Genomic DNA, 57671 nt, shown 5'->3' with positions numbered 1-57671 from the left:
CACGTGTTCGGTGTGAGGTACGCGGGTCCGCGGCGCGACTTCGCCCCCGTCGCCGTCACCGGCTCCCTCACGCTCAACTTCGAGACGTCAGACGTTCCCGAGGCCCATCACTACGCCTTCATGGTGGCGGCGGACGAGTTCGCGGCAATTCGACAGCGGCTGGAGCAAGCGTCCATTCCGTATGGCAGCTCTACGCGCGACAGCAATGGCGAGGTATACAACCACGACGGGCGGCGCGGGTTTTACTTCACCGACCCCAACGGCCACGGCCTCGAGGTCATGGCCCCGAGCGCAACGACGTAAGCACGTCTGGCAGCGCGCCGTGGTTCGACCGGCTCACCACGCGCGGGCGGGGAACCCGTTCGCCCGGAGCACGGAAACTCGATCGCCCTGAGCTCGTCGACGGGCGACGGGCGCGCCACAGATAAGACAAACAACCGTCCGTGCGGCGCGTTCGCGCCCGGACGGGGGAGATGCATGCCCACGCCAACCATCCGATACACGGTCGCCATGCCGCGCCCCGCGACGCATCTGCTCAACGTGAGCGTGGAAATCGACGGGCCTGGCGATGCCGTCGAACTGCGTTTCCCCGTTTGGACGCCCGGCTCGTACATGGTCCGCGAGTTCGCCCGTCACGTGCAGGGGTTTCGCGCGGAAGCGGGTGGCAATCCCCTGCGGTGGACGAAGACCCGGAAAGACTCCTGGCGGATCGAATGCGAGGGCGCGCCGACCGTGGCGGTTTCGTACGACGTGTATGCCAACGACCTCACGGTTCGAACGAGTCATCTCGACGCGACCCACGCCTTCTTCAACCCCGCCAATCTTCTCCCATACACGCCTGCGCGCGCCCGCGAGCCGTTGCTGCTGACGGTGCGTGCGCCCATGGGCTGGACTGTTGCGACCGGGCTGGCGCGCGCCGACCGCGCTGGCACCGTGTTCCTGGCTTCAGACTACGACGAGCTGGTCGATTGTCCGGTCCACGTGGGACCGGACCCAGTACTGGAGTTCCAGGCCTGCGGCGCTCCCCACTGCGTCGCGACGTGGGGCCGATCGAATCTCGACCCCGCGCGCCTGCTGGCCGATCTCACCCGCATCGTCGAGACCGAGGCGGCGATCTTCGGCGGGGTACCGTATCGGGACTACCTGTTCATCCTCATGGCAACCAGCGGCGGCCGCGGCGGACTCGAGCACCGCAATTCCTCGGCCAACATGGTTCCTCGCTTCTCATTTCGGCCGGGCCGGACGTACGAGCGTGTGCTCAGCCTCCTCGCGCACGAGCACTTCCACACCTGGAATGTCAAGCGCATTCATCCGATGTGGAATGGCGGCGCCTATGACTACGGGATCGAGAACTACACCCGTCTCTTGTGGGCGATGGAGGGAATCACCGAGTACTACAGCTCCTTGACCCTCCGAAGAGCCGGGCTCATCACCCCTGAACGGTACCTCGAGATCCTGGCCGACCAGATGCGCGACCTGGCCGAGACGCCGGGCCGTGCGCTTCAGAGCCTCGAAGAAGCCAGCTTCGACGCGTGGATCAAGTACTACCGTCCCGACGAGCATTCGGCGAACTCATCCGTCTCGTACTACCTGAAGGGTGCGCTGGTGAGCCTCCTGCTGGACCTGGAGATTCGCGAGCGCACAAGCGGCGCTCGGAGTCTCGACGACCTGATGCGGCTCCTCTGGGAACGATACGGGATGCCCGACCGGGGTGTGCCGGAAGACGCTTACCAAGCCCTGGTGCGGGAAGTAGCCGGCGGGGATTGGTCCGCCTTCTTCGACCGGTACGTGCGCGGACGTGAGGAGCTGGATCTGGCGCCCGCGCTCCGCTCCGTCGGCATTGAGATCGAAACCAAGCGGGACGCGAATGCGCCGGAGGCGTGGCTCGGGATCCGCACGCGAACGGAGTCTGGTCGGCTGAAGATCGCGGCCATTCCTTCTAGCGGGCCGGCCTGGGAGAGCGAGCTTTCGGCCGGGGACGAGATCCTCGCCGTGGACGGCTTCCGCGTCGACGACGCGAGCCTCGCGGACCGTCTCCGCGACTACCGGCCGGGGGACACCGCAACCGTCGCCGCGTTTCACGGCGACCAGCTCATCGAGGTCCCAATCGTTCTCGGCACAGCGCCAGCGACGCGATTCACCCTTAAAAAGATTGCGCGCCCGACAGTTCGCCAGCGTGAGGCGTACGCGTCGTGGATCGCGGCGCCGTGGAAGTAGCGGGTCGAGCCTCCCTGACGGACGCGCGGGCCAAAACGCTAGAGGCCCTTCGCGCGCAGCGCCTGAAAGGCCCCCGGGGCGAAGGCGACGGCCTGATGGGGAATCGACGCGACGCCCATGGCCACGTTGAGCTGCGCCGCGCTAATCCAGTGATCCGCGCCGTCCGCGGCCGACTCATAGGCCGGGTCGTGATAGAGGAACTGATCGCCCTCGACCCCGAAGAGCACGACGTAGTGGTCGTAGCCGATTGGCGAGTCGAGATGATCCGGCAGCAGGCGGTACTTCACGAGGGCGATCACCGGATGCTCCTGGCGAAGCTGGTCCTCGATGTCGCCGATCGTCCACTGCGCGAAGTCGTCGCCGTCGTAGGGGCCGATCGGGTCGAGGCCGAAATCGCGGCCGACGGCGGCGAGATCTTCGAGGGCGGTGCCGCCCCCGCGGCCAGGGTTGCCGTGATAGAGCTGCGCAAGCCACCGAAGGTCCGAGTTGGTCTGGCCCATCCCGAACGCCTCCAGGACCATGGCCAGCGACGCCGGCCCGCAATTGGCCCCCTGGAATCGGGCGCCATCTTTCTGGGTGCGAAACGGCACGTCCAGGGCAAAGTTCCCAACCGCCCGCTTGATGGGCGCGCTGGTCGCCGCCGTGAGATCGGCGTCCGAGCCTCGACTGTTGGTCGCGCTCGGGCCCGGCGCCGCGGCGGTTGCCGGCGCCATCTGTGTTCCCGCATGTTGCGCGGGAGGTCGGGACGCAGAAACATTCGGGTCGCCCAAAACGGCCGACGACAGCATCGACATTGCGCCGAGCGCGACCGGGAGCAGGAAGTCGAGACGCACAGATCCTCCAGAATAACGGTCAACGTGGGCGAATTGTACAGGCAGAGGCGACAGACCGCCGACGATTCGTCACCTGCCAGAAATGAGAGGGATTACGCCGCGTCGTGGAAGATGATGCCGAGCGTGAAGCGCTCGCCGGTGCGAATTCGGCTCACGCCATGCCGCACGTTCACGCGATACGAGCCCCGGCGCCCGGCCACGGGGCGGTAGCGCGTCGTGAAGACGAGCCCAGCGCCACGTGCGAGGACATACGAATCGCCGCGTGACTGGGCGCGCGGCCGCTGCTCCACGAGCAGGACGTCGCCGCCGGTGTAGTCACGGCCCGGATCGCTGAGGGCGAACACGACCTGAAGCGGGAAGGCCACGGCGCCGTAGAGGTCCTGGTGCAGGCAGTTGTAGCCCCCGGGCCCGTAGTGCAGCATGAGGGGAGTCGGCTTCGTTTGCCCGGCGCTTGCACAGAGGTCGAGGAAGTCTGCCAGGGAATCCGCATACCGAGTCGGGGTGCCCAACGCGGTCGCCCAGCGGTTTCCAATGGGGGCGAGGTGGCGGTAGAGGCCGACGCGCAGCGCCTGGACGAGGGGCGGCAGCGGATACGTGAAGTACTTGTATTCCCCTTCGCCATACGCGTGCTGGCCCATGTCGATGCGTTTGCGGAACCGGGCATCGTCGCCAAAGAGGGCGATGAGCTGCATGCATTGCGCGGAATCGAGAAGCGGCGGGATGGGCGCAGCGCCGAACGTGTCGAGGTCCGACGCGATCCGATCCCACGGGAGAGCATCGATCTGTTGAAGGAGCGCGGGGCCATCGCGCTCCTCAGAGTAGGTCGCGGCCATGGGGCTCACGCCGGGGCGTCGAGGCGGTTGCGCAACGTGGGGTTCCGGTCCCTGACGTGGTCGATGAGGGTATCGAAGAAGTCGTCCCAGGAGAGGGTGCGGGGGTAGAACTCGACGCCGAACGGGCGCACGGAGAAGTCGGCGAGGAGCAACGTGGCGGCCTCGAAGAGATCATGCGAGTTGTGCTGCGATCGTCGGCCGGAAAGGCTGGCGAGGCTTCGGCCGAACGACTCATACCATGGCAGGTTCAGATCGCGGTTGATCCGCATACCACCAGCTTTGTCCATCACGAAGAAATACCCGAGAACAATCCCCGGATCATAGGCATGGATATTGGCACACTCACCGATCGCATCGTCGATTCGATTCGGCACCGTGCCGGCGACGTTCGCCATGATCGACTTGCACGACACGGCGAGATGGATTCGGCCTCGGTATGAATAGACCACGTCCCACTTCTTCGTCCGATGTTTTCCCGGCACGGACTGCTCGAGAACAAAGTCGCCGATGTGCAGGCCCCTTTCGAACAATGTCTTCGCGACCAGTTGCTGAATGGCCAGCATCCGGTTCGAGGCTTGGGCCTTTCGACCAACGAAATCGGCGAGCGCGTCCTGCAAGGTGAGCGACGGGACAGCCGCGGGCGCGATCGCCTCGGGCTCGACGGCCTCCTCGATGTCCTGGGCCAATTCAGAATCGTCAAGCGTGTCAGATTCGGGGACTTCGCCGTTGCCGTCCAGCTTCACGGCTCAGTCACCAAGACGCTACCGTATCCCGCCGATTCGGCAAACCTGTCAACCGCCATGTGGTGGTAAGCCGGCTCAACCTCAACCCCGACGGAATTACGACCGAGCAACGCTGCTGCGACGCTCGTCGTGCCGGTCCCCATAAAGGGATCCAGGACCGTATCTCCGACAAAACTGAACATCCGCACAAGACGCTTCGGGATCTCTAGCGGAAACGGAGCAGGATGCCGCTGCGTGCTCGCGCCAGTCACGTCCGTCCAGACCGGCGTGAACCACCTGAAATAATCGTCGTTTTCGATCCGCGACAGCCGCTCCATGTCCGGCGTGGGCTTCCGGTAGCCACCGGGCTTTCTCAGCATAACGATCGTCTCAAAATCGTTCTTGATGACACCGTTTGGGAGGTTCGGCTTACCAAGGAACCGCGAGCTTCTCGACGCTTCGAGCTTAATGTTGGACACCTTCAGCCAGATGATCGGCGTGAGATTATCGAGCCCTAAGCGACGACTCCGGACCTGAATGTCAGAAGGTAGGGGAAGGACGAAATGGCGACCTCCCCTTCGCCGAGCCACGTTGACAGCCCCGACGACGCAGCAAATTCGGCCCCCAGGGACCAGGACCCTCGCGCATTCCTGCCACGCGCGGTCAAGCTCGTCCAAAAAACGATCGTAGTCCTCGAAATCTCCTAGCTGTGCCGGGTTACCTGGATGGTATTTCTTCAGATTGAAGTACGGGGGACTTGTTATGACGAGGTGCACCGATTCATCGGCGAGGAAGCTGAGATCGCGTGCGTCTCCGAGCAGAAGCCTGTGCTCCGTAACCGGGGGCAACCCAGCGGGCGCGAAAGGGGGCCCGTGGCCATTCGTATTCTCAGAAGCGACGGGAAAGGATAACTGCGGCTCCGCAACGACCGACTGCACGTCCTCGTTCTGCATGCCGCCATTCTACGGCCGGCAGGGCGTGTCCCGCGGGAGAGTCGACGACCCGAATTCGACATCATTTGCCCGTGCCCTACCCATCCGACGGCACAACTGACTCCCATGGGATACCATTGGGAACTCAGCGGGATACAATGCGCTCCGAGACGTCTTCTAGGGTGGGCGACACGGCGTGGCGTCAACGGCTGACAACTACTCCGATAAGCGAGCCCACGTCTCTCGCCTCTTACACGGAGTGACCCCTGAATACGAGACCCAATTGGGCGCCGCCTATTTGGGAGACTCCGTGGCGCTACTCAGAATGCTTCCCGACGAATGCGTGAATCTTGTCGTGACCTCCCCGCCGTACGCGCTGCATTTCAAAAAAGAGTATGGAAACGTCGACAAGCAGGACTACGTGCGCTGGTTCCGACCGTTTGCGGAGCAGATCCACCGGGTGCTGAAAGACGATGGCAGCTTCGTTCTGAACATCGGCGGCAGCTACAACCCAGGCTCGCCGACCCGCTCTCTTTATCATTTCAAGCTGCTCTTGATGCTGTGCGAGGAATTGAATTTCCAACTTGCGCAGGAGTGTTTTTGGTTCAACCCTGCAAAACTGCCAAGTCCGGCGGAATGGGTAAATGTGCGCCGCCAGAGGGTTAAGGACTCGGTCGAATACATCTGGTGGTTAAGTAAGAGCGAATGGCCAAAGGCGGATAACAGAAACGTTTTGGTTGAGTACAGCGGCGACATGCAGCGCTTGATCAGACGAGGCTATCGGGCGAAGACCCGCCCCAGCGGGCACGTGATCACGCCGAAGTTTGGACGCGACCGCGGAGGATCTATTCCGTCAAATTTGATCGCACGGGGGAACAACGAGAGTAATTCCAGCTACATTCGCGCGTGTGCCGCAGCGGGATTTCGGCCACATCCAGCTCGGTTTCCTCGCGCGTTGCCTGAGTTTTTCATTCAGCTGTTAACTGACCCAACGGATGTCGTGGTGGACCCTTTCGCCGGCAGCAACATGACCGGGTCGGTTGCGGAAGATCTAACGCGGAGGTGGCTTGCGTTCGAGTTGCGCGGGGACTACCTCGCGTCCTCGATGACTCGTTTTAACGGGCAACTCCATCTCATTCTTGAATGATCGCCACTCTTGCAGACCTTAATAGCCTGCTCATGCTAGTTTTTCCTGAGTCAGCGCCCCCGCGACCGCTCCAGGCCGTAGGCCCCGTCGTGAGGGCGATGAATGGGTCGATCAGTACAGCGGATGCAGCGCGACTGGCGCAAACGACAAGGTCGTTCGTTCAACGGCTGGTCGAGTCGAGCGACCCCCTTATTGAGTTGGCGGGAGCGCCTCCTCCGGAAACGCAATCATCGGTGCGCCGCGCAAGAGACTCCCTCGGCCAACTCGTGATAGGCAACCTCGCTGAGCGCGTGTTCGAAGATCTTTACCGTGTGCACGCTGGATCTGCGGATCTTGAGCTTCGAGACGACCGAGGAGCACGCGGCGACACCGACTACCTCGTGTTCAACGGGAGCGGGCGGCAAGTGTTCCGAATAAATATCAAATTCCACGGATCGATGTTTCGCCGCGCCAAGGAGCTGGTAGGGCTCGATCCCGAAGACTGTTTTGCCCTTGCTACGTACAAGATCCACGCCGCCTTGCAGAAGCAGGAAAGCGAGCATCTTCCGTACATTTTCGTAATTGTCGACGTGCCCGGCCTCGCTGGATCAGACGTAGGAGCCCTGATCCCCGACAGCGTTGTGGATCTTTGCGTACTCGTTCGCGAATCACCGCGGCTGCGCGGCGTTCGAGCAGTCGAGGACCAAATAGTCGAGCGCATTACGTCGTCGCCGGCGGATTTCGGGTTCGAGACCGCTGTCAATAGTTTCACCCCGCGAATCCGGGAAGCTAAGTGGTACGTCTTGTCTGCCAGAAGGGCGGACGAGTTGCTCAGACGCAACCTCTTCGAGCGGGCCTACGCGCTCCGTGTCAGAGCATTCGCCCGCAACTATCGTGGCGCCGAGCTCGACATGCATTTCTCACTGAAGAGCGACCTGCATTCGCTCACATATTTCTTCGAAATACTGCGCGAGCATGGAATGCCAGGTCTGGTTAGTAGGCTCGAACGAGGAACGATCTGAGGCCCAAGACCGGGGTCACCGCGAAAGCGGACGTGGAGCAAGTGGCCGGGTCGTCAGTCCTTGGCGGCTTGGAAGATCTCAGCGACCTTCAGCGTGAACCCCGGGGAGGACAGCTACGCCGTCGAGCGTGTCATCGCCCAACAGCAACAGCGGTTCGGTCCCTGGCTTCTGGTGAACCTTCCCACAAATGTCCTCGCGACACGGCTTCGTCTCCTCAAGACGCACGAACTCATCGATGGACAGCTTCGCCACATCGGCTCCATCGTCGCCCGGACCTCTCGGACTCCCACACTGCCGCGTCATAACCCCCGCGTGACGTGGCGTGTCGTGTTGCCTCAAAACTTAAACCGACCGGACGGGCGTGTTTGACGCCTCCTCTTCAGCCATGCTACACTCGCGCAACAGTTCTATATCCGCGACCAGGCCGTGATAGGGAGTAGTACGCGACGCGGCTGGGTCTCCAGAGAGCCGGCGTGAGCTGAAAAGCCGGCGACCCACCATCGCAGAACTCGCCCTGGAGCCGCGAGCGCGAAGCCCTGACGGGCCGTAGTTCTCGCCGGGATGGCAGCCGTTATCCTGCCGTCGAGCGCTCCGATTCGATCGGAGAAGTTGGGTGGTACCGCGAGGTCAGCTCTCGTCCCGACAGGGGGATGAGAGCTTTTTTATTCCACCGGCACACAGGGAAAGGACGGGAACCATGAAGTTGAACGGGTCGCAAATGGTCTGCGAGAGTCTCGTGGCCGAGGGCGTCCGGACAGTATTCGGGCTCCCAGGCGGGGCCATCATGCCCCTCTACGACGTGCTGCCCAACTACCCCATCGATCACGTCCTCGTGCGCCACGAGCAGGGCGCCGCCCACATGGCCGACGGCTACGGTCGCGCGAGCGGCGATGTCGGCGTGTGCATGGCAACGTCCGGACCGGGGGCGATCAACCTCGTCGTCGGCCTTGCCACGGCCATGATGGACTCCGCGCCCGTCGTGGCCATCACCGCCAACGTGGCCACGGCCGCCATCGGCTCCGACGCGTTCCAGGAAGCCGACATCACGGGCATCTCCATCCCGGTGACGAAGCACAACTTCCTCGTGCGCGACATCCACGATCTCCCACGCGTGATGAAGGAGGCGTTTCACCTCGCCCGCACTGGCCGCCCGGGTCCGGTCCTGGTTGACGTGCCAAAGGATGTGCTCCAAAAAGAAGCCGAGTTCGCCTATCCCACCCGCGTCTCCATGCCCGGCTATAACCCCACGACGCAGCCGAATATGGTGCAGGTCCGCAAGGCGGCGCGCCTGATCGAGGATGCGCATCGGCCAGTCATCATCGCCGGGCACGGCGTGATCATCTCGCGCGCGTGGGACGAGCTGCTGGAGTTGGCGAACACGACCAACATCCCGGTCGTGAACACGCTCCTCGGGCTCAGCAACTTTCCGGCGGACCACCCGCTCTATCTCGGCATGATGGGCATGCACGGCACGGCGTACGCGTGCCACGCGGTCGATCAGGCAGACCTCATCATCGGTGTGGGGATCCGCTTTGACGACCGCGCCATGGGCAAGTACTCGGCCTTCGCCCCGCACGCCAAAATCATCCACATGGATATCGACCCGGCGGAGATCGGCAAGAACGTCCGGGCGGATGTGCCCATTGTCGCGGACTGCAAGAAAGCGCTGCGCGCGGTGCTCGAGGAGATCGGAGAGTGCGTCGACCGAGCGCCATGGATCGAACACATCGACCACCTTCGGCAGCAATTTCCCATCCCCGAGCCGCCGAAAGACGGCCGGCTATCGCATCGGCACGTGCTCCGCGAGCTGTGGCGGGCGACGGGCGGACGCGCCATCGTCACCACGGACGTGGGCCAGCACCAAATGTTCGCGGCGCAGGAGTTCGGGTTCCTGGGCACGAATACGCACATCTCATCGGGCGGCCTGGGCACCATGGGGTACTCCCTCCCGGCCGCCATCGGCGTGAAGTACGCGCGGCCAGACGAAACGGTCTGGTGCTGCGCCGGAGACGGCGGCTTCCAGATGACCAGCCAGGAGCTGGCGGTTGTGAAGAAGCACCGCCTCGACCTCAAGATCGCCCTCTTCAACAACCACTACCTGGGCATGGTCCGGCAGTGGCAGGAGCTCTTCTACAAGGGGAACTACGTCGAGGTCGACCTGTCCGACTCGGTGGACTTCCTCAAGCTGGCGGACGCGTACAGCATTCCGGCCCGCCAGGTCGAGGACCCCGCGGGCGTGGCGCAGGCCGTCAAGTGGGCGATGGACCAGCCGGGACCGGCCCTCATCGAATTCCTCATCGACCCAGCGGAAAACGTGTTCCCCATGGTGGTGCCCGGGACGGCACTCGCGGAGGTGATCCCCTTTGAAACACACACTCGTGGCGACAATGGACAACAACCCGTTCACGTTCAATCGGGTCATCAGCCTCTTTCGCTCCCGGGGCTTCGTCATTGAGTCGCTGACCATCGGCCAGACCGACGTCCAGGACATGATGCGGCTCACCATCGTCGTGGATGGATCCAGGACGGCGGTCGAGCAGGTCGTGAAGCAGCTCTACAAGGTCGTCGAGGTCCGGAAGGTCTCGGACCTCTCGGAGGATCAGCCCGTCGTGCGCGAGCTGGCGCTCATCAAGGTCACCAGCAAGCCGACGACTCGGGCCGAGATCATGCAGCTCGTGGACATCTACCGCGCGCGCATCGTCGACGTGGCGCTGGGTTCGGTGATGATCGAGGTCACCGGAGATCCGGAGAAGATCGACTCCCTCGTCGGTCTGCTGAAGGGCTTCGGCATTAAGGAGCTGGTCCGGACCGGCGTCGTGGCCATGGTGCGTGGCAGCAGCGGCAAGGAGACGGCGACGCCGCGCGAGGTACCTGCGTGGGCGTGAAGAACGCGCGGGGAGCGAGCGTGGCCAGCCACCTCCCTCCCCGCGACTTGTGAAAGGACGAAGTTCGATGGCGAACATCTACTACGACACAGATGCCGACCTTTCCTACCTCGACGGAAAGAAGATCGCGGTCCTTGGATACGGCAGCCAGGGGCACGCCCACGCGCTGAATCTGCGTGAAAGTGGATGCGACGTGGTCGTCGGCCTGTACAAGGGCAGTAAGTCTTGGGCGGTGGCCGAGGGCGACGGGCTCCGCGTGGCGCCGGTGGATCAGGCGGCGGCCGAGGCCGACGTGATGATGATCGTCGTCCCGGACACGACCCAGCGGTCCCTCTACGAGGAGTGCATCAAGCCTGGACTCCGCGCCGGCAACATGCTGATGTTCGCGCATGGCTTCAACATCCACCACCACCAGGTCGTGCCGCCCCCCGACGTCGACGTCACCATGATCGCGCCAAAGGGGCCGGGCCACCTCGTCCGCAGCACGTTCCAGTCGGGCGCCGGCGTACCGGCGCTCATCGCCGTCCACCAAGACGCGACCGGCAAGGCGAAAGAGAACGCGCTGGCGTACGCCAAGGGGCTCGGCGCGACCCGCGCTGGCGTGCTGGAGACGACCTTCGCCGAGGAGACCGAGACCGACAACTTCGGAGAGCAGGCCGTCCTGTGCGGCGGGCTGAGCGCGCTGATCAAGGCTGGCTACGAGACGCTGGTCGAAGCCGGCTATCAGCCGGAGGTCGCGTACTTCGAATGCTGCCACGAGCTGAAGCTGATCATCGACCTCATCTATGAAGGCGGGCTCGCGCGCATGCGGTACTCGATCTCGGATACTGCGGAGTTCGGCGACTACTACGCGGGCCCGCAGATCGTGGACGAACACGTCAAGGCGACGATGCGCAAGCTGCTCCACGACATTCAAGATGGCACCTTTGCGCGCACCTGGATCCTGGAGAACCAGGCCGGACGGCCAAATTTCCATGCTCGGCGGGCGATGGAGGCCCGCCATCCCATCGAGGCCGTGGGGAGCCAGCTTCGCTCCATGATGACCTGGCTCAAGAAGGGAGACCATTGACCGCGCCAGCCCAGAATAGCGTAGTCGCTCGAGGCGCGGGGGCGATCGTGTCCCCTGCGCGGGCAACCCCTCGCTAGGCGAAGGGGAACGAGGGAGGCAGATATGGACCGTCTGTATATCTTCGACACCACGCTGCGCGATGGCGAGCAGTCGCCCGGCGCGTCCCTTACATCCGACGAGAAGCTGGAAGTCGCGCTCCAGCTTGCGGATCTCGGCGTGGACATCGTCGAGGCTGGCTTCCCTATCGCGTCCCCGGACGACGCTGCCGCTGTCGAGCGCATCGCCAAGCAGGTCAAGGGACCGGTGATCGCGGGCCTCGCGCGCTGCAAACCGGAGGATATCGACGTCGCCTGGGAGTCCCTCTCCGCGGGTGAGAACGTTCGTCTGCACACCTTCATCTCGACGTCGGACATCCATCTCCAGAAGCAGTTCCGCATGACGCGCGAGCAGGCGCTCGATCACGCCGTGGCCATGGTGAAGCGCGCAAAGAAGTACCTCTCGGACGTCGAGTTCTCGCCCATGGATGCGACGCGCTCCGACGTCGAGTACCTCTTCCGCATGCTGGAGGCCGTGATCGATGCGGGCGCGACGACCATCAACATCGCAGACACGGTGGGCTATACGACGCCCGCGGAATTCGGGCGGCTGATCACCGCGATCCGGGAGCGCGTGCCGAACGCGGACAAAGCGGTGATCTCTGTCCACTGCCACGACGATCTGGGTATGGCGGTCGCCAACTCCCTGGCTGCCGTTCAGGCGGGCGCACGGCAGGTCGAATGCACGATCAATGGCATCGGCGAGCGAGCCGGCAACGCCGCGCTGGAAGAGATCGTCATGGCGACAAAAACGCGGGCCGACGTCTATCACGTCGAGACCCGTATCGACACGAACCAGATCTACAAGACCAGCCGCCTGGTCTCGAACCTGACTCAGATCGTGGTGCAGCCCAACAAAGCGGTGGTCGGCTCGAATGCCTTCGCTCACGAGTCAGGGATTCACACCGACGGTTTGATCAAGGACCGTTCCACGTACGAGATCATGGACCCGCGCGCCGTCGGGTTGCTCGATAGCACCTTCGTTCTGGGCAAGCACTCCGGTCGCGCCGCGCTGCGCAAGCACTTCGAGGACCTGGGCTACCAGCTCAGCGATGAGGAGCTGAACCGAGCGATCGCTCGACTGAAGGCGATCGCGGACAAGAAGAAGGAGATTACCAGCAAGGACCTGGAAGCAATCCTCGCGGACGAGATGATCGCGGTACCCGAGCTGTATCAGGTCTTGCGGCTCCAGGTCTCGTGCGGATACCCGGCCGTGCCCACGGCAACGGTCGAGCTTCGGTTGCCGAACGGTGAGGAGCATCTGGAAGTGGCCACCGGGACCGGGCCGGTCGACGCATGCTACCGTGCCATCGCCCGAATCGTGGATCTTCCCGTCCGGCTGGCGGAATACTCCGTCCATTCCGTGACGAGCGGGATCGATGCGCTGGGCGAAGTCTCCGTGCGTATCGAGTCGGGTGGGCGCACGTTTCACGGACGCGGCGCGGACCCGGACATCATCGTGGCGTCCGCCAAAGCGTACCTCAACGCGCTCAACAAGGCCGCCGCGGCCCCCCAGAACGTGCCGGCGCGCGTCGAAACTGGCGTCGGAGTCTGAACAAGGAGTATCGGTGAGTCAAAACACGCTCTACGACAAAGTCTGGGAGTCGCATACTGTCGATATCTTGCCGACGGGAAAGACGCAGCTCTTTATCGGCCTCCACCTCGTTCACGAGGTCACGAGCCCGCAGGCATTCGCCATGATGCGCGAGCAAGGGCTCAACGTGGCATTCCCGGAACGTACGTTTGCGACGGCCGATCATATCGTTCCGACCGACGTGCGGGCGCGGCCGTTCCTCGATCCGCAAGCCGAAGAGATGATGCAGGTGATCGAGGCCGCGACGCATGACTACGGGATCGAGTTCTACGGTCTCGAAAGCGAGCGCCAGGGCATCGTCCACGTGATCGGGCCGCAGCTCGGCCTCACCCAGCCGGGCATGACGCTCGTGTGCGGCGACAGCCACACCGCGACGCACGGCGCCTTCGGAACCGTCGCCATGGCCATCGGCACGACGCAAGTCAAAGACGTCCTCGCCACGCAGACACTGGCTATGGACAAGCTCAAGGTGAGGAGGATCAACGTCGAGGGCAAGCTCGCGGAGGGCGTCTACGCCAAGGACGTCATTCTCAACATCATTCACGCCCTCGGCGTGGCCGGCGGCGTCGGGTACGCGTACGAATATGGTGGAAGCACGCTCGACGCCATGGCGATGGACGAGCGCCTCACGGTCTGCAACATGAGCATCGAGGGCGGGGCGCTGGTCGGATATGTCAATCCCGATGACACGACCTTCTCGTACCTGCGGGGCCGCCCGTTCGCGCCGGCCGGGGACGCATTCGACCGGGCTGTAACGTACTGGCGATCGGTCGCGTCGGGCCCCGACGCGCGTTACGACGACGTGGTAACGCTGGCCGCTGCGGACATCGAGCCCACTGTGACCTGGGGCATCAATCCCGGCCAGAGCGTCGCCGTCTCCGGGCGGCTCCCGCGCCCCGAGGAGACGTCGGACGCCGGGACGGCCCTGCGCGCCTATCAGCACACGGGCTTCACCCCGGGTTCACCCGTCCAGGAGATCCCGATCGACGTCGCCTTCGTCGGGTCGTGCACCAACTCGCGTCTCTCGGACTTGCGCGCGGCGGCGCGCGTCGCCAAGGGCCGCCACGTTCACGCCAAGGTGCGGGCGATCGTCGTCCCCGGCTCGTACGCCGTGAAGCGCCAGGCGGAGGAAGAAGGGCTCGACGAGGTCTTTCGCGAGGCGGGCTTCGAGTGGCGGGAGGCGGGATGCTCGATGTGTCTTGCGATGAATCCCGACCGCCTCAACGGACGCGAGATCTGCGCGTCGTCGTCAAACCGCAACTTCATCGGCCGGCAGGGGAGCGCAACCGGCCGGACGATCCTCATGAGCCCAGCGATGGTCGCCGCTGCTGCCGTCAGCGGGCACATCGCCGACGTGCGGGAGCTGCTCTGATGGAAAGCAGGCGGATCGTCAGGATCACGGGCACCGGCGTCGCCGTCCGCGGCAACGATATCGATACAGACCGTATCGTCCCCGCGCGTTACCTCAAGGAAGTGACGTTCGAGCGCATGGGCGAATATCCATTCATCGACGAGCGGTTTGATGAAACGGGCAACGCCCGGCAACACCCCTTCAACGACCCTCGGTACCGCGGCGCATCGATCCTGCTCGTAAACGCCAACTTCGGCTGCGGATCATCGCGCGAGCACGCTCCGCAGGCGCTGCTACGCTGGGGCATTCGCGCGATCGTTGGCGAATCGTTCGCGGAGATCTTCGCCGGCAACAGCCTTGCCATCGGGCTTCCGGTTGTGACCGCCGCGCCGGCCGACGTTCAGCGCCTGATGGACCTGGTGGGAGAGGACCCGACAGTCGAAATCGCCATCGATCTCGAACAGCGGACCCTGACGGCATCGGGGAAAACAGCGCCCATCGGTCTGCCCGAGACCGTTCGCGTGGCGTTGACGCAGGGATATTGGGACTCGACGGCGGTCCTCGCGTCAAACGCCGATAAGGTGCGGCAAGTCGCGTCGCGGCTCCCCTACCTCAATGGCTTCCCCGCCGCGGGTGCCCGATGACGGCGCAGCGAGCGGCGACCGCGCGAATTTCCGTCCTTGGCGGCGACGGCATCGGCCCCGAAGTCACCGCCGAGGCCGAGCGCGTCCTGCGCACGGTCGCGCAGCTCTTCGGCCACCGATTGGACTTCAGCTATGAACCCGTCGGCGGCTGTTGCATCGACCAGCACGGCGTGGCGCTCCTTCCGGAAAGCCTCCGGCGCGCCAAGCGCAGCTCGGCCGTTCTCTTCGGCGCTGTCGGCGGACCCAAATGGGACAACCCGAATGCCCCAGTGCGACCCGAAGACGGGCTGCTGGCGATTCGGAAAGGGCTGGGGCTCTTCGCCAATCTGCGCCCCGTTCGGGTCTACTCCCCACTCGCCTCGGCGTCGCCACTGAAAGCAGACCTGAGCGCGGTGGATATCCTCGTCGTTCGCGAGCTGACGGGCGGCCTTTACTTCGGAAAACCCAAGCGGGTCTGGGATGCGCCCACCGGACGGCGCGCGGTGGATACGTGCGCCTATTCCGAAGCCGAGATCGAGCGCGTGCTCCGGGTCGGCTTCGATCTGGCCCGCGGCCGAAGACGCAAGCTCACGTCGGTGGACAAGGCGAACGTGATGGCGACGGGCCGCCTCTGGCGACAAGTGGCGACGCGGCTTGCCTCAGAATACCCGGACGTCCACGTCGATCACCTCCTCGTCGATACGTGCGCGATGCGGCTCGTGGTGCGTCCCGACGAATTCGACGTGATCGTGACAGAGAATACATTTGGCGATATCCTCACCGACGAAGCGGCAGTGATCGGGGGTTCGATGGGAATGCTGCCCTCGGCCAGTCTCGGTGCCGGTCGGCTCGGTCTGTACGAGCCGATTCATGGCACAGCGCCCGACATCGCAGGAAAGGGGCTCGCAAACCCACTAGCGGCGATTCTGAGCGCGGCCCTGTTGCTTCGCCACTCGCTTGGACTCGAGACCGAAGCCAGCGCCGTTGAGCAGGCCGTGGAAGGCGCCCTCGCGGACGGCCTGCGAACGGCAGACATTGCGCAGCCTGGCGCACGGGCAATCGGCACCACAGAGATGGCCGACGCGGTCATCGACCGGATCGCGACCATTCACCACGCCGGAGACGCGTCGAAGAGGGCCCCGCGGCCGAGCGCGGCCCCGGCGCGGAGCTGAGCTCATGATGGCAGGCGGGGCGCTTCAGCGGCTTCCGCTCTTCGCCGGCCTGCCACCCGAAACGGCTCGGCTCCTCGAGAGCGGTGCCCAAAAGCGATCGTTTCGGCGAGGCGAGGTCATCTTTCACAAAGGGGACCCGGGTACGAGCATGTACCTGATCGTCGAGGGGCAAGTCAAAATCGTCTTGCCTTCGGATACCGGCGATGAGGCGCTCCTCGGCGTGCTCGACGTCGGCGACTTCTTCGGAGAGCTCTCGCTCATTGACGGACAGCCGCGGTCCGCGACTATCGTTGCGACTGAGCCCACCGACACGATCGTGCTTCATCGCGACGAATTCCTGCGAGTCATTCGCGCCAATCCAAACGTCGCCATCGACATGCTGCGCGTGCTCGCCCGGCGCCTGCGCGAAACGGACGAGTTCGTGGAAGACGCGGTCTTCCTCGACGTGCCTGGCAGGCTGGCCAAGAAGCTCCTCGAGCTGGCCGACGCCTACGGCGCAACCCGCGCAGACGGCACGGTGATCGGGTTGCGGCTCACCCAGGCCGAGCTGGCGAACATGGTTGGCGCAACGCGCGAGAGCGTGAATAAGCACCTCCGCTCATACCGATCTCGCGGAATCATCGATGTCGATCGGCAGCGCATCGTCATTCGTCGACCTGACGAGCTGCAGCGCCGAATCTATTAGGCGTCACCCAGAAATGCTGGCGCGCAGTGTGCTGCGTCACTGGTGGCCCGGGCACCCGTTCCGCGATACTAACGGCCGGTCCCGCGTCGCAGGTCGCCAGCTATCCGCAGAGGAATCCCGTTGATCGGTCAGACGCTTGGCCAATACCGACTCACCAAGGAGCTCGGCAAGGGCGGGTTCGCCACCGTTTACCGTGCCCTCCAGCCGACGCTGAACCGATACGTTGCCATCAAGGTGCTGCACCCGGAGTTCATTCGCGATGAGCGCGCTCTGCGCCGCTTCAAGCGCGAAGCGCTCGCCGTCGCTCGATTGAACCACCCCAACATTGTCGCCGTGTACGACTACGGGGAGCACGAGGGGCGCGCGTATCTAGTCATGGAGTACGTAGCCGGCAACACCCTCAAGAACCGCCTGGGCAAGCCCGTCCCCTACTCGCTCGCCGTGGATGTCGTGAAGGCGGTCGGGTCGGCGCTCGACTACGCCCACAGCAAAGGGATCGTCCACCGGGACATCAAGCCGGCGAACATCCTGTTCACCGAGGATAACCGGATCGTGCTATCGGATTTCGGCATCGTGCGGCTGGCGGACGATGACAGCTCCCTTACGCGCGGCGTCATCGGAACCCCCCAATACATGTCGCCCGAACAGGCCCTCGGGCATGAAGTGGACGGGCGCAGCGACCTCTACTCCCTCGGCGTCGTCCTCTTCGAGATGCTGGGCGGGCGCGTACCCTTCAAGGGCGACAGTGCGGTCGCGACCCTCTCCATGCACGCAACGCTTCCGGTGCCGTCAGTCCGCGACGTTAACGAGAGCGTGTCCATCGACATCGACCGCGTCGTGCAACGGGCGCTCGCCAAAACGCCCGACGAGCGATACCAGAAGGGCGGGGACCTCTACGACGCCCTGGTGGCGGCCATCGCCGTCGACGAGCGCTCGATGGCATCGACGATCCTGATGCCCGCAACGATCGGGGACACCTCGTCGTCGCAGGGATCGGTCACATCGCCACCGCTGGATCTCGACACGATGTATCAAGCATTGCTCGGGCTCACACGCTCCAGGGACTGGCGGGGCGCTGTCTCCCTCGCGGCGCAGATCCTCGCGCGCGACGCCAACTATCGCGACGTCAGCGCCATCCTCGCTTCAGCGAGCAACGAGCTGAAGTACGGACGCAGCAGCACCTCCGTGGCCATCGAGGTGAAGAACATCATGAACGAAGTGGCCGCGGCTGTGGACAGTGGACGATTGATGGAAGCGGCCGCCATGCTGCAACAGCTGCTTCGCACGTCGCCGAACGACATGAACGCCCGCGCCAGGCTCGATGAAGTGAATCGAATGATGGCCGAGCAGGAAGCCGAGCGCCGCAGGCAGGTCCGCCTCGATCAGCTCTACGCTCTCGCCCAGAGCAAGATTCAGTCGGACGACATCCGTTGGGCGAACCACATCCTCGAAGAGATCAGCGCCGTCGATCCAAATTTCCGCGACGTTCCTGCGCTGCTGGCCGACATCAAGGCCAAGCTACACCCACAAATGACAGCCGTGGCACCGGCTTCCCGTGTCGCCAGCCTCCGCGACCAAGCGGAAACGGCGATGGCCCAGGAGCGCTGGGCAGACGCGGTGGCGCTTTGGGAAGAGGTGCTGAAGCTGGAGCCGGGCCTCGCCGGGGTGGAAGAGAGACTCACGCTGGCGCGCCATCAGTCGACCGTCACGACCCTCAACGCCGAAGTCGCCAAGCTTGCAGCCGCAGGAAACTGGGAAGAGGCCATCCAAAAGCTGGAGGAGATCAAGCGGCTCACCCGCACGTAGCGGGATCGCGTGCCACCGTGCGATAATGTCGGCTCGTAACATTTACTGCACGGTGCTGAATGGGAACCACGTACGGACCATCGGATCGCGGTCTCAGGCGCGCAGTCTCAGGACGCTCCGCCTACGATGCGAAGGTCATCCCGCTCGACTCTGCGAAGCAGCGTCTTGGGCAGCGGTCTCCGATGGTCGTGCGCCAGGCTGAAGGGAACCAGCTTCTCCACTGGCCGCGTCGGTCGTCGCCCACGCCGGAAGCGCACCCGGGCGCCTACGGACGCCGCCGACGACGAACCTCCGTGATCAAGCAATGGCTTCCGACCGCGCTCTTCGCGGGCGTCATCGTCGCCCTCGTATTCGTGCTCGCAGCCGTCCGGATGATGCTGGCCTCGACCTCGCCACAACTCTCGACGACGCAAGGCTCGCAGCCCCAGGCCGGGGCGCCCAATGTGGTGGTCGAGCACCAGCCAGTCGCCGCGGTCGGTCCGGGCAACGCCGCGCCTCAGCCAGCGCCCACGAGCACGATTCGGTTTACCGCGAAGCCCATCGAGCCCACCTACACGGTATCGGCCGGCGACAGCTTGTGGACCATCGCTCAGAAAAACCACACCAACCCGAAGGACATTCAGTCCATCAACAATCTGTCGGACGGGGCCACCCTGAGCGTCGGGCAGCGCCTGGTCATGCCGTAAGGCCACGAGGCGGCCCCGTTGTGTCGATGTCGCGCCCACGGGGGGCGACAGTGTAGTCGCTGGCGTGAGCGAGCGGGCGCTCCTATAATTGTCGAGCGCGCGGTCGTGGTGTAACGGCAACACGCCAGCTTCCCAAGCTGGATAGTGCGGGTTCGAATCCCGTCGACCGCTCCAGAATTTCATGGGAGCGTTCCGCGGCTGCGGAACGCTCCCCGTGTCTTGCGGCCACGCGCACAGATTACGGCTCTTCTTCCTCCTCGTCGGGCGCGAGGTCACGAACGTCGTCCAACGACACGTCGTGCGCCACCATCTCGGGCTCACGATCCGGCTCCGCTTCCTCGATCTCTTCCTCTTCCTCTTCTTCCTCATCCAGCTCGTAGCGCAGGAGCGTGTCCCGAACGTAGCCGCGGAAGGCCTCTCCCGTGGTCGGGAACGATGGTCGATTTCCCATCGATGGGTCGCGATGCGTCTCCCGAATGATGATCTTGAGCGAGCCTTCGTCGACGGCCGTTACCACCGCCGCGTATTCATTGCCCATGGTGAATAGGCGGATGAGCCGCTGGCGAAGCTTTGGCTCGATCTTACCCAGCACGTCGCCGGACTTGCTGACCGCCAGCACGGTGTTTCCCTCGACCCGAAGATCGACGGGATCACCGGAATCCATCTTCGCCAGGACTTCGGGCGCTGCCAGTTGCACGAGAGCCGTCGTCGTGGTGCGGCCGGTCTCCGCGATGAAGAGGCTCGGATCAACGGGAGCGGATGGGGCCCCCGGTGCAACGGACTCCTCCATGAGCTTCTCGAGGCGCAGGAGGTTTTTGTGGGCGATTCCGTTTGTCGGGTCGAGTCTGAGGGCGTGATTGTAGACCTCACGCGCCTCGTCGTACTTCTGGAGCTCCATGAGGGCTTTGCCCAGCCGATTGTGCGCCTCCACGTCCTTGGGATACGCATCGATGATCTGGCGGTTCAGCTCGGCGGCCTCGGTCCACCGGCTCTGCATAGCGAGATTGACAGCTTGCTCAGCCTTGACGCGTTTGATGCGGGCCCGCTCTTCGGATTCGAGCATAGCCATACTGCGGTTCCTTCTTTCTGGCTGAAGTCACGAAAATTCTACCACCGGTGTTCGACATTTGGCTGTCGTGCGCGCTCAGGCGCGCGCACCGGCGATCAACACCACGCCCAGCGATACGAGCGTCACGACCCCGATTTCCACATATGCGTGGACGGGCGCCTCGTCCAGAATGGCGTGGCACAAGCCCGACGTCGCGTACAGACCGAGAACGAGCACTGCGGAGAAGACCAGAGGCGGAACGGGCGATGCGTGGAGGACCCACCAAAGCTCGACCGTGGCCAGCGCGGAAACCAGCGCCAGAATGCACGCCTGCCTCCCCACGGCCGGCTGATCCCGGAGGACCACGAGGGTAATCGCGGCGCTCAGGACGAAGACGATCGCCGGCGCTACGTGGGCCGACGCCCGAGCCGCAAGCGTGTAGCCGGCAAAGGCCACGGCAAATCCCGCGCCGATGTTCACGACGTGCGCCGCCGACCGAATCGGCCCGGTCCCGCCCATCTCCACGGCCTGCAGGCAAACTGTGCCCACGACACCCGCCGCGGCTATCGGTCCGATGGCCCATGATCGTTCCCCGACCACGGAAAGCCAACCGACGATGGCAAGGACGCTGCCCGCCGGATTCACCCAGGCGGTGGTCAAACGAAGCGGATGCTCGCTGGTCGCTCCGCCAAGGCCGAGCTGTGCGCCGATTCCAACGAACCCCGCGAGAACAATGGCGGCCGGGACACGCAACACGATATGCGTCTCCGGCAGGAGCGCGAAGCCGAGCCACAGCGCCACGAACATTGCTGGTAATACGATGCGCCAGGCGTGCACGGTCGCCCTGAGCGGGCCTCCGCCCCCATCAACGCGCCTCCACGACCGGCTGGCGACGAATGTCCGTCCGGCTTTCGAACGGCTCAATCCCTGCACGGAATACGGTCGGTCTGTGGGTACCAGGATGGGCGCCTCGCTCTAGCCGGCACGGACCGCATCGGGGGCCGGGGCATCGATCGGCCTGACTGTTTCGGGCTGCACGTGGCCGCACACCCGGCACGTTCTGAGGTGCACGTCGCGGTTGAACCGTTCGATCGCGGCCTTCAGCTCTGTCTCGATGTCCGCGACGTACAAGTCGACCTGGTGGAGTCGTGCGCCGCACAGATCGCAGATCCACAAGAGCGACTCCATCTGATCGGGCGACCGCTTGATCTCGATGACCAGCCCCCACGTTTCCGCCGGCCGGTGCGGCGCGTGGGGAACTCGGGCAGGCACCAGGAACAGGTCGCCTTCGTGCACGATGGCATTCTGGCGCGTTCCGTGCTCGTCGAGGTACTCCACCACGATGTCCCCGCGCAGTTGATAGAAGATCTCATCGAACGGATCGATGTGAAAGTCGCGACGGGCGTTCGGCCCGCGCACCACCATCGCCGTAAACTGGGAATCCTGCCAGACAACCTTGTTCCCGACCGGCGGCTGGAAGGCGTCACGATTTTCCTCCACCCACCCCCACAAGTTCCTGGGTATCAGCGGCAGCATGACGAGCCTCCGGTGTCGACGCGGCTTCGCACCAGTATAGCCCGCGCCCAACCCGTTCTGACTCGAGGGCGGGCGTACGCCAGCGATCGCGACTCACTTGTAATCCGGAGCGCGAACGACGACCTACGCCGCGGCTGCAAGCCGATGCGGCGCCACACGGCGGCGCGACGGCTTTTCCTTCTCCGCCTGACACGGCATGCAGCGTCGCGCCCACGGAAGCGCACCCAGCCGCTCCGGATCGATGGGCGCGCGGCACTCCTCGCACAATCCATAGATGCCCTGCTCGATCCGTTCGAGGGCGTCGTTCACCTCGTTCAGGTGAAGGCGAACGTTTCGGCCGAGGAACTCGGCAAGCTCCTGTTCGAAGATCTCCGTGGCGATGTCGGCAGCATGGGACCCGGACCCGTCACTGCCACCCGTCGCGCCACTACGCGTCGCTTCACCGAACGTTCGCTCGCGCCCCGCGAGCGCCGCCGCTTCCGAGAGAAGTCGGGCACGCTCCGCCGCCAACACTCTTTGGGGATCTGCAAGCTCGCCGCCGTCGCGCAGCTTAATGAGCTGGGTGATCATCATCGACACCTCCGTTATCTTTCCCAACTGGATAGGAATCGATAGGTCTTGCCGATGAGAACTATCGGGGGCAGCGGTAGATAGGGGCGTGGCGCACCGTAAACGCTTCGTTACCGTCCGTGTGTTGGACGTTACGGTGGAGATTTCGGGTACGGCGATCTCGGTTCGCGGCCAGAAACACGCGAAGCGCGCCACGCGTCGCCACGCACGCGACGAAAAGCTTCCGCGGTGGCTGTCAGGCGCGAAGCTGCTCCAGCAGGCTCTCGAGCTTCGCGAGTCGGTCGCGCAATGTCGCTGACTTTTCGCGTTCGCGCGTCACCACCTCCGCAGGTGCGCGATCGACGAACCCAGGGCGGCCCAGAAGCGTTTCGGCGCGCTCGATCTCGCGCTGCACATCATCACGCTCCCGTTCGAGACGCGCGCGCTCGCGATCGACGTCGACGATGCCGGCCAGGGGGACGTAAATGGTTGCGCCGCCGGCCACGATGGAGGCGGCGTGTTCCGGCAGCGTGGCCACGCGGTCTACCACGGTGATCGGCCGCAGCCGAACGCCGGGCAATTCGCCGATGATCGCGGCCGAGCGCTCGAAGAAATCGACGTCCTGCTCGGCAACGAGCACGGCGGCGGCCCACCGGGAAGCGTCAACGTGGTATTCGGCGCGGAGGTTTCGAATACCGCGAGCCAAGGCGATGATGGCTTCGACCCGTGCTTCCGCCTCAAGGTCTCGGCCTCCCGCGGCGGGCCACGGGGCGATCATGACGGACGGCGGAACCGATGCGTTCGCGCGTTGCGTTGAGTCGTGAGCGTTGCCGTGCACCAACGTTTGCCACAGCTCTTCGGTCACGAAGGGCGACATCGGATGCAGCAGGCGCAGCGTGTGCTCGAACACCCAGACGAGGTTCGTCCGGATCGCGTCGCGCTCCTCGTCCGATTCCGCGATACGGAGCTCGATCTTGGCGATCTCGAGGTACCAGTCGCAAAACTCGCCCCACAGGAAATCGTGCACCGTCCGCACGGCTTCCCCGATCTGGAATTCTTCCAGCAGGCGCGTCACGTGGGCGGTCACCTCGTTGGCGCGGCTCACGATCCAGCGATCGGCCTCGAATGGCGCTCCTGGCGCTCGTTCGAGCGGCGAGCGCAGATCGCGGGGCGTCCATCTCGCCGCCGCCGACTGAAGGAAGCGCCCCGCGTTCCAGAGCTTGTTCACGAAGTTCCGACTCGTCTCGAGCCGCTCGGTGGAGATGTTGGTGTCGTTGCCTGGCGTCGTACCGCTGACCAACGACAGGCGAAGTGCATCGGTCCCGTACGCATCGATCAGCTCTAGCGGATTGAGGACGTTGCCCTTCACCTTGCTCATCTTCTCGCGTCCCACACGGATGAGCCCGTGCAAGTAGACGGTCCTGAACGGCACCCGGCCCGTCATCTTGAGCCCCATCATGATCATGCGAGCGACCCAGAAGAAGAGGATGTCGTACCCCGTCTCCATTACCGTGGTCGGGTAGAACCGGCGAAAGTCGTCCGTGTCGTCCGGCCATCCCAGGGTCGAAAAGGGCCAGAGCGCCGACGAGAACCAGGTGTCCAGTACGTCCGGGTCCTGAGTGAGCTCGGTTGACCCGCACTCGCGGCAGCCGTCCGGATCCTCCACGGACGCGAAGACGTGGCCATTGCCGCAGGTCCAAACGGGGATCCGGTGGCCCCACCAGAGCTGGCGGGAGATGCACCAGTCGCGAATGTGCTCGAGCCAGTTGAAGTAGACCTTGGTGAAGCGATCGGGGATGATGTCGATCTCCCCCGCTCGCACCGATTGGAGGGCGGCGGCCGCGAGGGGCTCGATGCGGACGTACCATTGTTCGGTGACCAGCGGCTCGACGACAGTCTTGCAGCGATCGCAATGACCGACCTGGTGCGGATGTGGTTCCTCTTTCACCAAGGCTCCAAGCGCGCGCAATTCGTCCACGAATGCGCGCCGCGCCTCATTGGCGAGCATGCCTTCATATCGCGGCCCCGCCTGTGCATTCATTCGTCCGTCCGCGCCGATCACGAGGACGGTGGGGAGCGAATGCCGCTGTCCGATCTCGAAGTCGGTCGGGTCATGGCCGGGCGTCACTTTGACCGCGCCCGTGCCAAACTCGCGCTCCACCACCTCGTCTGCGACGATCGGGATGGGGCGATCGACAGATGGCACCAGGGCCGTTCGCCCGACCAGTTCGGCGAGCCGATCATCCTCAGGATGCACGGCGATTCCCGTATCGGCAAGGATGGTTTCGGGCCTCGTCGTGGCGATCTCGATGTATCGCCTCTCCGTCTCCCCCTCGACAGGAACGAGGGGATATCGGACGTAGGTGAGGATGCCCGGCTCCTCCTCGTGCACGACTTCGAGGTCTGAGAGCGCCGTCGAGCACCGCGGGCACCAGTTCGTAATCCGGGCGCCCCTGTAGATGAGTCCCTCATCGTACAGGCGGACGAACGCGGTGCGGACAGCGCGCGAGGGGCCCGGCTCCATGGTGAACCGCTCGCGCCCCCAGTCGACGGACACCCCCAGACGGCGGTGCTGCTGGCCAATGGCGGCGCCATAGCGGTTCATCCACGCCCACATGCGTTCGATGAACGCGTCGCGCCCAAGATCGTGTCGGCTCTTGCCCTCGGCAGCCAATTCGCGCTCCACCACGAGCTGGCCGGCGATTCCTGCATGATCGCGGCCTGGGAGCCATAACGTCGCGTCGCCGCGCATGCGGTGCCAGCGGGTCAGGAGGTCCTGGATAGCGGCCGTAAGGGCGTGGCCAAGGTGGAGCTCACCCGTCACGTTTGGCGGGGGCATGATGATGCAGAACGTGGGCTTGGACGGGTCAGGATCCGGCGCGAAGTAGCCGCCTTCGAGCCATCGCTCGTACCATCGGCTCTCGACCTCTTTCGGGTCGTACGCCTTGGCCATGGGGAGCCGAGTCGCCATCAGGCGCTCCGTTCGGCCAAGAGCCCGATCAGATGGCTCACGACGTCGTCGAGTGTATCGCCGACGTACACACCGGCCCGCCGAAACGCCTGAAGCTTGCTCTCAGGCGTCCCCGTGTTGCCCGAGATGATCGCACCAGCGTGGCCCATGCGCTTGCCGGGTGGAGCGGATCGCCCGGAGATGAAGGCGACGGTCGGCTTGGGATACCCGCGCCCGATGAGATCGGCCGCCATCTCCTCGTCCGACCCGCCAATTTCTCCAATCAGCACAACGCCGCGGGTCTGCGGATCATCGCGGAAGAGGTCCAGAACATCCACGAACGTCGTCCCGATGATGGGATCGCCGCCGATCCCGACGCAGGTGGAGACGCCGTGTCCAGCCTCGGTGATGAGATTCACGACCTCGTAGGTTAACGTCCCGCTCCGGGAGACGACGCCAATGTGGCCTTCCCGGAACACGTCTGCCGGCATGATGCCGACCTTCGCCGACCCGGGCGTCATAACGCCCGGGCAATTCGGACCAATGATGCGAACTCCACGCTCGGACGCGAACCGCACGGCCTTCACGACGTCGAGCGTCGGGAGTCCCTCAGTGATGCAGATCACCAGGGGCACGTGGGAATCCGCGGCCTCGCAGATCGCGTCGGCCGCGAATGGCGGCGGAACGAAGATGATCGACACATTCGCGCCGGTGCGCTGCGTGGCGTCCCGGACAGTATCGAACACGGGCACGCCGGTGACTTCGGTCCCCGCCTTTCCCGGCGTGACGCCGGCGACCACCTTGGTGCCGTAGACGACCATCTGCGCTGTGTGAAACGCGCCCTCTCGTCCGGTCACGCCCTGCACGAGGACGCGTGAATCGGGTCCGACGAGAATTCCCATTTTAGCCCAGCTCCCCGCTCGTCGATTCCGGACCGGACCGAGCGGCCGCTGGCTGCGCTCGCGCGAGCTCGATGATCTTCCTGGCCGCCTCGATCGGTCCGGCGGCGGCCACGAGGTTCGTCCCCTGGAGCAGCGCGCGACCTTCCGCGGAGCGGGTCCCTGCCATCCGCACCACGACGGGCACGCGAATGTCCAGGCTCTCCGTTCCCGCGAGAATGCCCTTCGCGACCTCGTCACCGCGCGTAATTCCTCCGAAGATGTTGAAGAGGATTCCTTTCACGTTGGGGTCCATCAGCAGAATCTCGATAGCGGTGCGCACGCTCTCAGCCTGGGCGCCGCCACCGATGTCGAGGAAATTTGCCGGACGCCCGCCCTCGCGAGTCACGAGATCGAGAGTCGTCATGACCAGTCCGGCCCCGTTCCCAATGATCCCGATGTCTCCGCTCAGCCGAACGTACGTCACGCCGCGACGGTGCGCCTCGGCCTCGATGGGATCTTCCTCGGTCTCCTCGCGATACTGCACCAGATCTTTCTGTCGATACAGGGCGTTGTCGTCCACGTCGAACTTGGCATCCGCGGCGATCACCTCGCCTGTGCCCGTCACCACTAGTGGATTGATCTCGACCAGCGACGCATCGCACCGCAGCATGAGCTCGTAGAGGGCGTGGGCGACGCCTCCGATGGCTCGGGCCGCCGGCAGCGCAAACCCCGCTTCCGTAATGAGGTCGCGGATCTGAAAGTCGAGAGGCCCATAGGCGGGGTCGACGACGAGCTTAACGATCTTGTCCGGATGGCTAGCCGCGACCTCTTCGATGTCAACGCCACCCATCGCGCTGGCCATCATGATGACCCGCTTGCTCATCCGATCAATGGTTGCCGAAAGGTAGTACTCGGCGGCGATGTCGAGCGCGCGCTCGACGAGGACGTGCCGAACGACGAGTCCCTTGAGCGGCTGTCCGAGCATTCCGGCGGCCAACGTGCGGGCGTCGGCTGGCGTGTCGGCGAGCTTGATGCCGCCGGCTTTGCCTCGCCCGCCCACGTGGACTTGAGCTTTGACCACGACGCGACCGCCGAGTCGCGACGCGATCGCCCGCGCGCTGTCCGGATCGGATGCCGCCTCCCCCTCGGGAATTGGGATGCCGTAGCGGGCAAATATCTCCTTCGCCTGGAATTCGTAGAGCTTCACACCACACCTCTTCCATACAAGTGCCGCGCAAGGGGGAGCGCTGATAATGCTAGCACAAGCGATCAGACGAGCGGCGTCGGCAGAGGGCGGCCGCCCAATAGGTGTACGTGGAGATGGTCGACCGACTGCCCCGCGTCCCGGCCCTGATTCACGACCAACCGGTACCCTCGCGACTCGATGCCCTCCCGCCGCGCGATCTCGGCTGCGGCGCGGATCACCATTCCGACGAGCGCGTCGTCGGCAGGCGTGATGGCCGCCGCCCCCGAGATGTGCCGGTCCGGCACCACCAGGATGTGCGTCGGCGCCTGGGGTGCGATGTCGCGAAACGCGGTGACACCATTTTCGCGGAATACGACCGTCGCCGGAATCTCACCGCGGACGATTCGGCAGAATAGGCAGCTCGACTCGTCAGCCATGGGCTACGTCCTCCTCGTCGGTCGCCACCTCGCCGACGAACCCCGCTCGCGACAGGTCGCGGAGGCGGACCGGCAGCTCTCTTCCGAGGAAGTCGCCCGGCGACTCGATCTCTACCCGAAGATAGTTGTCGGTGAGCCCGCTCCACCGTCGGCGCCCGTTCGAGCACGCTGCGTCGACGGTCAGCTCCTCTTCGACCAGCACGCGGCGCGCCGTGCCGAGAAAGCGCCGGCGAAAGCGCTCGGCGTTGTTCGCGCTGACGGCACGCAGCTCCTCGCTTCGCGCCTTCCGGACGTCCATCCCCACTTGGTCCCGCATTCTGCTCGCAGCGGTCCCGCGTCGCGCAGAGAACCGGAAAACGTGCGCATCCGCGAACTCCATGGCGCGTACGAACCCCACGCTCGCACGGTGGTCCGCATCCGTCTCGCCGGGAAATCCCGCAATGAGGTCCGCGGTGATCGCCACGTCCGGCACCCGCGCACGGATGCGTTCAACGAAGCGTGCGAAGTCGGACGTGGAGTACCGGCGCCCCATGCGCTTGAGGACGGCGTCGCACCCCGACTGCAGGGGCAGATGCAGATGGGGGCACAACCGGGGATCGCCGAACAGCTCCAGGAAGTCCGGTGGCCAGTCCTGAGGTTGGATCGACGAGATGCGCACGCGCGCGATCGTGGTTTCCCGCAGGATCCGGCGAACCAGGCCCGCAAGCGGCTCGCCGGGGGGCGGGAGGGGCTGGCCGCGCTGCGCGTATCGGTCGCGACCGAAGGCGCCGATCTGGACACCGGTGAGGACCACCTCCCGACACCCTCGATCCTCGAGCTCCTGGACCTCCGCCACGATTTCGTCCGGGGAGAGGCTCACGGCATGGCCGCGCGCAAACGGAACGATGCAGTAGGTGCAGTAATCGTCGCACCCGTCCTGCACCTTGACAAAGTGCCGCACGCGCGTCGCCGGCAGGACGTCGGGTCCCGAGCGCCAGGACGCCTCTTGCTCATCGGACGTTGCACCGCCGATGGCCAGCCCCAGAGCGCGGAGCTGGGGAACGAGACCCGACTTCCCCGACGCGATCACGACGTCCACCCCTTCGACCCGTCGGACCTCGTTCGGTGCGATCTGGGCGTAGCATCCCATGGCGACAACGAGCCCATCTGGACTTGCCCGCCGTGCGCGCCGAAGGAGCTGCCGACCCTGCTGGTCCGCCACGTGGGTCACCGTGCACGTGTTGACGATGGTCAGATCGGCGGGCTCGCCAAACGGCACGACGTTGACGCCGCACTCCGCAAGCTGCACCAGGACCTGGTAGCTTTCCGCCTGGTTCAGCCGGCACCCCAGCGTTGTCACGGCGGCGGTTCGGATGCGACGCGTGCTGTGCTCCGGGGCGGACGGAGACTCGGAAGCGGTTTGCATGGTCAAGAAAACGTCCCAGCGCCTGTCTGGTCTTGGCCCGGATTCTACCGCACGTCGTCGACCGGACTTCGCCCGGCGAGCGGTGACCCTCGGACCGTCGATCGCCCGCGCACAATCGTTACCGCGATCGTCGCGATCAGGATGAAGAGACTCGCGATGGAGACAGCAACGCCGAGGCGAAAGTGCGGCGGGAGATATCGCAGCTCGACCAAGTGCTGGCCCGGCGAAACGGCGACACCCATGAAGAGGTAATTCGTGCGAAGGATTGGAGCTTCGACCCCGTCGACCGTTGCGCTCCACCCTGGATACAGTACGTCGTCGATCACGGCCACCCCGCCCCGCGGCGCATCCACCCGCAGGTCGATGCGGCCGGGGAGATAGCGAGCCTCCAGGACGCGGGCGGCATCGGTGCCTTGCCCGTTCGCAGGATCGCACGAACCCTTCACGTCGCACGCGGTGATCGGGAGGTCCGACGCCACGACGACAGCGCGGGACGATGAGTCGTCCGACAAATCAGCAAGCCAGTCGAGCGCCGCCTCTTCGTCATGTGCCGCGACGACGTGGTCAGCCACGTACGCCCGGGGGCTGGCTCTGGGATTCTCCCAGACTCGCGTGCCATCCCCCGAAAAGCGGAGAATCAACCCCTCGTTTGCCAGTTCTCGGGGCGTCGCGACTCGGTTGTCTCCATCGGGCACGAGGATCCAGCGAATGCCCGCCGCGCGCATCATGGCCGCGCTCGGTCTCCACAGAAAAAGATAGAACCGCGACCGAATGTCGGACCGCAATGACGCATCCATCTTCTCGAAGTAGGTCAGCAGATGGCGATCGGCCACGGGTTCGTAGACGCGAAAGTCGTGGAGATGAAACAGCACGCTTGTGTTGGGAAGCAGCGTCTCCGCGAGCCCCACGACTCTGCCCTGCGCGTCGGTGTCCTGGAGGAATGCGATGGGCGACGGGACGCGCCGAAGGAAATCCACCGACGTCACGGGGTTGTAGCGCGAGCCGAAGAGCATGAGATCCACCGCCAGCACCAGCGTGACCATCGCCGTCGCGGCCTCGGGCGCGTGCCGACCAAGCCATGTTCGGCCGGCCCACGGCCACTGCATCGCCCCGCGGCCCCGTGCGAGCATCGCGAGACGCGATTGCCACCCCGTGCGCCTCACTGCAATAGCAACGGCCGCCAGCGCGGCAGACCACAACAGCGCCAGCGTACCAGCCTTCCACAGCTCCCGCACGCGGAGCCCCTCCGCCTCGGCGCTCGAAAGGGGAAGCGCGGCGGCGCTGCTCGGCGCCAACAGCCAGGGGGCGAAGGTGAGCAGGACGCAGCCGAAGGCTACGAGCGCCAGTCCTCCCGCAGCGACTTCCGCCCGCCGCGGCTCGCGGAGACACTGATCGAGTCCCAGGCCGCCCAGACACGCCAACGCGAACGCCGCCAGGTGGATGAACCGCGTGTTAGCAGCGAAGGCGAGAAGAGGGAGACGCCGAATCTCGGTGATCCCGGGCACGCCGTAGGCGAGACCGAGGGCGAGCACGGCGACGAGGGCGAGCCCCGGCCAACCGGGTCGTCTCGGCCGCAGGGCGGAAAGGAGAGCCAGCGCAATCACGCCGACGCCCACGTAGCCGAGCGTCTCGTTGTAGTTCAGGTAGTTGAGCGGACCGAACGACGCGCTCAGCGGGGTCCCAAAGAACCTCGGCACCACCCACGTGACCGCCGTTTCGGGATCGAGTACGACCCGGGACAGGGCGCGACTCCCACGCTCGAAGGCTGTGACGCTGTCGGCGATCGAGGCCACCAGAGGCGCCACCTGAACCGCCGCGACGCCCGCGCCAACGACGACGGACACCGCGAGCCCGCCCAGCGCGCGCGCATGAGACGCGAGGGCGCCTCGGCGAGGCTCCGTGCCGTTCCCGGGTGGCGCAACCTGCCATCGCCATACGAACACGTACGTGGCGAGCAGGAGGAGCGTATGGACCGTCGTCTCCGGGTGCCCTCCGAAAAACTGAATCGCCACGAGACCCGCGGTTATCGCCCACCAACGAATGGACGGCATTCGTAGCCAATGTGTCGCGGACCAAAAGAGGAATGGGACCAGCGCCAGCGCGTTGGTGTGAGGCCAGCCGAGCCAGGTAACCATCGGTCCGGAGAACGCCCACGCCACCGCGGCGAGGACGCATGCAGCGGGTCGCGCCGCAAGCGCGCGTAAGAAGAGGGCGCTACCCACCGCCGCGATGGGCGGTTTCGCCAGCTGGACGACCGTGGCCCCGATCTCGGGGCTCAGCCATGCTGTGCCAAGATTCAGCGGATAGAGGAGCGCCGACTGTCCGTTGGCGAAGAGGGGCACGCCCCCGCCCGAATACGGGTTCCAGAAGGGAAACCGTCCCTGCGCGAGCTCTTCGTGAGCAAAGGCGCGCCAGGGGTACATCTGCTGAATCTCATCGCCGAGCAGCGGATTTCGGGGCCGTTCGATAGACGATGCAGCCGACCACGGCGCAAACGCGTCCAGCATGTCGGCGGGAAGGAGAACTCCTCCTCGGGCGAGGCCGGGTCCGTACGAGAGGGCGACAATACCCAGCGCGACGGCCAGCGCGGCGATGACCGCGGTCGAGTCCTCCGAACGGCAGGACCAAGCGACGATTCGCGCGATTCCCCCCGGTACGCGAACGGGGCGCGAACTCACACCGCGAATCGCACGCGCACGGGCGCACCCACTCCCAGCCTGAGGTGCCGCGCGGCGCTGCCGCCCGGAGCCGCAACCTCGAGCCAGCCATCGCTGTTGAAGAGTGCGACGAGTCGGGCGGCCGGGTCGTATCGGTCGCTGAGGCCCATGATCTGGGCGGAGCCGGCGGTTACGTCCCGAATCGGTCGCTCGCCCAGATCCGCAGATCGAATGTTCGTTACGAGGTTTCCGAAGCGATCGACGTCGAGGACTACTCCCCGGATCTCATCAACGCCACCCGTGACACGGGGAAGCTGGAGCTGCTCGATTTCATCCAGCCACGGGCCGAGATCATCGATCTGTCCGCCGCACGCGAGATGCGCGGCGACCGGGGCGAAGACGTCGCGCCCGTGAAAGGTGGTGCTCACGATCGGCTGCCAGTACGCCCGGTTCGTCAGCTCCACGGCTCGCCAGGCGGGGCTCCCAGAGTCGGCAGCCAGACTCAGCACGCCATTATCCGGCCCGACGAAGAAGTGCGAGTGGGCGGAGACGGCGATCGCGCGGCGCGCGCTGCCGACCCCCGGGTCGACCACGACGAGGTGCACGGTGCCCGCGGGGAAGTACGGCGCGGCCGCCGCGAGTCGCAGCGCACCCGCGCGAATGTCTTGCGGCGGAACCGCGTGGCAGAGATCGACCAGTCGCGCCTCCGGGCAGCGCGTGAGGAGGACGCCCTTCATCGCCGCGACGTACGCGTCCTCGACGCCGAAATCCGTCGTGAGCGTCACTACCGAGGTCACGATCGACCGCCCTATCGCCGCGCACCGTCGGGAGCGCGAGCCAAGATGGCAACCCAGTCGCCGTCCTTGCGCACGTCGTGCACGGAGAACCCGACATCGGCGAACGCACCGCTGACCATCGACTGCGCCTCCGCGAGTATCCCGGATGCAATCAGGCTGCCGCCTGGCGACAGGAGCGCGGCATACGCGGACGCGAGGCTGCTGTTGACCCGGGCCGTAATGTTGGCCAGCACGACGTCGAACGAGCCGGCGGCGCCGCGTCTGCTGAGCAGATCCGACGGCGCGCCCTCGAGAACACGGATGCGGCGCGACAGTCGATTGAGGCGAACAGTCGCGCGCGAGGCGCCCACGGCGACCGGATCCACGTCGATGGCCGTCACCGACGGAGCGCCCAGGCGCGCCGCCGCGATGGAAAGGATCCCGGAGCCACACCCCACGTCAAGGACGCGCGTCTTCGTCCCGACGGTATCCTCGGCAAGGATGAGGCAGAGCCGAGTCGTCGGGTGCATGCCGGTTCCAAAGGCCAGGCCCGGATCGAGGCGGACGGTGATCTCGCCGGGGGCCCTGCGGTGGCGGCGCCAGGCCGGCACGACGACTGTTCGCTTCCCAATACGCAAGACCGGGAAATACGCTTTCCATGCGTGTGCCCAGTCCTCCTCCGCCAGCCGTCGAACGGGAAGCGGCTCAACCTGGCGGATCTGCCCGAGGTGCCAGAGCGCCTCTTCGATGGTCCGCTGCAAAGCCGGCGCCGCCGCATCATCCGGGATGTAGGTCTTGACCGTCGGTCGACGCGAGAAGTCGCGCTCCGGGCTCTCGTCGATCCGTGGCTGAACGAACGGCTCTTCGATCGCGATTCCGTGACCGTGCTGGCGAAGGACTTCGGCGACAGCCTCGACCGCCTCGTCGTCGGCCGCCACCGCGATTTCGAGCCAGCTCACGCTCGGCTAGACTCCAAACGCCTCTTTCACTTTGTCGAAGAGGCTCTTCGCGTTCGCATTGTTCGTCTTATGGAATGTCTCGCCGAGCTTTTTGAACAGATCTTTCTGCTCTCGGGTGAGGTCGGTCGGAACCATGACGTGCACGCGGACCTGAAGATCCCCGCGGCGGTTCTCGCGGAGGTGGGGGACACCCTTTCCCTTAATTCGGAAAACCTTTCCATACTGGGTTCCCGCAGGGACGTTGATCTCAACCGGGCCATCCAGCCCGGGGAGGGTGTAGCTCGCGCCCAGCGTCGCATCCGCCACGTTGACCGGTATGTCCAGCACCAGGTCGTGGTTTTGGCGCCGAAGCACGAGAGTGTAGCCCTCCCACTCCAGCGACTGCTGCGATGGCGCGTGCACGGTGACGTACAGATCGCCCGGAACGCGACCCCCACGTCGCCGATCCGGCGGCTCTCCCTCGCCGGTGAGCCGAATCTGCGTCCCGTCGTCGATTCCGGCGGGAATCGTCAGCTCGATGTGCTTCGCGACCTCAACGCGACCGCTCCCGCGACACGCGCTGCAGGGCGTCTTAATGACCTGACCCTCGCCACCGCATCGGTCGCACACGCTGACGTTGACGAACTGTCCGAAGATCGACTGATGAGATCGGCGAACCTCTCCGGTTCCATCGCAGCGAGCGCACCGCTCCGGTTTGGTTCCCGCTTCGAGCCCCGAGCCCGCGCACGCGCTGCACGTCTCGAGCTTTTGGATTTCCAGATCCCGCTTCGTCCCAAAGACGGCGTCTTCGAAGGAGATGCTCACGTCAGTGCGAAGATCCGCGCCGCGCTGCGCACGAGGACGACGACCCGCCGAGCTCCGGCCGAAGAACGTGTCGAAAATGTCCTCGAAACCGAAGTCGGCGAAGCCGCCGGCGAACCCGCCATTGAAGGATGAATCGACGCCGGCGTGACCAAACCGATCGTACGATTGCCGCTTCTGTGAATCTTGAAGGACCTCGTACGCTTCGCTGATCTCCTTGAACCGATCAGCCGCATCCGAGCTCGAATTCCGGTCCGGATGGTATTCGAATGCGAGCTTCCGAAAGGCCCGGCGAATGTCATCTTCCGATGCGGAGCGTGGAACGCCCAGCACCTCGTAGTAGTCGCGCTTGCTCCTGGCCATCTCCTGCTTCTGCGTCAAACCTCTCGAAATTCGCCTTCCACGGTGCCTTCATCGCCGCCCTTGGGCGGCTCTCCCTGGCCGGGAGCGCCAGCCTGGCCATAGACAGCGGCGCCCAGCTTCTGCATGGCTTGGCTCAATGCTTCCGTTGCGGAGCGTATCTCATTCGGGTCATCACGTTCCAGCGCGGTTCGAACGGCAGAAATGTGCTGCTGCACCTCGTCCTTTAGCGCCGCGGGCAGTTTGCCGTCGTCCTCGCGCAGGATCTTTTCCGCGGAGTATGCGAGAGAGTCGGCGTTGTTCTTGCTCTCGATGACCTCTCGAGCGCGCTTGTCCTCCTCGGCATGGGCCTCGGCCTCCTTCGTCATCTTCTCGATCTCGTCCTTGCTGAGACCGCTGGACGCCGTAATGGTGATGCGCTGCTCGCGGCCCGTCGCTTTGTCCTTTGCCGAGACTGAGAGGATCCCGTTGGCATCGATGTCGAACGTCACTTCGATCTGAGGCAGCCCACGGGGCGCCGGGAGGATGCCATCCAGAATAAATCGTCCGATGCTCTTATTGTCGTGGGCCATCGGCCGCTCGCCCTGGAGAACGTGGATCTCGACCGACGTCTGGTTGTCGGCCGCCGTGCTGAAGACCTGGCTTTTGGCCGTAGGAACCGTGGTGTTGCGTGGGATGAGGGGCGTCATGACGCCCCCCAAGGTTTCGATCCCCAGGGTTAGGGGCGTCACGTCGAGGAGTAACACGTTCTTGACGTCACCCTGGAGCACGCCAGCCTGGATCGCCGCGCCGATCGCAACAACCTCGTCTGGGTTCACCCCCTTGTGGGGCTCCCGGTTGAAGTACTTCTTGACCATCTCGACGACGGCCGGCATGCGCGTCTGGCCGCCAACCAGGACGACTTCCTCCACCGCGCTCGGCTGGAGGTTTGCGTCGTTCAGCGCCTGGCTTACGGGTCCCTTCGTCCGCTCTATGAGGTCGCCCGTCAGCTGCTCCAGCTTGGCCCTCGTGAGGGTGAGGACGAGGTGTTTCGGGCCAGAGGCGTCCGCCGTGATGAAGGGAAGGTTGATCTCCGCCTGCAAGACGGACGATAGCTCCACTTTCGCCTTCTCGGCCGCCTCCTTCAGACGCTGGAGGGCCATGCGGTCCTGCCGCATGTCGATGCCCTCCTGCGCTTTGAATTCATCGCAGATCCAATCGATGATGCGCTGGTCGAAATCATCGCCGCCCAGGTGGGTGTCGCCGTTGGTGGAAATGACCTCGAACACGCCATCGCCTAATCGGAGGATGGAGATGTCGAAGGTGCCGCCGCCGAGGTCGTAGACCGCCACCTCCTCGTCGTTCTGCTTCCCCAAGCCGTACGCCAGGGCCGACGCGGTGGGCTCGTTGATGATGCGGAGAACTTCGAGCCCGGCAATCGTTCCGGCGTCTTTCGTCGCCTGGCGCTGGCTGTCGTTGAAGTACGCGGGCACGGTGATCACGGCCTGGGTCACGGGCTCGCCCAGATACGCTTCCGCGTCGCGCTTGAGCTTCTGGAGGATCATCGCGGAGATCTCCTGGGGCGAATAGGTCTTTTCCCCCAGCTTGACACGCACGTCACCGTTCTCCGCGGCGCTGAGTTGATACGGCACCAGCTTTCGGTCTCGCTCCACCGCAGGATCGTCCAGTTTTCGACCCATGAAGCGCTTGATGGAGAAGATGGTGTTATCCGGATTTGTGATCGCCTGGCGCTTGGCCACCTGGCCAACCAGACGCTCACCCGTCTTGGGATTCACGGCCACGACGGACGGTGTCAACCGGCTGCCTTCGGCGTTTGGGATAACGACTGGCTCGCCGCCCTCCATCACCGCTACGACAGAGTTGGTAGTCCCGAGATCTATGCCGATCACTTTTGGCATGCGTTACTCCAAAACGTGCAGGATGCGGGGCGACGAACTGCGGTCATGACTGGTTCTCCGTCTTTGGCTCCGATTCAGAAGGACGGCCGACCTTGACGAGCGACGGTCGAAGCACTCGGTCGTGGAGCCGGTAACCGCGCTGCAGCTCGGCCGTCACCACGGTCGCCTCGCCGGGTTCGCCGTCGCGCAGCACCGCCTCGTGTTCGTGCGGATCGAACTCCTTGCCCGATGCCTCAATCGGCGTCACGCCATGCGCTTCGAGGATCGAGCGGAACTTCCGCTCGATCAAGAGAATACCGTCGATCCACGTGAGCCCGCGAAGCTCCTGAGGAAGCCCGGCGAGAGCCCGCTCCAGATCATCGAGGACGGGGAGCAGGTCGAGGATCAGGCCAGACTCCGCGAACTTGACGAGCTCGCTCTTTTCCTGCTCTGTCCGCCGACGGTAGTTCACGAAGTCCGCCTGGCTTCGCTGCCACCCTTTCAGGTTCTCTTCCGCCAGCGCCTGAGCGTTCTGGAGCTGGACGGTCAGGGACTGCACCTCGTCCTGCCCCTCCTGACGGACCGCCTCCGATTCAGGCGTTTCGGCCTGAGGCTCGGTCTGTTCGTCGTGTCGATTTGCTGGTTCCATGAACCCCTCTTCCGAGAGCACCGAATGCTGGGGATGTTTGCTGCCTCGAGTCGAGGCCTCGCCGGATTGCTCGATCGTTATGAAAGAAACGTCGATGCGAGAAGCTGGTCGAGCATGCCGGCCGTGTACGTAACCATCGGAACGGTTCGCCAGTACGGAAGCCGCGTTGGGCCGATCACGCCCACGACACCCAGCATGTCCCCCTGGCGACCATACGTTGCAAGAATGATCGCGCAATCGCGCAGCGGTTCGATGGGCTGCTCCTGACCGATAGCCACGTAGACCCCATCCGACTGGAGGAGCGGCTCCATCAGCGATGGCAAGAACGCGTGGTGCTCCAGGGCCTCCACAACGGGTCGGAACTGATCGCGCGTCTCGAATTCCGGCTGCGCCGCCATGTAGCTGATGCCGGAGATGTACACATCGCCGCTCCGGGCGATGAACTCGCGGTCAGCCTCGTCGAGCAGAGCGATGATGGAACGGCGCAGCTGTTGATGCTCGTGCGGCGGCTCAACACGTCGGATCTCCGCGCTGGACCTGCCCACGTACACGGCGTTCCACTCCCTCGCGAGGTCCGAAAGCGATTCGGGCGTATCGTCGTCCGGAAAGCGCAAAACCTGCTGGCGCACCATTCCCGATTGCAGCACGACGACGAGGAGCACCAAGCCCACGCCGATGGGAACGAAATCAATGTGCCGAACGATGCTGGTTCGCGAGACTGGCGGCCAGATCATGACCGGATTCCGCACGTGGCTCGACAGGACGGCTCCCGCCAGTCGAAGCCACTCGTCCACGTTCAGCTCAATCTGGTGGAACTGATGCGAGATCATCCGCGCTTCCATCTCGCCGAGACGCGCACCGCCCATGAGCGACTCGACGTAGTAGCGATAGCCCCTGTCGGACGGGACGCGGCCGGAGGACGTATGCGGGTGATACAGGTACCCGTACCCCTCCAGGGCGGCCAACTCATTTCGGACCGTCGCGGATGACACGCGCGGCACATATTTCCGGACCAGCGCGTCCGACGATACCGGTTGAGCCGTCGAGACGTACTCTTCGACGACGAGCTTGAGAATCTGGCCGCGCCGCGGGCTGAGCGTCTCTTCTGTCGCTGCTTCAGACAATTAGCACTCTCACCGTTACAGTGCTAACCACAGGATACCAACCCGATGCGCGCGTGTCAAAGGCATCACGGCCCGGAGCCCTCGGTCGATCCAGCGCGAATATGGCGTAAAATTGTTCGCTACCTTCGTGCCCGTGCGACGGAGTGTGTCGTCCCTCAGGGCGCAATCGGTCAGAGCACAGAGCGCGCCGCTGCATGCTTTAGAGGAGCCTGTTCATGGAGCCAGGGAACGTCCGACCAGTGAAGATCGAAGAGGAGATGCGAAGCTCGTATCTCGACTACGCGATGAGCGTCATCATCGCGCGCGCGCTGCCAGACGTGCGCGACGGGCTCAAGCCGTCTCAACGTCGCGTCCTGGTGGCGATGCACGATCTTAACCTGGCTCCCAACCGCTCCCATCGCAAGTGCGCGAAGATCTGCGGCGATACCTCCGGCAACTACCATCCGCACGGGGAAGCCGTTATTTATCCGACCCTCGTCCGAATGGCGCAAGACTTCAACATGCGATACCCGCTCGTCGACGGGCAGGGCAACTTCGGCTCGATCGACAATGACCCGCCCGCGGCGATGCGATACACCGAAGCGCGGCTCACCCCCATCGCCATGGAGATGCTTGCCGACATCGACCAGGACACAGTCGATTGGCAGCCGAACTACGAGAACACGCGCCAGGAGCCAGTGGTGCTCCCAAGCCGCTTTCCGAACCTAATCTGCAACGGATCCGCGGGCATCGCGGTCGGCATGGCGACGACGATTCCACCCCACAATCTCAGCGAAGTCGTCGATGCGATGGTCCTCCTTATCGACAACCCGAATGCAACGATCGAGGATCTGCTGCGCATCGTGCCCGGCCCGGACTTCCCGACAGGAGGTATCCTCGTCGGGAGAGAAGACTTGCGCGCCGCGTACGCGACCGGACATGGGCGCGTGGTCATTCGGGCCAAGGCGACCGTGGAGGAGCCGCGAAGCGGTCGGTGGCAGATTGTGGTCACCGAGCTCCCCTATCAGGTCAACAAGGCCGCGCTCCAGGAGCGCATCGCGGAACTGGTCCACGACCGCAAGATCGACGGCATCGCCGACATGCGCGACGAATCGGATCGACAGGGGATGCGCCTGGTCATCGAGATCAAGCGCGATGCCCGCCCGCAAACAGTCCTCGCGCAGCTCTATAAGCACACGGCCCTGCAGTCCGCGTATGGCATCAACATGCTGGCCATCGTGGACGGCGAGCCGCGCGTTCTCAATTTCAAACGGCTGCTCTCGCTTTTCCTCGAGCACCGTCACACCGTCCTGACGCGACGAACCCAGTACGAGCTGGATCGCGCCCGGGCGCGCGCGCACATCTTGGAAGGGCTCAAAATCGCCCTCGACCACCTCGACGCGGTGATTCGGACGATTCGGCAGAGCCCCTCGGCGGACGCGGCCCTGCAGACCTTAATGACGCGCTACCGGCTCTCCGAGGTTCAGGGCAAGGCCGTGCTCGACATGCAGCTCCGCCGCCTGGCGGCCCTCGAGCGCCAGGAGATCCTGGACGAGCTGGCTCAGCTCCAGCAACGGATTGCCTATTTAGAGGATCTGCTTGCGCACCCGGACAAGATCCTCGCGCTGGTTCGAGAAGAGCTGCTCGACCTGAAGAAGCGCTTCGGCGACGCGCGCCGCTCTCGAATCTCGCTGGACGATAGCGCCAACATCACGCTGGAAGACATGATCGCGAACGTTGAGACCCTCGTGACGGTGAGCAATCGTGGGTACGTGAAGCGATTGCCACCAGACACGTATCGAGCCCAACGTCGGGGCGGGCGCGGCATTCGCGGCATGATGCTCCGCGACGAGGACGCCCCCCGACACATGGTCGTCGCCCACACGCATGACAACATTCTGTTCTTCACGGATCGCGGGCGGGTATTCCAGCTCAAAGCCCATCAGATCCCGGAGTTCGATCGAAACGCCAAGGGCGTGCCCATCATCAACCTGATCAATATCGATCCAAGAGAGATGGTCACGGCGGTGATCAGCACCGCGGACTTTGACGGAAACCAGTATCTGCTGATGGCGACCAGCCTCGGCGAGATCAAGAAGGTCGCCATCGATGAGTTCGGCGCCGTCCGCTCGAGTGGGCTCATCGCCATGGACCTCGAACCCGGTGATGAGCTGGGCTGGGTCCAGCACATCAGCCAGGGAGCCGAGATCATTCTCGTCACGGAGCAGGGTCAGGCCGCGCGCTTCCGGGAGGGAGTGGTGCCCGCGCGATCGCGAGGCGCGGGCGGCGTGCGCTCGATGAAATTGGGCGAGGGAGATCGGGTCTGCGCCATGGACATCGTGGTGCCAAACGGGCAGCTCCTCGTCGTCACTGCAGCGGGCCACGCCAAGCGCACGCCCTTGACCCAGTACCCGACGCACAACCGCGGTGTGGCGGGGGTCATGGCCTTGAAAGTCTCCGAGAAGAGCGGGCCGATCGCCACAGCTCGCGTCGTTCGCGGAACCGAGGAAGCCATGGTGACGTCCGCCTCGGGCATCGTGCTCCGCACGCCAGTGTCCAGCATCAGCATCCAGGGGCGGTCCGCCCAGGGCGTCGCCCTCATGAGCCTCAAGGCAGGTGATCGGGTCGCCTGCGTCGCCCTGCTGAACGGCCACGGAAATGGAGACACGGATCCGAGCGCTACGGAGCGTCCGGGCCGGCGCGCTCGCGCCAACGGGCCCAATCAGGGAGCGTAGGTGCGGCGGCGAGAGTGACCTTGGCCGCCGGCGGTCGCGGCGAGAGCCCGCGGATCAGCGGCGGCCGAAGAGCCCGCGCCGCTCGGGCACCGCGGGCGGAAAGATTTCCGCCTCGATGGTTCGCGCCAGCTTGTCGACGGCTTTCGCCACTGCCGAACCCGCCTGGGTTTGAACGAAGGCCTCGCCGCGCATGGCCGCTTTGGCCGGCACGTCGTTCCCGTACGGGATCTCGATGTCGATGGACTGTTCGAGCGTCTGCACGAACTGCTCCATGGCGAGGGGCTTGAACGGGTATGGATTGTTCATCAGGTACATCAGGCGTTCGCTCGGAACGTGAATGACCTCGGAGAGAATTCTCTGGCACTCACGGATATCGCGAAGGGTCGATAGCTCGGGCGTGCAGACCAGAATGATCTTGTCAGCGTTCTCGAGGGCGGAGATGGTGGGATCGGTGAACGACGACGAGGTGTCGATGAACGAAATGGGAAATGCCTGCCGCAGGAGCCGAATCGCCGCGCTCACGTGCTCGCCGGTCACCACGTCACCTTCTTCGGCGCGGTTCGCGCCGACCATCAGCTTGAGGCCACTGGAGTGGTCAGAGAGATAGTGGCCGAGGCCAGCCCGGTCGAGGCGCGAGAGGCTATCGACAGATGCCGCGGCCACGCTCGTCCTTGGCGCCGCGTTGAGCACCAGCGCACAGTGTCCAAAGGTCAGCGAGAGGTCGAGAAGACCGACCTGCTCGGGATGGAGCTTGGCAAGGGCCACGGCGAGGTTGACAGCGAGCATGGTCTTGCCGGAGCCGCCGCGCGGGCCGAACACGGTATACACCCGACCAGCCGGCTGTCCGCCCACCGCGTCTGCATTCTCCATTTCGTTCCTCCGCCGCAATCGTTCCGATGCTCGTCGCGTCCGCAAGAGCGGGACGGCGACGCTCTCACGACGCGGCAAGCGTAGCACAGGTCCGGGGCGTTACACAATCGTTACCCTCCCGCGGATTCGCCCGCCAACGGGACAGGCCCTGGGCACCGCTAAGCGAACGGATGACGAAATTCCGTACACTGCAATCACGTGATGGCGAGGACCGATGGATCACGCCAAGCGTTCGCGATCCGCAGGCAAAGGTGAGGGAATTGCCTCGACCTGGGGCAACCACGTGAACGAAAAACACACGCGCGCAGACGCGCAACGAAAGAGGTGTGATCGAGACTGCTCGCCGTGTGAGGGCTGCTGCGACTGCCGCGCGGAATCCAGCCAGCGGCAAAGGCGCGCGCGCCGGTGGGCATGGGTACTCACCGGCGCGACGATCGGGTGGAACACGCTTGAGGCCACAGTCGCGACAGTGAGCGGCATCCTGGCACACTCCATCGCCCTCGTGGGGTACGGGTTGGACGCGGTCGTCGAGGTCAGCAGCGCGCTCGTGGTGGTGTGGCGAATGGCGCATCGGACCGACGGCGCAGCCGACGAGGCGCTCGAGCGGCGCGCAACGCGACTCGTTGGAGTGAGCCTGTGGGCCATTGCCGCGTACGTCGCCGTCGAAGCCGTGCGCGACATCCTCGCGCAGAGCGCACCCGACCGTAGCGCGGCAGGGCTCGCCATCGTGGCGCTTTCGCTGGTCGTCATGCCGGCCTTGGCGCACGTCAAGCGAGGGGTCGCGGCGAATCTCGACTCGTCCGTTCTGCGCGCAGATGCTGCCCAGACCCAGGTCTGCTTTTATCTCGCCGTCGCCGTACTCATCGGCCTGATCGCAAACGATTTCTTCGGTGTGTGGTGGATGGACCCCCTCGCCGGACTCCTGGTGGCGGGAATCGCGGCGCGAGAAGGCCACGAAGCGTGGAGCAGCGCCCAGGTCAGCGGAGCCGACCACGGATTCGACGCGCATGCGATTTGCGTGGCACACTGTTGCCCCGCCTGTCCCGGCCTCGTCTAGCGTCCGCTCGCCGCGGACGCTATGGGCCCAGCGGTAGAAATTCGCCATTGCGACGAGGGGGCCCTCGCCGATACGATACCGGTGTGGTCGCAACTGGCGTGCGGATTCCGCGCGTCAGGTGTAGGAAGCGCGCAATGTCGAGCACAAGACGCCAGCCGAGACGATCCGTTGTCCGCCCATAGCCATTCGCACGCCGCCCGGGAGGTGAGCAGATCCACGGGCGTTGCGAGCTACGATCGTCTGTTTGCCGTGGGGATAGGCCTCAACGTGGGCATTGTGGTCTGTCAAGTCGTGCTCGGGGTGTTCTCCAGCTCGCTGGCATTGATCGCCGACGCGGGGCACAACCTGAGCGATGTGTTAGCGCTCATCCTCGCGTGGGCGGCGATCGCTCTTGGGCGCAGGCGATCGTCGCTCAATCGCACGTATGGTTGGCGCCGAATGTCGATCGTCGCGGCCCTCATCAACGCCATCACGATCTTCGTCGTGACGGCCATCGTGTCGTGGGAGGCCGTTCAACGCCTGGTCGCGCCATCCGCCGTCGAGGGGTCGACGATGATTTTCGGCGCTGCCGCGGCCGCCGGGCTCAACGCGCTGGTCGCGCTGATGTTCCGTCGGGGCGGGACCTCCGATCTCAACGTGCGGGGCGCTTTCCTCCACATGGCCGCGGACGCGGCGGTCTCGCTCGGCGTTGTCGCCGCCGGCATCGTGATCATCTTGACCGGCTGGGTCCAACTCGATCCGATCGCGAGCCTCGCGATTTCCGCCGTCATCCTCTGGAGCGCGTGGGGGCTCGTTCGTGACGCGGGGAACCTGCTCCTCGACGCGGTCCCTCTCCGCGTAAACACAGGAGAGGTCCGCATCTACCTCCTCGGGCTTCCTCACGTGACCGACGTGCACGATCTGCACATTTGGGCAATGAGTACGACCGAGATCGCGCTGACGGCGCACCTCGTCACGGCGCAGGACCCGCCATTCGACGCGCTGCTCTCGCGCGTTTGTCGCGAGCTTCGCGATGACTTCGGCATCGAGCACGCGACCGTGCAGCTCGAACGCGGGGACCCGAACTTTCCGTGCCTGCTCGCGCACGCCCATCGTGTATAGGGGATGAACCCGAGCGCCCCGCGGATCCGCCGCCTATCGCGATCGGAACGCTACGGATCGGATTCTTCCGCGTGAGCGACGTAGGGTTGTATTCCGGTTCGCAGGACAGCTCGGTCGCAATCTGCACCCTCTCCAGTGCGGAGCTGTTCGCAAAGCTCGTTGGCTCGCCCATCGGGCCGCACGCGGCCCTGATCGGCCCCCTCGAGACGGAGAACATCGGCATCGATCGGATGGCCGCGACCCTCCTCGAGCGCCCGCGAATCCGTTGGCTGATCGTCTGCGGGCAAGAGCGCCGCGGTCCGTACCAGGCTCAGGCCCTTCGCTCCCTTTTTGCTCATGGGATCGAGGACGACGGGAAGATCATAGGAGCCCGGAGCCGACGCGCGCGCCTGCGAAACCTCACCGTCGACCAGGTGGCCGCGCTGCGCGAGCAGGTGACACTGCGGGACCTTTCCGGCGTGGAGGACCTCGCATCCATCGCAGCGGCCGTCGAGCAGTGCCGGGCAGAGAAGCGCGGACCCTTCGAGAGACGGGTTGCGGCCCCGTTGCCCGAGCCCATACGAGTGCCCCACACCCCGTTCCGGCTCAAAGAGCACGATCCGCTGGGATTCTTCGTCATCCTCGCCGACGCGCCATCCGGAACGATCTTCGTCGAGCACTATCTGCCGGATGGGAGCCTTGGGCACCGGGTCGTCGGCCCTGACGCCGAATCGCTCTGCGGAGCGCTCATCGAGTGGGGTCTGCTATCGCGACTCGACCACGCCGCGTATCTCGGCCGGGAGCTGGCCAAGGCGGAGATCGCCCTTCGCGAGGGGCGCACATACCGACAGGACGACCCGCTCCCCTGAGGTTGCCAGTTGGCAATTATCCGCAACACCACCGCGGCAGAACCGCCGATGCCAGCCGGCCGCTGTGCTAGAATGCCATAAGCCACGAGCGGGCCACTGGAGACGCCAATGGCGAAGAAGCGCAGGCGAAAGCCTGGCCTCCAGCGCTGCTCGATCTGCGGCAGCTACCAGCTCATTCAGGAGATGGAGGGCCGAATCTGTCTCGCCTGCCTTGGTCGCGTAGGCGTGAAGCGCTGGCGCCCCAAGACAGCACGCGACCGGGATGAGCTGGCGGCCCCAGAAGCAGCGGCCGCGAGGCCCAGGTCAAGCTAGTCCAGGACGCTCCCGAAGCGAGCGTCCGCTATTTCACCCGGCAAGAAGGGCTCCCCGAATTTTCGGGAAGCCCTTCTCTCATGGAGCCCCCATTGGCGGAAACGACAGCGGACGCGGGTCTTCGGCCCGGCGAAATTGGCGTCCTCGCCCGCGACGTCCCGGTCGCCACGCTCTTCCTCACGTTCGCCAAGATCAGCGCCCGGTCCTGGGGCGGCGGGTCGGGAACGATCTACACCATGAACCAAGAGCTGGTCCGGCGAGGATGGATCACTCCCGGGCAATTTGCGCTGGACTTTGGGCTGAGTCGGCTCGTTCCCGGCATCAACTTGATCGCCATTGCCGTTATGACGGGCTATCGCCTCGGCGGCTTGCTGGGCGCCCTCGCCGCCACCGCCGGATTCATGCTGCCCGCGTCGGCCATCACCGTCATCCTGACGATTGGCTTCTCGCAGTTCACCACGCACCCGATCGGCAACGCGGCAGTCAAAGGCGTCGTCCCGGTCACGGCGGCGCTCACTTTTGCGTTGGCCGCAGACAATGCTATCGGCGTCCTTCCACGTCGCGAGCGGCGCACCATGGCGCTGATGCTGCTCTACGCGCTCGCGGCCTTCGCCGCATCCGCGATCGTGCACCTGTCTGTCGTGTTCGTCATTGTCGGTGGCGGGCTCGTCGGGGCGTTTCTGTTCCGCCCGGAGAAAGAGGAGGTGGGGCCGTGACGATCCCGGAGATCCTGCTCGTCTTTCTCAAGGCGTCCTTTCTCTCGTCTGGTGGACTGCAGGCCCTCCCAATTCTCCAGGATGAGCTAATCGTCCAGCGCAACGTGCTCGACTACGGCGCGTTCGCCACCGCCGTCGCCATTGGGCGGATAACGCCTGGCCCAAACGGGCTCTTCGTCATCACGATTGGCTATTACCTCGCCGGCCTGGCGGGCGCCATTGCGGGCATCGTCGCCCTCTCGATTCCGCCATTTCTGGCTATCGGCCTCGTTCACGCGCATCGGCGCATCGCCCACCGGCGCTGGGTGGCCGGCTTGACTCGGGGGATCGGCGCGTCGTCCGTTGGGCTCCTCGCTGCGCTGGGCTATTCGTTCACGGCTCCCCTGGCCGCCCAGCCCGCGTCGCTGGTGATCCTTGCCGTCGCCCTCGGAATCCTGCTGGTCACGAAATCCGACGCTCTGCCGCTCCTGGTCGGCGGCGCCGCGGCGGGCGTCGCCCTCTACCTCATCGGCGTCCCGCTGGCTTGACGTCGGCAGCGATTGCCCCACAGCGCAAGAGGCGATGACTTTGGGGGGCCTACAGCTCGCGCACGTCCACGACCGGATTGCGCAGCACGCCCACACCCTGGACCTCGACCTCGACCACGTCTCCCGGTTTGAGAAACTCGGGCGGGGTTCGGGCGTAGCCGACACCTGAGGGCGTCCCGGTCGAGATCAGATCGCCAGGCTCGAGCGTCAGCCCGCGAGACAGATGGCAGATGATCGACGGGATGTCATTGATGAGCAGGCTCGTGTTCGAATGCTGTTTGACCATGCCGTTGACGCGGCACTCAATGTCGAGATTGTGGGGGTCCTTGACCTCGTCTGCCGTAATGATCCACGGTCCGAACGGACACGTCCCATCGAGGCTCTTCCCCTTGAACCACTGCACGTGGCTCTGCTGAATGTCGCGCGCCGACACGTCGTTGAAGCACGTGTAGCCAAAGACATGCTCCATGGCCTGCGACTGGTCGATGTTCTTTCCCCCGACTCCGATCACCACGCCCATCTCGGCCTCCCAGTCGTACTTGGTCGTCACCGTCTCGTCGAAGAGGATCGGGGCGTCTGGGGCGACAATTGCAGTCACGGCCTTGGTGAAGAAGACCGGAACCGTCGGCTCGAGCTGGCGATTGGCGGCTCGATTTGATTCCTCCAGGTGTGCCCGGTAGTTCACACCCAGGCAGAACACGTTTTTCGCGGGTCGAGGAATCGGCGCCAGGAGCTTCACATCGGTGAGGGGGAACGCAGCGCCCTGCACATCGCTTCGCGCCGCAGCCCCATCGGCGACCTCGCGCGCGCGTTGCCAGGCTGAAGGACCAGCCTGGATGAGTCCGAGGAGCGATTGCGGCAACGACGGGCCGCCGCTTGACTCGGCCAGGCGTGGAAGATCGATGACAGACGACTCGACGACGGCGCCGAGGCGCGGTCCGTCTCCGTGATCGAATGTGACGAGTCGCATGCGGCACCTCCCGCGCCACGAGTGGACGCCAGATTTCGGTCAGGCAAGCCCCTTGCGGCGCTTGATCTCCGCGATGAGCTGGGGCACGACCTGAAAGACATCACCCACAACACCCAGGTCCGCTACCTTGAAGATTGGCGCCTCGGGGTCCGTATTGACAGCAATGATGGACTTGGAGCTCTTCATGCCCGCGAGATGCTGGATGGCGCCGGAGATACCACACGCGACGTACACGTCGGGCTTGACCGTCTTGCCCGTTTGACCGATCTGCATAGAATACGGGACCCAAGCGGCGTCCACAACAGCTCGCGTTGCGCCCACCGCCCCGCCGAGGAGATCGGCCAATTCCCGAAGCATCTGGAATGACTCCGCGGATTTCAGCCCTCGCCCTCCGGCGACGATGGCATGTGCGCCTTCGAGCTGGGGCCCCTCCACGGGAACCGTCACGCGATCTTCGATGCGCACGCGCTTGATGGACCCGTCCGTCGGCGCAGGCACGGCGACGACCCGGGCCGTCCCGCCCGTGTTTCGCGCCTCAAAAGACTTTGGTCGAACCAGGAGCAGCTTCGGCCCCTGATTGACCAAGGTACTGGTCGTCTGATACGAGCCGCCGAGCGCGGGGATCGTTGCCTCGACGCTGTCTTGCGTCAAACGCACATCTCCGACGTCGGTGATGGCGCCGCAATCGAGGCGGGCCGAGAGCCCGGACGCCAGATCGCGTCCGGCATAGCTGGACGCGAACAGAATGACCCGTGGCTGATGCTCGGCAATGAGGGTAGCCATCACCTCAACGGCCGGCAGCGTCAGATACTGGTCGAAGACCGGTTCGTCGCAGCGGTAGACGACCTGCGCGCCGTGGGCGCCTAACGTTTCGACCGCGTTTTCCGGTGCCGCGCCGAGGAGGACGGCCTCGGCCTCACCCAGCTCGGACGCTTTCGCCAATAGCTCGAGGGTGGTCGGGGTGACGGACCCGGACACGATCTCCGCGTATACCCAGATGCGATCAGCCACGTCCAGCACCCTCTTTGGACTCGATCAATCTTTCCGATACGAGCCCCGCCATTAGATGACTCCGATGGAGGCGAGGAAGTCCGCGATCTGCTTCCCGCCGTCGCCGTCATCTTGGATGACCCGCCCCGCGGCCCGCTCCGGCGGGGCGCCAACGGTGAGAACGCGCTCCCGCGCGGCGTTTGACCCGACGTCGGATGGGCCCAGCCCAAGGTCTCCCGCGCGAAACGCCTGGATCTCGATCTTCCGTGCCGCCATGATGCCTTTGAGCTGCGGATACCGGGGCTCGTTGATGCCGCTGGTCACGGACACGAGGGCGGGAAGCTGGGCCTTCACGACCGTGTACCCGGTCTCGCTCTGGCGGTGCACGGTCACCGTGCTGCCATCGACGGAAACCTGTTTGGCGAAGGTGAGGGGCGGTAAGCCCAGGAAGTGCGCGAGCTGGACGGGCACGATGCCCGAATAGCTATCGCTACTCTCCGTGCCGCAAATGACGAGATCGAACGCGGGGAGTCGTTTGATGGCAGCAGCAAGCGCCTTGGCGGTTCCAATGGTATCGGAGCCGGCGAATGCTTCGTCGTGCAGGTGGACGCCCGCCGTAGCGCCCATGGCCAGCGCCCTCCGGATGCCGATTGTCGCATCGGCGATGCCCATCGTGACGAAGGTAACGGTGCCGCCGTGCGCCTCAGTGAGGCGCAGGGCCTCCTCAACGGCGCTGGCCGCTGCGGGATCCAGCTCGTGGGGGAGGTCCTTCCGCTGTATTCGCTTCGTGTCAGGATCGATCTGCAGCGTGACGGAACTGTCGGGAATGACCTTGCCACAGACGACGACGTGCAACGGCGACTCCTGTCGATAGGAAGTGAGCCCTTCCGTACGGCGGCGGGCCTCAAGGGGCGCAGCCTGAGCCGCGCATAGCAAGTGGGGTGGGCGGAGGAGCTACTCCAGCCACTCCTCGACGTGGCCCTCCATCACGGTACCGAGAACCTCTTCACAGTCTTGGAGGGCCTGATCGACGGCCTTCGGATCATCCTTTACGTGCGCAGTCCCGACCGCGCACGCGCTATAGACGGCCTGGACGATGTCTTTGAGATACTCGTCGAGCTTGTACGTGATGGGCGCAGCTTCGACCATTCGGGTTCCTTCATCCTCTCTCAGTGGTGGCCAACGACGCGACAATTCGCGGGCGGATCAGACGTAGAGCCGGCCTTCCATCGGGTCCGGAACCTCCAGCCCCATCCCCGCGATGAGCGGCGTCACCTCGGCCATGTACTCCTCGCGCGCCTGCGCGTTCGAGCGGCGCTTGATGCCCCACTCGCGGAACCGCTCGGAGCGATACGACTGCGAGTTCCCGAACATATCGAGCGCCTTGATGAACCAGTAGTTCACCGACTTCTGGATGCGCTCTTTCTGCTCGCCGCCCTTGGCCGCCAGCTCGGCGGTCATGTTCGTGCCGAACTCGATGTGGCCATGCTCCTCCGGGATCATCGTTTGCACCGCTCGGTCAAGAGGCGCATAGGAGCACCCGATGAACTCATCCAGCTGATACTTTCCGACCCGATCCACGAGGAAACCGAAGACGGCGAAATCCTCCCAGGTCGTAATGGTCGTTCGGAACGCCTCGACGTAGCGCTTTTGGTTCGACCACTTGAGGGTGTGGGAAACGTCCGTCCCGATCTCACCCGCCAGGCGCGCCATCTTGCGGAAGTGGTCGATCTCCTCGGCCGCAGTTCGCGCGACCACGATCTGCATGCTCTTCGATGGCGCGTTCGGGAGGATGTGCTCGACGTAGAGATGGGGTCCGCCGATTTCGCAATCCGCCTGGATGGTCAAAATTCGGCCCAGGAGATCTTTGTACTCCTGGTCCATCTTGTCGAAGTCTTTCAATTCGATCTTGTCGGTAAACACGTTCTGCTCCCTCGCCGCGTGAATTGAGGCGACCCGGTCTCGTCCCAATATAGCCGAATCATATTTCACTATGCAAGAGGCCGTCTAGAAAGTGCGACATCGCGAGCCCGCCATCGCACAGGAGGCCACTAGTCGGCGGCCGGGAGCTCCTCGTCCGCCGGGCCGAGCGACGCCTCAATGAGCTCGGCCACGTCGCGCACGGGCAGCGTATCCGCGACCCCTTTGGCCCCCGTTGCATCCTCGAACATCATCAGACAGTAGGGACACGCCGTCGCCATGCGCTCCGGCTCGACGGCCATCGCCTGTTCGAGGCGAATGTGGTTGATGCGCCGGCCCCGGGTCTCTTCCATGAAGGCATGAGCGCCGCCGGCGCCGCAGCACATGGCCTTCTCGCGACACGGGGCGATCTCGCGCAGCGTGACGCCCGGAATCGCCTCCAAGAGCTGCCGCGGTTCATCGTACGTGTCGTGATAGCGCCCGAGGTAACAGGGATCATGGTAGGAGATGGCCGCGGGCTTGCCCACCTCGGGCTTGAGCTTGCGTTCAGCCAGCAGTTGAGCCAGGAACTGTGTGTGGTGCATGACCCGAAACGCGCCGCCGAACTGCGGGTACTCGTCTGAGATGGTATTGAAGCAGTGCGGGCAGGCCGTGACGATCGTCCGCTTCCCCCCATCGGTGGCCTCGTTCAACGTTTCGACGTTTTCGGCAGCCAACATCTGATAGAGGTACTCGTTGCCAGCGCGACGGGCCGGGTCGCCGGTGCAATTCTCGCGGTTGCCCAGGATGGCGAAGCTGACGCCAGCGCGCCGCATCAGTCGCGAGAAGGCCTGGGCCACCTTCTTGCTCCGGTCATCGAAGCTGCCGAAGCAGCCGACCCAGTACAGCACCTGCGCGTCCGGTGCCTCCTCGATCGTCGGGATCTCCAGCCCAGCGGCCCAATCGGCTCGCCTGGCTCGCGGAAAGCGCCAGGGATTGCCCGTGGCCTCGAGGTTTTCGAACAGGCTCTGCAGGTCCTTGCCGATCCGACTCTCGCCCATGACCAGGTGCCGGCGCATCTCGACGATCTTGGGGACGTGGTCGATGAACACCGGGCACGCGTCCACGCAGGCCCGGCACGTGGTGCAGTCCCACAGAACTTCGTCAGTAATGACGTCGCCGACCAGGACACGCGTTGCCTGCTCCGCTTCGCCATGGGCAGTGGTGGTCGCAATCTGTGCGTCCGTCGATCGCGCTAAGAGCTGCGGTCCGCGTTCGAGCAGGTAATGACGGAGATTGAGAATCAGGTCCTTCGGCGAAAGCGGCTTGCCGCTGATGCTCGCGGGGCACTCGCTCGTACAGCGTCCGCACTCGGTGCACGTGTAGCTGTCCAGAAGATCCTTCCAGGTCAGGTGGTTGATCTCCGAGACGCCGATCGGCTCGTCGTGCTCGAGTGCCTCCTCGACGTTCTGATAGGGAAGCTGGCCCTTGGGCGACAGCCGTCGCAGCCACACGTTGAACGGCGCGGTGACGATGTGCAGGTGCTTTGAGTGGGGGAGGTACGCGAGGAAGCCGAGCAGCGTGAGGACGTGGAGCCACCAAAAGGCGATATGGCCAGCCAGGTCAGCGCCATAGCCCGCGCGGACGAGGAATCGCGCGAGGAACGTTCCGACGAACGCCCGGTCGCGATTGAAGGCTGGCTCGGGGTGCCACATCGCCGCGGCAATGGCGAACCCCTCTTGGAGAAACGCCGTGATCATCAAGGTGCTGATGAGACTGAGAATGATGATGGCGTCGCCGCTCAGGTTCAGGTACCACGGCTTCACCGCGATCCGCCGGTAGAGGGCCATGCCAATACCGACGAGCACGAGCAGCTGAAACGTATCGACGAGATACAGGAACGCGCCCGTGTCGCTGATGAATGGGAGGCGAAACCCGCTCCACAGCCCGCGGCCGAAGATCTCGATGGTGCTCAACGTGATGACCAGGAACCCCCAGAAGATGAGCGCGTGCATGACTCCTGGGTAGGTCCGCGAGAGGAGCCGCGCCTGGGCGAGGACGTTGAGGACCCAGCCCACCGTTCGTTGGAGGGGCTGATCGGTGCGTCGCTCCGACCGGCCCAGCCGCATCAGACGGAAGAGCCGGTAGGCGTCACGCAGGAACAGGCCCACTCCTATGGCGATGGCGAGCGCAAGGATGAGCCACCCGGGGATGAACCCGTATACCACCTCGGTCGCTGGCACGGTCGACTCCTAAACTCGTTTACCGAGACTGACGCGCCATCCGCCTCAGCTCGCGGCCGAGCCGCTGGGACACGCGTGGTGCTCGAGATGGAACGTGAAGTCGTCCGGGAATAGGCGCATCGCGGACGTGAGCGGCGGGATCGGCATGGAGATCAAGCTGCAGAAGCCCTTCCCCTTGGCGAAGGCCCCGAGCTTCGGAATCTGATCGAGAAGGGCTCGTGTTCCCTGGCCGCTCCGCACCTGGCTCGTGATCTTTGCCAGCGTGCTCGTCTCCATTTGGCAGGTGGGACACTGCCCACAGGATTCTCGAGCGAAGAACTGAGCGATCTCATCGACGACCTCGACGATGCATTCCCCTTCCTCGACGATTCGCAGCACGCCGCAACCGAGGGACGAGCCGCGCTCCATCAAGGGCTGCCGATCCATCGGTACGTCGAGATCGTCGCCGGCGATAAAGCCACTGGAGGGTCCGCCGGGCAGCACCGCCTTGATGCGGTTGCCACTCGTCAACCCTCCGCCGTGCTCCTCGATGAGCGCCCGAAGAGGAGTCCCCACTGGCAGCTCCACGACACCAGGGCGCCGGACGTTGGCAGGCAGTGTGAAGAGCATCGTACCAGGATTGTCCTCGGTCCCGATCTTGCGGAACCACGGCGCTCCATTTCGGACGATCGCTGGGATGTATGCGAACGTTTCGACGTTGTTGACCACCGTCGGCTGGCCGTGCAAGCCGCGGGTCGTCGGAAAGGGTGGCTTTTCCCGAGGCAGCGGCGCGCGGCCCTCGATCACCTCGAGCGATGCGCTGTCCTCACCCGCGACATACTCCTGCGGCGCCGGATGGACGCGCACCGAGAATGAAAAAGTCGTGCCTCTGATTCGCTCACCTAGGTACCCGGCGGATTGCGCCGCGCGGATCGCCGCCTGGAGCTGCGCGGTTGCCTCTGCGTACTGCGAGTTGATGTAGAGCACGGCCTCGCTGGCGCCGATAGCATACCCGGCGAGGATGACGCCTTCCAGCACCTTGTGGGGGACGTTCTCCATCACCACGCGGTCCTTCTGGCTGCCGGGCTCGTCTTCGCCGCCGTTGGCTACGACGTACTTGGGTGCCGCGGCTTCCGCGGCCGCGAAGGACCACTTTTGACCCGTGGGAAACCCCGCGCCCCCCCGCCCGCGAAGGTGAGACTCGGTAACCACGTCGAGGACGTCCTTCGGCGGTCCTCCAAGGGCCCGTTCGAGCGCCGCGTAGCCACCCTCGGCGCGATATTCGTCGAAGGTCTGAGGCCCAGAGGCCAGATCCTTCGTCAGTATGATGCGCTCCAACGTTCCCTCCTTCACGCTCGCGACTCGCCCGCGGCCTCTTGCGCTGCTCCTAGAGGTCGATCATGCCCGACTCGAGGATCTCGAGGATCAGGTCGCGCAGGCCGGGATCGACCCGCTCGGTCAGGCGGGTGACCGGCTCACCGCCCAGCATGTGGGCCACGATTTCGTCAACATCGCTCATCTGGACGCCCATGTACCACGTCCCCTCCGGATACAAGACGATGTTCGGCCCGTCTTGGCAGGCCCCAAAGCAGAGATACGATTTGACCTCGATGTCGCTACCGGCGGCTTCGAGCTTCTCTTTGAAGGCATCCAACAGGGCCTTGGACCCCCGCGACGCACAATCGACATTTGTACAGACCAGACAGGTCTTGATCTCCTTTGGTCTTGCCATTCTCTCCTCCAGTCTCAGGTTCGGCGCAGTCCTTCGGTCTGCGCGTCTCGCGGGATTAGACCTGAGACCTCGTGCCCGTCCAGAATCCCGTCGGATCGTATTCGCGAATAATTTCCAGCTCGTGCCGGCTTGGCTCCGGCGTTGGCGCCAGATCCCGCGCTACCCGGAGCGGCCACTCCGTTGCCTGCTCGATCTCGGCGAGGCTCGTCCCAGCGTGGTAGGAGCACAAGATCGCCTCGCCGGAATCGCGGTCGAATCGGAAGAGCCCAAGCGTCGTGATGAGCGCCGACGGCCCGCCGCCAGGAAGCCCGACCCGCTGTCGCCACCCGGCTCCCTCGCCGAATCCGGGCGACGTCACGAAATCCACGCGCGTGCGAAGCCGGCGGCGCTCGTGGGGCATCATAATTACGAGGCGCTTGGAAAGGCACGCGATGTCGGCCGCCCCGCCGCTGCCGGGAAGGCGCACCGACGGCTCGCGCCAGGATCCAACATACGACGTATTGAGGTTGCCATATCGGTCGACCTCCGCGCCACCGACGAATCCCACGTCGACGTCGCCCCGCTGAAGCAAGCTCATGACGTGCGCCGTCGACAGACACGCGGCCGCGTTTTGGATATTGGGAGGATCGCACATCGTGTAGAGCAGCGCGGGGGAGGGTGTGTCACGCACGATCCCCGCTTCGAAGAGACCGACGGCGCGTGGAGCATGCAGCCGCTTTGCCACGCAAAACGCGAGCAAGGGCAAGCGCATTCCGACGAACACGACGTCGCCATCTCGGATCTCCCGAGCAGCGGCCGTCACCATGACCTCGGCGGGCGTCACATCATGCACCGTAGTCGACCGGAGCGGCGAGTTGTGGCCCGCGCACCCGGAGCGCCGTTTGCCGGTCCGCGCCGAGGAGGTCAAGATACGCGCGGCGGTCTCCGACGCCGTAGACCCAACGCGCCAGCCAGCGTTCGGCGCCGTCGGCCGTGCGCGTCTCGCGATGGTAATCATGGTAGAAGTCGTGGTCCCTTCCGTAACAGCCCTGTACCGGAGACGGGTGGCAGGCGAAGGGCTCGTGCACGACCGCGCTGACGCGAAAGGCCGGCGCCAGCACCCGATTGGGATCGCTCGCGATGATCTCGTGGTCGACGATCTCTTCCGCCACCAGCACGAGTTGTCGGCACGATCCGCACGCTTCAACGGCCACGCCGAGGGCGCCCCAACAGTGCGCGCCACCATCGGCGTCCGCCCGCTGCACGGCGACGAACGCCACGTCGGGGGCGAGCGCCCGGACGGCCACGAGCCGTTCGGCGGTGAAGGGCGATGTGAACTCGACCAGGTCGGGATTGGTCAGCAAGATGTCGCTTCCGAGGACCGTTCGGGTTGGCAAGAACGGAACGCCCTGCGCGGCCGCCTGTAGGGCCAGCGCGAACGTGAAGTTGGAGTAATCGCGGACGACAACACGGCTCGGGACGCCGCGCTCGCACGCGCGGCGGAAATTATGACCGAGCCCGGCGCTCACGTTTCCGACCCACGCTGCGCCGATCGTCGCCGCGCAGCCCGCGCCGATCATCTGGTCAAACAGCATGTCAGAGATGGGCGCCAGGAGCGTGAGATTTTTCCGCCGCTGTCGAATGATCTCGTGGCCGGCCGCGAACGGGATCATTCCCTCGAGGCCCGCGCCCAACAGAACGCTCGCGCCATCCGCGACAAACGTGGCGACGGCCTCCTCCATGCTCATCAGCTTCGTCATCGATGCTCCCAGATAGGCTGCCTCTTCTCCATGAACGCCCGAAGCCCCTCGACCGCATCCCGGGTGGCCATGAGCTGATCGAGGTACACCCGCTCCGAGGGCGCGACGAGGCCGCGAAAACTCCCGCGCGAGAGAATCGTGGCGCGCTTCACGGCGCGAAGGGACGATGCGCTTCGCTCGCGAAGCGGCGCGAGGGCCTCGTCCACGGCGGCATCGACGTCAGCCGGCACGACAACGCGCGACACGAGTCCCATGTCGCGAGCTTCGACGGCGTCGATCGATTCGCCGGAGAGAAGCAGGCGCATCGCCCGCTGGTGTCCGAAACGGTCAGGAAACAGCGCCGCGGCCGCTGGCGGATAGACCCCCAGCTTGATCTCCGGGAGCCCAAACCTGGCGTCGTCTGTCGCGACGACGCAATCGAGATATCCCACCAACTCGCACGCGCCGCCCAGACACTGGCCGTGGACGACCCCGATCGTCGGGACCGCGAGATCGTCCAGCAGCTCAAAGACGCTGTGAAACTCCCGGATCATCGCGTGCACGGTGTCTGGGAGATGTGAAGGAATGTCCACGCCGGCGGAGAAATGACGACCCGATCCCCTGATGACGATGGCGCAAAGGCGCTGCTCGTGGCGGATGCCCTCCAGCCATTCCTTGATCTGCGCAATCATCAAGAAATCGAACACATTGACCGGCGGGTGGGCCAGCGTGAGGCGGCCGACGACCCCGTCGAAGCTCGTGTCGATCCTCCGCTCGGCCATGACGGAAGGTCCGCTCACTCGCCGCGATACTGGGGCTGTCGCTTCTCCAGGAACGCCGCCATCCCCTCCTCCGCATCCGCGCTCGCGAAGACCTGCTTCAGCGCTTCGCGCTCGAGGAGCAGGGCGCCATCCATGGGGAGCTCCATGCCCTGGACGGCTGTCAGCTTGATCATGCCCACGGCGAATGCTGGTCCCTCGGCGACCTTGCGGGCGTAGGCCATCGTTTCGTCCATGAGCTGCTCGGCCGGATACAGGCGATTCACGATGCCCAGCTCCAACGCCTGCGGGGGCTCGATGGCGGCGCCGGTGATCATGAGGTCCAGGGCTCGTGACAGGCCGATCAGCCTTGGAAGCCGCTGCGTGCCCC

54 protein-coding genes, 1 tRNA gene and 1 other annotated feature (1 of these 56 running past the window's edge) are annotated in these 57671 nt (G+C 64.8%); of the genes, 22 read left to right on the top strand and 33 right to left on the bottom strand.

Annotated features, from left to right (window positions below; translation table 11 throughout):
• Positions 1–303 carry the 3' portion of a VOC family protein gene (locus VFC51_15725; GenBank protein HZT08472.1) on the top strand. 69 nt of this gene lie to the left of the window's left edge, so 303 of the gene's 372 nt are visible here — the last part of the coding sequence; its start codon lies off the left edge, out of view; it ends in the stop codon at positions 301–303.
• Between the two features lie 174 nt (positions 304–477).
• Positions 478–2217 (top strand): PDZ domain-containing protein, encoded by a 1740-nt coding sequence (locus VFC51_15720; protein HZT08471.1) that lies wholly within the window; start codon positions 478–480, stop codon positions 2215–2217.
• Positions 2218–2255: 38 nt separating this feature from the next.
• Here VFC51_15720 and VFC51_15715 read toward each other — a convergent pair whose 3' ends face one another.
• The 4 genes from VFC51_15715 to VFC51_15700 all read right to left on the bottom strand — a co-directional run bounded on the left by VFC51_15715 (position 2256) and on the right by VFC51_15700 (position 5558).
• A complete protein-coding gene (locus tag VFC51_15715) occupies positions 2256–2930 on the bottom strand; it encodes a C39 family peptidase (GenBank protein ID HZT08470.1) in 675 nt (224 codons plus the stop codon).
• 212 nt (positions 2931–3142) lie between these two features.
• Positions 3143–3883, bottom strand: a complete 741-nt coding sequence (locus VFC51_15710; GenBank protein ID HZT08469.1) for a 2OG-Fe(II) oxygenase — start codon at positions 3881–3883, stop codon at positions 3143–3145.
• Positions 3884–3888: 5 nt separating this feature from the next.
• Positions 3889–4626 (bottom strand): hypothetical protein, encoded by a 738-nt coding sequence (locus VFC51_15705; protein HZT08468.1) that lies wholly within the window; start codon positions 4624–4626, stop codon positions 3889–3891.
• Positions 4623–5558 carry a site-specific DNA-methyltransferase gene (locus VFC51_15700; GenBank protein HZT08467.1) on the bottom strand — a complete coding sequence of 312 codons (936 nt, stop codon included), beginning with the start codon at positions 5556–5558 and terminating at the stop codon, positions 4623–4625. The genes VFC51_15705 and VFC51_15700 overlap by 4 nt, the downstream gene beginning before the upstream one ends.
• Positions 5559–5880: 322 nt before the next feature.
• Here VFC51_15700 and VFC51_15695 point away from each other — a divergent pair, with 322 nt between their 5' ends.
• The 13 genes from VFC51_15695 (at position 5881) to VFC51_15635 (ending at position 19825) form a co-directional block, all read left to right on the top strand.
• On the top strand, positions 5881–6684 hold the full coding sequence (locus VFC51_15695; protein HZT08466.1) for a site-specific DNA-methyltransferase: 804 nt from the start codon (positions 5881–5883) through the stop codon (positions 6682–6684).
• 266 nt (positions 6685–6950) lie between these two features.
• Positions 6951–7685, top strand: coding sequence for a hypothetical protein (locus VFC51_15690; GenBank protein HZT08465.1), 735 nt, complete (start codon positions 6951–6953; stop codon positions 7683–7685).
• Positions 7686–8102: 417 nt separating this feature from the next.
• Positions 8103–8330 (top strand) — a binding site (T-box leader).
• 52 nt (positions 8331–8382) lie between these two features.
• Positions 8383–10140, top strand: a complete 1758-nt coding sequence (gene ilvB, locus VFC51_15685; GenBank protein ID HZT08464.1) for a biosynthetic-type acetolactate synthase large subunit — start codon at positions 8383–8385, stop codon at positions 10138–10140.
• Positions 10049–10570: an acetolactate synthase small subunit gene (ilvN, locus tag VFC51_15680; protein ID HZT08463.1), complete on the top strand. Its 522-nt coding sequence runs from the start codon at positions 10049–10051 to the stop codon at positions 10568–10570. Before ilvB ends, ilvN begins: the two co-directional genes overlap by 92 nt.
• A 67-nt stretch (positions 10571–10637) precedes the next feature.
• On the top strand, positions 10638–11639 hold the full coding sequence (gene ilvC, locus VFC51_15675; protein ID HZT08462.1) for a ketol-acid reductoisomerase: 1002 nt from the start codon (positions 10638–10640) through the stop codon (positions 11637–11639).
• 102 nt (positions 11640–11741) lie between these two features.
• The gene (locus VFC51_15670) at positions 11742–13289 is read left to right on the top strand and encodes a 2-isopropylmalate synthase (GenBank protein ID HZT08461.1); all 1548 of its coding nucleotides are present in this window, start codon (positions 11742–11744) and stop codon (positions 13287–13289) included.
• A gap of 13 nt (positions 13290–13302) precedes the next feature.
• Positions 13303–14700, top strand: coding sequence for a 3-isopropylmalate dehydratase large subunit (leuC, locus tag VFC51_15665; GenBank protein HZT08460.1), 1398 nt, complete (start codon positions 13303–13305; stop codon positions 14698–14700).
• Positions 14700–15323 (top strand): 3-isopropylmalate dehydratase small subunit, encoded by a 624-nt coding sequence (leuD, locus tag VFC51_15660; protein ID HZT08459.1) that lies wholly within the window; start codon positions 14700–14702, stop codon positions 15321–15323. Before leuC ends, leuD begins: the two co-directional genes overlap by 1 nt.
• Positions 15320–16474 carry a 3-isopropylmalate dehydrogenase gene (gene leuB / locus VFC51_15655; protein HZT08458.1) on the top strand — a complete coding sequence of 385 codons (1155 nt, stop codon included), beginning with the start codon at positions 15320–15322 and terminating at the stop codon, positions 16472–16474. Before leuD ends, leuB begins: the two co-directional genes overlap by 4 nt.
• Positions 16475–16478: 4 nt before the next feature.
• Positions 16479–17159, top strand: coding sequence for a Crp/Fnr family transcriptional regulator (locus tag VFC51_15650; protein ID HZT08457.1), 681 nt, complete (start codon positions 16479–16481; stop codon positions 17157–17159).
• 120 nt (positions 17160–17279) lie between these two features.
• Positions 17280–18965, top strand: a complete 1686-nt coding sequence (locus VFC51_15645; GenBank protein HZT08456.1) for a serine/threonine-protein kinase — start codon at positions 17280–17282, stop codon at positions 18963–18965.
• A gap of 293 nt (positions 18966–19258) precedes the next feature.
• Positions 19259–19651 (top strand): LysM peptidoglycan-binding domain-containing protein, encoded by a 393-nt coding sequence (locus VFC51_15640; GenBank protein HZT08455.1) that lies wholly within the window; start codon positions 19259–19261, stop codon positions 19649–19651.
• A 99-nt stretch (positions 19652–19750) separates the two neighbouring features.
• Positions 19751–19825: transfer RNA gene (locus tag VFC51_15635), tRNA-Gly, on the top strand.
• A gap of 64 nt (positions 19826–19889) precedes the next feature.
• On the opposite strand, the gene VFC51_15630 is transcribed toward VFC51_15635, so the two are convergent.
• The 16 genes from VFC51_15630 to hrcA all read right to left on the bottom strand — a co-directional run bounded on the left by VFC51_15630 (position 19890) and on the right by hrcA (position 38846).
• Positions 19890–20720 (bottom strand): tetratricopeptide repeat protein, encoded by an 831-nt coding sequence (locus VFC51_15630; GenBank protein HZT08454.1) that lies wholly within the window; start codon positions 20718–20720, stop codon positions 19890–19892.
• A gap of 75 nt (positions 20721–20795) precedes the next feature.
• Positions 20796–21455, bottom strand: coding sequence for a hypothetical protein (locus VFC51_15625; protein ID HZT08453.1), 660 nt, complete (start codon positions 21453–21455; stop codon positions 20796–20798).
• A 219-nt stretch (positions 21456–21674) separates the two neighbouring features.
• On the bottom strand, positions 21675–22235 hold the full coding sequence (nbaC, locus tag VFC51_15620; GenBank protein ID HZT08452.1) for a 3-hydroxyanthranilate 3,4-dioxygenase: 561 nt from the start codon (positions 22233–22235) through the stop codon (positions 21675–21677).
• 123 nt (positions 22236–22358) lie between these two features.
• The gene (locus VFC51_15615; protein HZT08451.1) at positions 22359–22808 is read right to left on the bottom strand and encodes a TraR/DksA C4-type zinc finger protein; all 450 of its coding nucleotides are present in this window, start codon (positions 22806–22808) and stop codon (positions 22359–22361) included.
• Between the two features lie 232 nt (positions 22809–23040).
• The gene (locus VFC51_15610) at positions 23041–25755 is read right to left on the bottom strand and encodes a valine--tRNA ligase (protein ID HZT08450.1); all 2715 of its coding nucleotides are present in this window, start codon (positions 25753–25755) and stop codon (positions 23041–23043) included.
• Positions 25755–26636 carry a succinate--CoA ligase subunit alpha gene (gene sucD / locus VFC51_15605; GenBank protein HZT08449.1) on the bottom strand — a complete coding sequence of 294 codons (882 nt, stop codon included), beginning with the start codon at positions 26634–26636 and terminating at the stop codon, positions 25755–25757. The genes VFC51_15610 and sucD overlap by 1 nt, the downstream gene beginning before the upstream one ends.
• Position 26637: 1 nt before the next feature.
• Positions 26638–27822: an ADP-forming succinate--CoA ligase subunit beta gene (sucC, locus tag VFC51_15600; GenBank protein HZT08448.1), complete on the bottom strand. Its 1185-nt coding sequence runs from the start codon at positions 27820–27822 to the stop codon at positions 26638–26640.
• A gap of 62 nt (positions 27823–27884) precedes the next feature.
• On the bottom strand, positions 27885–28238 hold the full coding sequence (locus tag VFC51_15595) for a histidine triad nucleotide-binding protein (protein HZT08447.1): 354 nt from the start codon (positions 28236–28238) through the stop codon (positions 27885–27887).
• A complete protein-coding gene (mtaB, locus tag VFC51_15590) occupies positions 28231–29643 on the bottom strand; it encodes a tRNA (N(6)-L-threonylcarbamoyladenosine(37)-C(2))-methylthiotransferase MtaB (protein ID HZT08446.1) in 1413 nt (470 codons plus the stop codon). The genes VFC51_15595 and mtaB overlap by 8 nt, the downstream gene beginning before the upstream one ends.
• A 44-nt stretch (positions 29644–29687) precedes the next feature.
• A complete protein-coding gene (locus tag VFC51_15585; GenBank protein ID HZT08445.1) occupies positions 29688–32321 on the bottom strand; it encodes a YfhO family protein in 2634 nt (877 codons plus the stop codon).
• On the bottom strand, positions 32318–33097 hold the full coding sequence (locus VFC51_15580; protein ID HZT08444.1) for an SAM-dependent chlorinase/fluorinase: 780 nt from the start codon (positions 33095–33097) through the stop codon (positions 32318–32320). The genes VFC51_15585 and VFC51_15580 overlap by 4 nt, the downstream gene beginning before the upstream one ends.
• A gap of 11 nt (positions 33098–33108) precedes the next feature.
• On the bottom strand, positions 33109–34035 hold the full coding sequence (gene prmA, locus VFC51_15575; protein ID HZT08443.1) for a 50S ribosomal protein L11 methyltransferase: 927 nt from the start codon (positions 34033–34035) through the stop codon (positions 33109–33111).
• A 6-nt stretch (positions 34036–34041) separates the two neighbouring features.
• The gene (gene dnaJ / locus VFC51_15570; protein ID HZT08442.1) at positions 34042–35199 is read right to left on the bottom strand and encodes a molecular chaperone DnaJ; all 1158 of its coding nucleotides are present in this window, start codon (positions 35197–35199) and stop codon (positions 34042–34044) included.
• Positions 35200–35213: 14 nt separating this feature from the next.
• Complete coding sequence (gene dnaK / locus VFC51_15565; GenBank protein HZT08441.1) at positions 35214–37094, bottom strand: molecular chaperone DnaK; 1881 nt, start codon at positions 37092–37094, stop codon at positions 35214–35216.
• A 43-nt stretch (positions 37095–37137) separates the two neighbouring features.
• The gene (locus VFC51_15560; GenBank protein ID HZT08440.1) at positions 37138–37722 is read right to left on the bottom strand and encodes a nucleotide exchange factor GrpE; all 585 of its coding nucleotides are present in this window, start codon (positions 37720–37722) and stop codon (positions 37138–37140) included.
• 77 nt (positions 37723–37799) lie between these two features.
• The gene (hrcA, locus tag VFC51_15555) at positions 37800–38846 is read right to left on the bottom strand and encodes a heat-inducible transcriptional repressor HrcA (GenBank protein HZT08439.1); all 1047 of its coding nucleotides are present in this window, start codon (positions 38844–38846) and stop codon (positions 37800–37802) included.
• 215 nt (positions 38847–39061) lie between these two features.
• Between hrcA and gyrA the strand changes: the two genes are divergently transcribed.
• Complete coding sequence (gene gyrA / locus VFC51_15550) at positions 39062–41560, top strand: DNA gyrase subunit A (GenBank protein ID HZT08438.1); 2499 nt, start codon at positions 39062–39064, stop codon at positions 41558–41560.
• A 54-nt stretch (positions 41561–41614) separates the two neighbouring features.
• Here gyrA and VFC51_15545 read toward each other — a convergent pair whose 3' ends face one another.
• Positions 41615–42430 (bottom strand): hypothetical protein, encoded by an 816-nt coding sequence (locus tag VFC51_15545; protein ID HZT08437.1) that lies wholly within the window; start codon positions 42428–42430, stop codon positions 41615–41617.
• A 214-nt stretch (positions 42431–42644) separates the two neighbouring features.
• Here VFC51_15545 and VFC51_15540 point away from each other — a divergent pair, with 214 nt between their 5' ends.
• The 6 genes from VFC51_15540 to VFC51_15515 all read left to right on the top strand — a co-directional run bounded on the left by VFC51_15540 (position 42645) and on the right by VFC51_15515 (position 46991).
• A complete protein-coding gene (locus VFC51_15540; GenBank protein ID HZT08436.1) occupies positions 42645–43487 on the top strand; it encodes a cation transporter in 843 nt (280 codons plus the stop codon).
• A gap of 204 nt (positions 43488–43691) precedes the next feature.
• Entirely contained in the window at positions 43692–44588 is an 897-nt protein-coding gene (locus VFC51_15535; GenBank protein HZT08435.1) for a cation diffusion facilitator family transporter, read from the top strand.
• A 71-nt stretch (positions 44589–44659) separates the two neighbouring features.
• On the top strand, positions 44660–45436 hold the full coding sequence (locus tag VFC51_15530; GenBank protein ID HZT08434.1) for a DUF4346 domain-containing protein: 777 nt from the start codon (positions 44660–44662) through the stop codon (positions 45434–45436).
• Between the two features lie 108 nt (positions 45437–45544).
• Positions 45545–45748, top strand: coding sequence for a hypothetical protein (locus tag VFC51_15525; GenBank protein ID HZT08433.1), 204 nt, complete (start codon positions 45545–45547; stop codon positions 45746–45748).
• 92 nt (positions 45749–45840) lie between these two features.
• The gene (locus VFC51_15520; protein ID HZT08432.1) at positions 45841–46464 is read left to right on the top strand and encodes a chromate transporter; all 624 of its coding nucleotides are present in this window, start codon (positions 45841–45843) and stop codon (positions 46462–46464) included.
• A complete protein-coding gene (locus VFC51_15515) occupies positions 46461–46991 on the top strand; it encodes a chromate transporter (GenBank protein ID HZT08431.1) in 531 nt (176 codons plus the stop codon). The genes VFC51_15520 and VFC51_15515 overlap by 4 nt, the downstream gene beginning before the upstream one ends.
• Before the next feature lie 49 nt (positions 46992–47040).
• Here the strand turns inward: VFC51_15515 and VFC51_15510 are convergent, their stop codons facing one another.
• The 12 genes from VFC51_15510 to VFC51_15455 all read right to left on the bottom strand — a co-directional run.
• Positions 47041–47961, bottom strand: coding sequence for a fumarylacetoacetate hydrolase family protein (locus VFC51_15510; GenBank protein HZT08430.1), 921 nt, complete (start codon positions 47959–47961; stop codon positions 47041–47043).
• A gap of 39 nt (positions 47962–48000) precedes the next feature.
• Positions 48001–48972 carry an electron transfer flavoprotein subunit alpha/FixB family protein gene (locus VFC51_15505; GenBank protein HZT08429.1) on the bottom strand — a complete coding sequence of 324 codons (972 nt, stop codon included), beginning with the start codon at positions 48970–48972 and terminating at the stop codon, positions 48001–48003.
• 51 nt (positions 48973–49023) lie between these two features.
• Positions 49024–49806: an electron transfer flavoprotein subunit beta/FixA family protein gene (locus VFC51_15500; GenBank protein ID HZT08428.1), complete on the bottom strand. Its 783-nt coding sequence runs from the start codon at positions 49804–49806 to the stop codon at positions 49024–49026.
• A 99-nt stretch (positions 49807–49905) separates the two neighbouring features.
• A complete protein-coding gene (locus VFC51_15495) occupies positions 49906–50100 on the bottom strand; it encodes a hypothetical protein (GenBank protein HZT08427.1) in 195 nt (64 codons plus the stop codon).
• Between the two features lie 57 nt (positions 50101–50157).
• A complete protein-coding gene (locus VFC51_15490; protein HZT08426.1) occupies positions 50158–50874 on the bottom strand; it encodes a Phenylacetic acid catabolic protein in 717 nt (238 codons plus the stop codon).
• Between the two features lie 128 nt (positions 50875–51002).
• Entirely contained in the window at positions 51003–53093 is a 2091-nt protein-coding gene (locus tag VFC51_15485; GenBank protein ID HZT08425.1) for a heterodisulfide reductase-related iron-sulfur binding cluster, read from the bottom strand.
• A 45-nt stretch (positions 53094–53138) separates the two neighbouring features.
• Positions 53139–54410 (bottom strand): NADH-ubiquinone oxidoreductase-F iron-sulfur binding region domain-containing protein, encoded by a 1272-nt coding sequence (locus VFC51_15480; GenBank protein HZT08424.1) that lies wholly within the window; start codon positions 54408–54410, stop codon positions 53139–53141.
• 49 nt (positions 54411–54459) lie between these two features.
• On the bottom strand, positions 54460–54804 hold the full coding sequence (locus VFC51_15475; GenBank protein ID HZT08423.1) for a (2Fe-2S) ferredoxin domain-containing protein: 345 nt from the start codon (positions 54802–54804) through the stop codon (positions 54460–54462).
• Between the two features lie 55 nt (positions 54805–54859).
• On the bottom strand, positions 54860–55636 hold the full coding sequence (locus tag VFC51_15470) for a CoA-transferase (protein ID HZT08422.1): 777 nt from the start codon (positions 55634–55636) through the stop codon (positions 54860–54862).
• Positions 55629–56543: a CoA-transferase gene (locus VFC51_15465; GenBank protein ID HZT08421.1), complete on the bottom strand. Its 915-nt coding sequence runs from the start codon at positions 56541–56543 to the stop codon at positions 55629–55631. Before VFC51_15465 ends, VFC51_15470 begins: the two co-directional genes overlap by 8 nt.
• Positions 56540–57304: an enoyl-CoA hydratase/isomerase family protein gene (locus tag VFC51_15460; protein HZT08420.1), complete on the bottom strand. Its 765-nt coding sequence runs from the start codon at positions 57302–57304 to the stop codon at positions 56540–56542. Before VFC51_15460 ends, VFC51_15465 begins: the two co-directional genes overlap by 4 nt.
• Before the next feature lie 14 nt (positions 57305–57318).
• Positions 57319–57671 (bottom strand): enoyl-CoA hydratase-related protein (locus tag VFC51_15455; protein ID HZT08419.1); only part of this gene is annotated, 353 nt, incomplete at its 5' end.

The sequence above is a fragment of the Chloroflexota bacterium genome (assembly GCA_035652535.1).
Taxonomy (GTDB): Bacteria; Chloroflexota; UBA6077; order UBA6077; family SHYK01; genus DASRDP01.
This window is presented reverse-complemented; position numbering and strand designations above follow the sequence as displayed.

Bases quoted from the DNA above. Each gene is read 5' to 3' on its own strand.
- VFC51_15510 (HZT08430.1), bottom strand. From the start codon at position 47,961: ATGCGACTCGTCACATTCGATCACGGAGACGGACCGCGCCTCGGCGCC.
- sucD (HZT08449.1), bottom strand. From the start codon at position 26,636: ATGGGAATTCTCGTCGGACCCGATTCACGCGTCCTCGTGCAGGGCGTG.
- nbaC (HZT08452.1), bottom strand. From the start codon at position 22,235: ATGCTGCCGCTGATACCCAGGAACTTGTGGGGGTGGGTGGAGGAAAAT.
- gyrA (HZT08438.1), top strand. From the start codon at position 39,062: ATGGAGCCAGGGAACGTCCGACCAGTGAAGATCGAAGAGGAGATGCGA.
- dnaJ (HZT08442.1), bottom strand. From the start codon at position 35,199: ATGGCCAGGAGCAAGCGCGACTACTACGAGGTGCTGGGCGTTCCACGC.
- VFC51_15650 (HZT08457.1), top strand. From the start codon at position 16,479: ATGATGGCAGGCGGGGCGCTTCAGCGGCTTCCGCTCTTCGCCGGCCTG.
- VFC51_15710 (HZT08469.1), bottom strand. From the start codon at position 3,883: ATGGCCGCGACCTACTCTGAGGAGCGCGATGGCCCCGCGCTCCTTCAA.
- leuB (HZT08458.1), top strand. From the start codon at position 15,320: ATGACGGCGCAGCGAGCGGCGACCGCGCGAATTTCCGTCCTTGGCGGC.
- ilvB (HZT08464.1), top strand. From the start codon at position 8,383: ATGAAGTTGAACGGGTCGCAAATGGTCTGCGAGAGTCTCGTGGCCGAG.
- VFC51_15670 (HZT08461.1), top strand. From the start codon at position 11,742: ATGGACCGTCTGTATATCTTCGACACCACGCTGCGCGATGGCGAGCAG.
- VFC51_15460 (HZT08420.1), bottom strand. From the start codon at position 57,304: ATGGCCGAGCGGAGGATCGACACGAGCTTCGACGGGGTCGTCGGCCGC.
- VFC51_15700 (HZT08467.1), bottom strand. From the start codon at position 5,558: ATGCAGAACGAGGACGTGCAGTCGGTCGTTGCGGAGCCGCAGTTATCC.
- VFC51_15525 (HZT08433.1), top strand. From the start codon at position 45,545: ATGGCGAAGAAGCGCAGGCGAAAGCCTGGCCTCCAGCGCTGCTCGATC.
- VFC51_15615 (HZT08451.1), bottom strand. From the start codon at position 22,808: ATGATGATCACCCAGCTCATTAAGCTGCGCGACGGCGGCGAGCTTGCA.
- VFC51_15540 (HZT08436.1), top strand. From the start codon at position 42,645: ATGGATCACGCCAAGCGTTCGCGATCCGCAGGCAAAGGTGAGGGAATT.
- VFC51_15720 (HZT08471.1), top strand. From the start codon at position 478: ATGCCCACGCCAACCATCCGATACACGGTCGCCATGCCGCGCCCCGCG.
- VFC51_15560 (HZT08440.1), bottom strand. From the start codon at position 37,722: ATGGAACCAGCAAATCGACACGACGAACAGACCGAGCCTCAGGCCGAA.
- VFC51_15630 (HZT08454.1), bottom strand. From the start codon at position 20,720: ATGGCTATGCTCGAATCCGAAGAGCGGGCCCGCATCAAACGCGTCAAG.
- VFC51_15465 (HZT08421.1), bottom strand. From the start codon at position 56,543: ATGACGAAGCTGATGAGCATGGAGGAGGCCGTCGCCACGTTTGTCGCG.
- mtaB (HZT08446.1), bottom strand. From the start codon at position 29,643: ATGCAAACCGCTTCCGAGTCTCCGTCCGCCCCGGAGCACAGCACGCGT.
- ilvC (HZT08462.1), top strand. From the start codon at position 10,638: ATGGCGAACATCTACTACGACACAGATGCCGACCTTTCCTACCTCGAC.
- leuD (HZT08459.1), top strand. From the start codon at position 14,700: ATGGAAAGCAGGCGGATCGTCAGGATCACGGGCACCGGCGTCGCCGTC.
- VFC51_15475 (HZT08423.1), bottom strand. From the start codon at position 54,804: ATGGCAAGACCAAAGGAGATCAAGACCTGTCTGGTCTGTACAAATGTC.
- VFC51_15715 (HZT08470.1), bottom strand. From the start codon at position 2,930: ATGGCGCCGGCAACCGCCGCGGCGCCGGGCCCGAGCGCGACCAACAGT.
- VFC51_15595 (HZT08447.1), bottom strand. From the start codon at position 28,238: ATGGCTGACGAGTCGAGCTGCCTATTCTGCCGAATCGTCCGCGGTGAG.
- VFC51_15495 (HZT08427.1), bottom strand. From the start codon at position 50,100: ATGGTCGAAGCTGCGCCCATCACGTACAAGCTCGACGAGTATCTCAAA.
- VFC51_15545 (HZT08437.1), bottom strand. From the start codon at position 42,430: ATGGAGAATGCAGACGCGGTGGGCGGACAGCCGGCTGGTCGGGTGTAT.
- dnaK (HZT08441.1), bottom strand. From the start codon at position 37,094: ATGCCAAAAGTGATCGGCATAGATCTCGGGACTACCAACTCTGTCGTA.
- VFC51_15610 (HZT08450.1), bottom strand. From the start codon at position 25,755: ATGGCGACTCGGCTCCCCATGGCCAAGGCGTACGACCCGAAAGAGGTC.